Genomic DNA, 57,671 nt, shown 5'->3' on the forward strand with positions numbered 1-57,671 from the left:
TGATGATGTATGTGAACCTGATCTGGATCTGGGGTCATCCCGAGGTTTACATCCTGATCCTGCCCTGCTTTGGCATTTTCTCCGAAGTGGTCTCGACCTTCTGTCGCAAGCGGCTGTTTGGTTACAGCTCGATGGTTTATGCAACCGTCGTGATCACCATCCTGTCCTATCTGGTCTGGCTGCACCACTTCTTTACGATGGGCTCGGGTGCCAGCGTGAATGCGTTCTTTGGTATCACCACCATGATCATTTCCATCCCGACGGGTGCGAAAATGTTCAACTGGCTGTTTACCATGTATAAGGGCCGCATCCGTTTTGACGTGCCGATGCTCTGGACGGTCGGTTTCATGCTGACCTTCGTGATCGGCGGGATGACCGGTGTGCTTCTGGCCGTGCCGCCTGCAGACTTCGTTTTGCATAACAGCCTGTTCCTGATTGCGCATTTCCATAACGTGATTATCGGTGGCGTTGTGTTTGGCGTGTTTGCCGGGATCAATTTCTGGTTCCCCAAAGCGTTTGGCTTCAAACTTGATCCGTTCTGGGGCAAAATGTCCTTCTGGTTCTGGTTCATCGGCTTCTATTTCGCCTTCATGCCGCTTTATGTGCTGGGCCTGATGGGCGTTACCCGCCGCCTGAACCATTTTGACGATCCTTCGCTTCATATCTGGTTCATCATTGCCGCTTTTGGTGCGGTTCTGATTGCGGTTGGTATCGGCTCGTTCCTGATGCAGCTTTTTGTCAGCATCAAGAACCGCGAAAAACTGCGCGATGTGACCGGTGATCCGTGGGATGCACGCACGCTGGAATGGTCCACATCCTCGCCGCCGCCGGAATATAACTTTGCGTTTACCCCGGTTGTCTATGACCACGATGCGTGGTGGGATATGAAGCAGCGCGGCTTTACCCGTCCGACCGAAGGCTTCAAGCCCATTCACATGCCCAAAAGTACCGGTGCCGGTGCGATCCTGGCAGGTCTGGCAATTGTCTTTGGCTTTGCGATGATCTGGTATATCTGGTGGCTTGCCATTGTCGCTTTTGTTGCGATGGTTGCTGTCGCTATCGGGCATTCGTTCAACTATGACCGCGATTTCCATATTCCGAAAGAGCAGGTTGTGAAGACCGAAGACGCACGAACCCGGCTTCTGGCAAAAAAGGCGTGAGAACTCGATAATGGCTACGCAATCTGCCGTGAATAATACGGAGACCCCGGTTTTCCTGGCAAAGGAAGAACCGCACGCACCAAGCAGCACCATGCTTGGATTCTGGATCTATCTGATGAGCGACTGCCTCATCTTTGCGGTCCTGTTTGCAACGCATGGTGTTCTTGGCCGCAATTATGCAGGTGGCCCCGGCCCGCAGGATCTGTTTGATCTGCCGCTGGTCGCGGTCAATACCTCGATGCTGCTGTTTTCGTCGATCACCTATGGCTTTGCCATGTTGGCGATGGACAAGAACAATCTTCGGGGCACCCTGGGCTGGCTGGCAGTTACCGGTTTGTTCGGTGTTGCCTTCGTTGGTCTTGAGCTTTACGAGTTTGCCCATCTGATTGCCGAAGGGGCCGGTCCGCAGCGCAGTGGCTTTTTGACCTCGTTCTTCACACTGGTCGGAACCCACGGTCTGCACGTGACCTGTGGTATCATCTGGCTGATCACGCTGATGGTCCAGGTTGGCAAATATGGCCTGGGTGAAGCCAACAAGCGTCGCCTGATGTGCCTTAGCCTGTTCTGGCACTTCCTGGACGTGATCTGGATTGGTGTGTTTTCCTTTGTTTATCTGATGGGAGTTCTGGGATGACCTCGCACGCGAATGACCATTCCCACGGGCATGATCATGGCCATGATGGTGCCGCCCACGGTTCCTTCAAAGGATACATGACCGGTTTTATCCTGTCGGTCATCCTGACAGCCATTCCGTTCTGGCTGGTGATGGCGGATGTGCTTTCAAGCAACACCGCAACCGCCATTGCCGTGATGGGCCTTGCCGTGATTCAGATTGTGGTTCACATGATCTATTTCCTGCATATGAACACCAAATCGGAAGGCGGCTGGAACATGCTGGCGCTGATTTTTACCATCGTGATTGTTGCCATTGCGATTAGTGGTGCTTTGTGGGTCATGTATCACCTCAATACCAACATGATGCCGCAAATGTCCGAAAGCATGATGAAATCCATGCCGTAATGGGCCGGATATGATGATTGAAAGGCGCGGCGGGGAAACCTGGCGCGCCTTTTTTCTGTCTGTAATGGCGTTTCGCCCTTTTCGTGAAAGCAAGTTTGATGACACAGCCCGTTTCTTCCGATGCACATACCTCCGGCCACCCGCGCTCGATGGTGACACGGATTATTCTTGCGATCATTGCCATCCTCCTGTTTTGCGGCTTTGTGGCCCTGGGGATTTGGCAGATCGAACGGCGTGCCTGGAAACTTGACCTGATTGAACGGGTGACAACCCGTGTTAGTGCCCCGGTAAAACCGGCCCCGCATCAGGCCGAATGGTCCGGCGTTAATCGCAAGGATGACGAATATCGGCATGTCTCGGTAACAGGCACGTTTCTGAATAACGAGGAAACGCTGGTTTATACCTCGACCGATTACGGGGCCGGGTACTGGGTGATGACGCCGCTGGTGCGGGCGGATTCAGGGGCGATTATCATGATCAATCGGGGCTTTGTGCCCACCGACCACAAAGACCCGTCAATCCGTGCTCAGGGGCAAGTCGAAGGTGTTGTTACCGTGAATGGATTATTGCGCATGGATGAACCGGGCGGCACCTTTTTGCGGGATAATGTGCCGGCGGAAAACCGCTGGTATTCGCGCGATGTCAAGGCGATGGCCGAACATGATGGCCTGGATGCCAACCAGGTTGCGCCTTATTTCATTGATGCGGATGCGCAGAAAAACCCGGGTGGTTTGCCGATTGGCGGATTAACCCAGATCCGGTTTCACAACAGCCATCTGGTTTATGCGATTACCTGGTTTTCATTGGCGCTTATGGTTGCCGTCGGGGCATGGTATGCGCTGCGCACCCCAAAAAAACACAAGCATCCCAAGTAAATACCGGTTTAAACTGCCGGGGTGCGGAAGGCACGTTGTTTTATATATCAGGTATTGCCGATGCTTTTGTCTTTGTCCGATTCCCGTCAATTGATTATTGACGCCCTTGTTCGTAATAACGTGTCGGCTGAAAATGCCGCCTCCGTTGCCACCGCACTGGTCGCGGCCGAAGCATCGGGGCAGGGCGGGCATGGTTTTCGCCGGGTCGAGGCCTATGCCACCCAGGCCCGCAGCGGGAAGGTGGACGGGCAGGTCACACCAAGTTTTAGCCGCCCGGCACCGGGGATTCTCGCCATTGATGCGGCACATGGCTATGCGTATCCGGCGATTGATCTTGCCGTTGCCGAATTGCCCGGTATGGCGCGTGCGCAAGGCATTGCAATGGCAACCATTCGCCGGTCGCATCATGCCGGGGTGATGGGCCTGACGGTGGAACGTTTCGCCCAACAGGGCCTGCTTGCCATCATGGTGGCAAATGCCCCTGCTGCGATGGCACCGTGGGGCGGTGTGCGGCCGATATATGGCACAAACCCGCTGGCCTTTGCCGCCCCGGTGCAGGGCAAGGGCCCGATTGTGGTGGATATGGCGCTGTCCAAGGTGGCGCGCGGTAAAATCATGGCGGCCCGCCAGAAAGGGGTGAATATTCCCGAAGGCTGGGCGCTGGATCGCGATGGCAACCCGACGACCGATGCCAGTGCGGCAATGGAGGGCACCATGATCCCGACCGGCGATGCCAAGGGGGCGGCGTTGGCGCTGATGGTGGAAATTCTGGCAGCGGGGTTAAGTGCGGCGCATTTTTCGCACGAGGCAACGTCGCTTTTTGATGACAAGGGCGCACCACCGGCATTGGGACAAACCATTATTGCCATAGACCCCAAAAATACGGCGCCAGGATTTAATCCGTTAGAACGCATTTATGATCTGGCGGAGGAAATTGCCCTGGACTCGGCCGTACGCCTGCCGGGGCGGCGCGGGCAGGCGCTGCGCGACAAGGCTGCCAACGAGGGCATCGAGGTTGAAGATGACCTGATTGCGTTGGTCAAAAGTCTGTAGTTTTGCCTGTTGGCGGTGACGGATTTGAAATCCGGGATGTACAAGCAGAACAATCAGGTTTAATCGTATGAGGAAATAAACAGCACCATCAAATATTTAGGGCAGGTACAGGTGGCTTTGTCGCAAACGGATATTGCTTCGCGCCTTGGCTGGGTCGCGGTTGACTGGGGAACATCCAATCTTCGTCTGTGGGCGATGGATGCCGATGACGGTATTTTGGCGCGTGCCGAATCTGACCTTGGCCTGAACAAAATCAATGATGGCGGCTTTGAAACGGTGCTGCGTGACCTGGTTGCGGGCTGGCTGCCCGATACGTTGTCGGACGATAATTCCATTTCCGTCATTGTATGTGGCATGGCCGGGGCAAAACAGGGCTGGTGCGAGGCCCCTTATGCCACGGTTCCGGCCCGCCCCGAAACGCTGGCGGCGGGGGCGGTAAAGCCTGTTTTGAAGCAGGCGGGGCTGGATGTGCATATTCTGCCCGGTTTGTGCCAGGTCGATGACCCCGATGTGATGCGCGGCGAGGAAACCCAGCTGGTCGGTTTTATGGCTGATCATCCGGATTTTGCCGGGTGGGTCTGTTTGCCAGGGACGCATAGTAAATGGGCGCGCATTGCCAATGGCACCATTTCCGGTTTTCGTACTTATATGAGTGGCGAGGTTTTTGCCCTGTTATCGCAGCAATCCATTCTGCGCCATTCGATGCAGGGCGCGGATGATGCGGCAGCCTTTGAAAACGCCATTCGGCATATCTCGGTAAAACCAAAAGAGTTATTGCATTGCCTGTTTGGCATTCGTGCCGGTGGTCTGGTGTCGCCTGACGGCCAACAGGCCGGGGCGGGGGCGGCCATTTTGTCGGGCTATGTGATTGGCAGTGAAATTGCCGATATCATGGCCCGATTGGGAAGGGACGAAAGCATTGCATTGATTGGTGCAGGTAAACTTGCCTCCCTTTACCGGCAGGCCTTGCACGTTCATGATTTTGATGCTGAAATTATTGATGCGGAATCTGCGACCCTGGGTGGGTTGCGCCGGGCCCATGCCGCTTTAACCAAATCATAAATCGGCCCGCAAGGAAACGTTGAGACCGGAAAGGATCATGTGATGTCACATCGTAATCTGATTGCTATTTTGCGCGGCGTGCATTCTTCCGAGGCAGGCGATATTGCTAGGGCACTGGTGGAGGCGGGTATTACCCTGATTGAAATTCCGCTAAATTCCCCTGATCCGTTTGAAGCGATTCCCGCGATGAAAAAGGCGGTTGGGGACAAGGCCAAAATTGGCGCCGGAACCGTATTGACGGTCGAAGATGTAGACCGTTTAAAAGAGATCGATGCGGAATTTGTTGTATCACCAAACTGCGATACGGATGTCATCAAGCGCACCCGCGAACATGGCATGGGGTCCTGGCCCGGTGTGATGACGCCGACGGAATGCTTTGCCGCGATCAAGGCGGGGGCGTGTGGCCTGAAAATTTTCCCCGCCAGCCAGGTTGGCGCGCAAGGCATTGGTGCGATGCGTGCTGTTTTGCCCAAAACACTGCCGGTTTTTGCCGTGGGCGGGGTGGAGCCGATTGATTTTGAAAGTTTTGCCAAGGCAGGCTGTAACGGGTTTGGCCTGGGATCGGGCATTTATAAACCAGGCATGAGTGCCGATGAAGTGGGCCGCCGGGCGATGGATTATGTGTATACCTATGATGCGGTTTATCGCGGTTGTCATTGATCTTTGACGCCAGATCGGCGGGCAGGCTATCTTGGCGCCATTGATAAACCGACCATTCATGGGAGGATCCATTGGATCTGGGAATTAAGGGCCGCAAGGCCATTGTATGTGCGTCGTCCAAGGGGCTTGGACGGGGCTGCGCCATTAAACTGGCCGAAGCTGGTGTTGATTTGACGCTAAATGCCCGCAGCGAAGGCCCGCTGGAAGAAACCGCTGGCTATATTCGCGATACATTTGGCGTAAATGTGCAGATTGTCGCCGCCGATATTACGACCGAGGAAGGTCGCAATGCGGTTCTGGCGGCCTGCCCGGAGCCGGATATTCTGGTCAATAATGCCGGTGGTCCGCCCCCGGGTGTTTGGTCAGACTGGGGGCAGGATGAATGGCAGGCGGCGATTCAGTCCAATATGCTAACCCCGATTTTGCTGACCACGGCGGTTCTGCCGGGCATGATTGCGCGTAAATGGGGCCGGATTGTCAATATCACCTCTGGCTCGGTCAAATCGCCGATCCCGCAATTGGGCCTGTCCAACGCGGCACGTGCCGGGCTGACCGGTTTTATTGCCGGGACGGCGCGCCAGGTGGCAAAGGATGGCGTTGTCATCAACAATCTGTTGCCCGGCCAGCATGATACGGACCGCATCAATGCCCTGATGGGCAACCGGGCCAAGGCGGAAAACATTTCGATGGATGAAGCCCGCAATCGTGCCCAGGCGTCGCTGCCGACTGGTAAATTTGGCGATCCGATCAATTTCGGGGCAACCTGTGCATTTATGTGCAGCGAATATGCCAGCTTCATGATTGGTCAGAACCTGCTGCTTGATGGTGGCGCGTTCAACTCCACAATGGGCTGAGGGCCGGAATGGCAAACTGGACCTTTGTGTATGTGTTGCGGGAAACCGGCAGTGCCAGCCCGCGCACCTATGTTGGATGGTCCACCGATGTTGAGGCCCGCCTTGCCGCCCATAACAGCGGCAAGGGGGCCAAATCCACCCGTGGACGCCACTGGGAAGTGGTTTATATGGAACGTTTTCGCACCTTCGGACAGGCCATGAGCCGCGAATGGCATTTAAAGCGTGACCGTAAATTGCGCAAACAGTTGGTGGCCTGTTTCCCATCGTAAAATCGGGCTTGATGCGGGGCTGCGTTTGCGGCTAAGTCAGGCGATAAAATCAACTCTTTTGCCAAGGACACAGCAATGGCGGTACAAAAAGCCAACCCCAAGAAACTTAATGCCCTGCAAACCCGCACCCTGGCGCTGGCCCAGATTTTGGCCAAAGACCCGAATTCCGGTAGCATTGACCCCGAAACCGGTGATGCCACCATCCATCGCCTGCCGCACGGGCATGGCGACCATGTGCATGTTGGCGCCTTTGTGGTGTCGGCCCGTGATGCCAGCGGGTTTAACAACCCGTCAGTCTGGGTGGCACTGGCCCGCAAGGGGCTGGCGCGCGAAGGGTACCCGACATCCATCGTTCTGACAGCCGAAGGCCTGGAATATGATACCGGCCTTGCGGAGCATTTTGTGGAAGAATCCGATCATTGATCGATATGTTGCCGCTGTTCCGGTTTTGACGGGGACGGCGGCAGCCTTTGCCACCGTCAGCCAAAATCGCGGCGGGCCTGCAGCACCCGGCCAAAGGTGGTAACGAGGCAGAGTGTGCCGAAAATGGCGGCGATGGGCTGGAAATAGTGCGGGAAAACACAAAAAGCCAGGAGTATGGCAATGGTTTCGCTGCCTTCGGTAATGCCGGTTAAGTAATAGAAGCTTTTTTTGCCCTGTTTTTCGTGATTATCCCCGCGTTTGGCGGCGATAATGGCATAGGCGAGAAAGCTGCTGCCGGTCCCGACAAAACAGAAAATCAGGAACGCCGCCATTAACGCATCCTGCGGACGGCCAATGGCAAAGGCCAGCACCATGCCCGAATAAAACAGGAAATCGGCGACAATATCGTAATAGCCGCCAATGTCGCTTTCCTGTGTTTTGGCGTTGGGGTGGCGGCTGCGCGGGGTGGCATGGCGGGCAATGGCCCCGTCCATGCCATCGGCCAGGCGGCTCAGGATGATCAGGCCCGCCGCGACATCATAAAGGTTGATCGCTAGGGCAAAGGCCGCCATCAGGCCCAGAAGAAACCCCAGGGCCGTCACCATGTTTGGTGTAATGCCGCTGCCCGACAGCCGCCGTGCCACCGCGTTTAAGGGTGGGTCGATCAATGGGCGCAGGCGGGAATCAAACATTCGGGGCTCCGGGGTTAAGGCGTTGTTTTGTTATAACCTGACTTGCCCCAATTTCATAATCACCAGAATGTCACGGGCACCCCACCCCTAAAAAACGCCGCCCGATGGGGCGACGTTTGGGGACTTTTTGCGACGTTTTGTGCTGCTGCAAAGTGCGGATTTGTCTCAGCCCTGATGTTCAGCAAGTTCCGTGCGCAGGGTTTGCAGGCTTTTGACCTGCTTGCCATTGGCATCGAAATTTTCGGGGTTCAGCCAGGTTTCAAATGCGGCGCGAACCAGCGGCCATTCCTGATCGAGAATGGAAAACCATGCTGAATCACGGTTGCGGCCCTTGTAAACCATATGCTGGCGGAAGGTGCCTTCATAGACAAAGCCATAGCGCGTTGCGGCCGTGCGCGACGGGGCATTCTGATCGTCGCATTTCCATTCGTAGCGGCGATAGCCCAGCTCGTCGAAGGCGCGTTTCATCATCAGATACATCGCCTCGGTCCCGGCGATGGTGTGCGACAGGGCCGGAGTATAGTTGATATGGCCCACTTCAATCGTGCCATGTGTGGTGTCCGGGCGCAGAAATGCCGCAATGCCGACGGCCTTGTCCGTGGCAAGGTCGATAATGGCGTGCAGCATCGGGTCCGGTCCGCGCATGTTATCAAGCCAGGTTTGATAGGTTTCAACATCCTCGAATGCGTCGTAGGGAAGATAGGTGAAGCGTTCACCCGTCGCGGCCACCCGGTTGCCTTCAAACAGGTCATTGGTATGCCTGGCGGGGTCAATCGGTTCAACCCGGCAGTGGGTGCCCGTCATGGCTGTATAAGGTGGCAGGGTGGCGGGTTTCCAGTTTTCAACAGGGCGGCCAATGGGCTGGTCGAACTGGTTGTATCGGGGCGTGGTGGTCATGGTCTTGATCCTTGATGATACGCAATTCGGCCAAGGTGAGGTGAAATCGGCCCCATGCGAAGGGCCAGTTTAATAAATTACATGGGGCCAATTACGGGGCGGGGCGTGTGTGCACACCCCACGGCGTAACTGACCCCATTAAATTCAGGCCTGTGCGACCTCTATTCCGCTTGCGGACCAGTTGCCGGGCCAGACTTCGGCATCGCCCGCACGCAACTGGCGGATTTTACCCACTGGCACATCACGGGCCAGCAGGACGGGGCCGTCGCCCCCATCGCCGCCATCGGGCGTGGTCATGGCGAAAATGCCATTATGGCCCAAATCGGGCTCGCACGGGATGTAAACCGCACAGCCGCTGTAATTGGTGGGGTTTTGGGTTGTGTTGATGGCCGTCCCCGTGGTGCCACAGGCGGCAATGGTGCACATCAATTCCACCGCACGGGCCTTGGCACAGCCAAACACGCGATGATAGCCCGATGCCTTGCTGGTCATGGAGGGCACCAGCACAAGGTCCAGATTTTGCTTTGCCAGCAGGCAGGACAGGGCCGGCATTTCGATATCCAGGCAAATCAGAATGGCGATGCGCAATCCGCGCCATTCAATGACAGACAGTTTCTTGCCCGGTGTCAGGTTCCAGTTATCGGGTTCCTGTTCGCCGGGTGTGAGGCTGAGTTTGTCCTGGGCAATCATTTTGCCATCGGGCAGGAAGGCCAGGGCGCGGTTGGTTTGGCCACGCCTTGGATCATCACCGATATGCCAGGGCATGGAGCCAGCCACCAGCATCATGTCGTGGCGAATGGCAAGGTTGGTTGCGCCGTCAATAATGGCGGGGGCCTGTTCGGCCATCCAGGCGATTTCCTCGTTCGGTTGCAGGCCGTGGGGCTTGAAAGCCAGCCATTGTTCGCTGGCATATTCGGGCATGACAAAAATATCGGCCCCGTCAGCACGGGCCTGTTTCATTTGTTGGTCAATATGGGCGATCCAGTCAGAAATGCCGGAAACGGCAACCCCCAGATTGGTGGCCCACAAGGCGATATTGACGGTTTCTGTCAGGTCTTTGGTCATGGTGACGTCCCCAAATTACAGGTGGGGGAAACAGGCAGCCGGAAGTCTGACTTCAGTATCAGATACCGGCTGCCGGTGAATTCAGTGTTATGTCCGTTATGTTAACAGGATGGATCAGCTTTTCAGCTTGGTCCAGACGCGGTTGCGCAAGTCGCGCGCCTTTTCCGAACAGTTTTTGCCCGGCACCAGCCGATCCGCATATTTTTCCGGCATGTTAACGGCCGGGTCGGTCTTGAGGGATTCATCAAGATAGGCATCCGACCCTTTGATCGCATTCATGTAACCGGCATAGTTGGAGGCGGCAGCGGCATTTTCGGGCTGCATCATCCAGTTGATAAAGGTTTTGGCATTTTCAAAGTGCGGGGAACCTTTGGGAATGATGAAGTGATCGGACCAAAAGCTCAGCCCTTCCCTGGGATAGACAAAAACGGCACTGGGCAGGCTTTCCTTGGTGCGGTGCGATGCGCCGTTCCATTGCATGTGCATGGCAACTTCCTTGGCCGCCATGCGGTCAATTGTGCCTTCGGAACTGTAAACCGCGACATAGGGTTTCTGCTTTTGCAGAATATCGAGGATCTTTTGTGCTTCTTTGGGGTCTTCGGTGCATTTATCCACCCCGGCATAATAGGCGGCCGCGGCATACATTTCGACTTCGTCATTCAGCGCGCCAATTTTGCCCTGGAATTCGGGGCGCGGTTCAAAAAATTCTTTCCAGCTATCGTCCAGCTTTTCCTTGGCGACATCGGAATCATAGGTAAAGCCGGTTGTGCCCCACAAATATGTGACCGAATATTTGCGATCCGGGTCGTATTTCATGGTGTCGTGCGGTTTGGCGACATTTTTGAAATTCTCAAGGCTCTTGGCATCAAATTCGGTTGCCAGCTTTTCCTTGATCATGACATCGACCATATAATCGGATGCGACAACAATATCGTAACCCGATGCCCCGGCCTGCAGTTTTGCCAGCATGGTTTCGTTGGAATCATAGACATCCAGCGTCACCTTGATGCCGGTTTCCTTTTCAAATTTGTCAAACAGTTCCGGCGGGAAATAGTTTGACCAGTTATAGAAAAACAGCTCGCCATCGGCTTTGGCGGCCCCGGCACCCAGGCTTAAAAGGGCAAAGGCGGATGCGCCAAGAAGAATAGAACGCAGTTTCATCTTAAAGCTCCCTGATTGGACGGTCTGATTTATGGTTTGGCATGTGGCCCGTCCCCCAACCACATGCCCCTCAATTCGGATGATATGACCCGATAACGTCTCAGTAACGGATACGGTCGATCAAAAACGAGATGCTGACAAAAATGATGGATATGATCAGCATCAGCGCGGAAATGGCATTGACCTCGGGTGTGATGCCAATGCGGATCATGCCAAAAATATAGATCGGCAGGGTGGTGGACCCGGCACCGCCAACGAAATAGGAAATGACGAAATCATCCAGCGAAATAATGAAGGACAGCATCGCACCCGATAGAATGCCTGGCCATAACAGTGGAAACGTCACACGCTTGAAAGCCTGCCATTCATTGGCATAAAGGTCGTTTGCCGCCTCGATTAAGGCAGGGTCCATGCCGTCCAGCCGGGCACGGATGGGCAGATAGGCAAAGGGAATGCAAAATACGGTATGGGCGGCGATGATGCTGATTAACCCCAGTTTGACACCAATGACGATGAAAAACAGCAAGGTGGCAATCGCGGTGACGATTTCGGGCACCAGCAGGGGCAAGGTCAGCATGGCGGCAACGCCGCTTTCGCCGCGAAACCGCCCGCGGGCCATGCCCATTGCAGCCAGGGTTGCGGCAATGGTGGCAATGACGGTGGCTGACAGGCCGATCACCAGCGAGTTTTGTGCTGCGCGCAGCATGTCGGAATTATCCAGCACCACGCTGTACCATTGGGTGGAAAAACCGGTCCAGATGGTGGCAAGGCGGTTTTCGTTAAACGAAAGAACCAGCAGCACAATGATGGGCAAATACAGATAGGCGAAAAAGAAAATCGCCATTGGCGTAATGCCGTGAAACCGCCAGATCGGGTTGGTGCGATCAATTTTCATGATGCGTTCTCCGGCAGTTTCTTGAATTTAAGCGAATAGACCATCATCGCGATCAGCACCAGGGCCAGCAGGACAAAGCCCAATGCCGCGCCAAAGGGCCAGTTGCGGGCGGCGCCAAACTGGCTGCCGATCAGATTGGCGATCATCATGAATTTGCCACCCCCCAGAAGCTCTGGCGTTACATAGGCACCCAGGCAGGGAATGAAAACCAGAATGGACCCCGCAATAATGCCCGGTGTTGCCAGCGGCAGGATGATGCGGGTCATGGCCTTGCGTTTATTGGCCCCCAGGTCAAAGGCCGCCTCGATCAATCGGTGATCGAGTTTTTCCAGGCTGGCATAAATCGGCAGCACCATGAAAGGCAGGTAGGTGTAGGTCAAACCGATGGAAACGGCATAGGGGGTATAAAGCAGGTCCAGCCCGCCGGTGTCCAAGCCAATGGTATTGAGCAAATTGTCAATCAGCCCGCCATTGCGCAACAGCAGCATCCAGGCATAGTTGCGCACCAGAATGTTGGTCCAGAACGGGATTGTAACCAGAAAGATGAACATGTTGCGCCGGCTTTGCGGCTGCATGGCAATGTAAAAGGCGGTCGGGAACCCCAGGATCAGCGCCAGAACGGTGGTCAGGGCCGATAGCTCGAAAGATCGCAGGAAGATTTGCAGATAGTCGGTATTGATGATCAGATTGTCCATCAGATCGCGGTCAAAGATGAACGAGATATAGGCATCAAAGGATAGACTGCCCCAATTTACCCCGCCATTTGTGCCGCGTTCGAGAATGGAAACATAGGCCATTTGCAAAAGCGGCAGGCCCATGAAAAAGCCGATATAGACCACTGCCGGGGCGATCAGCCAAAAACGTTTGTGTCGGGTAAAAAATTCCATTGGCTTAATCCACCAAAACACGGATGGCGGCGGCCGGAAGGGTGACATCCACATCATCCCCCCGGGCAAAGGGCATGGTGGCCCCGTCGCGGTTTTGCACGCGGGTTAACAGGCGTGTCTGGTCATCCAGGCGAATGTGATAGGTGGTATCGGTGCCAAAATAAACCACATCGTCAATTGTGCCACGCAACGCGGTTTCGCTGCTGCCCTGTGGTGCGAGAATGATGCGTTCGGGGCGGATGGCAATGGTTGCGCTGGTTTGTTGAGCGGATCGTGACGGGTTTTCGGCCACCCCGGCCAGGCTGATGGTTTGCCCGCCGGGCAGGGCAAGGATGGTATTGTTGGCATCGTTGCCATTTTGGTGAATGTCGCCTTGCAGGAAATTGCTGTCGCCAATGAAATCGGCAACAAAGCGGTGGGTGGGTGTTTCGTAAATGTCGCGCGGGGTGCCGATTTGCAGGATTTTGCCCGATTTCATCACCGCGATGCGGTCCGACATTGCCAGGGCTTCTTCCTGATCGTGGGTGACGAAGATAAAGGTAATGCCGGTTTCGGTTTGCAGGCGTTTGAGTTCGATCTGCATTTCCTTGCGGAGCTTGAGATCAAGGGCCGAAAGCGGTTCATCAAGCAACAAAACCTTGGGGGCGGGTGCAAGTGCCCGGGCGAGCGCAATACGCTGCTGTTGCCCGCCCGAAAGCTGGCTGGGCTGGCGGTCGCCAAATTCGGCAAGGCGTACCAGTTCCAGCATTTCATCGGCGCGGCAGTTGGCATCGCGCTTGGGCATGTTTTGCATCTCAAGGCCGAATGTCACGTTTTCGCGCACGGTTAAATGCGGAAACAGGGCATAGGACTGAAACACCGTATTGATGGGCCGTTTGAACGGGGGCAGATTATTCAGGGCTTTGCCTTCAAGGGCAATTTCACCGCTGCTTGCCTGCTCGAACCCGCCAATCAGGCGCAATAGCGTGGTTTTGCCGCAGCCAGACGGGCCCAGCATGGTGAAAAATTCGTTTTGGTAAATATCAACCGATACGTCATCAAGCGCCAGGACAGCATTTGGGCCGCTCCCGAACCGTTTGCTGACCGCGCGTGCGGAAATCACGACGTCTCTGTCGGACATGGATATACCCCCTGAATGACCGTTTGCGAACGGAATTTGATGCCCTGCCATCTGGCCCCTTCCCCCGATCAACGATGTCAAACGGGACAAAGGCCTGGTTCTTGTGACCCAGGCAGGTAAGTATTATTGACGTTTAACGCTTCTGGCGGCAAATGGTTTCCAAAATGCCGCCAGTGCGTTTTTTTTATATCCGTCGATTGGGCCGTTTCAGGGGAACGGCAGGTTCCTGTGCGCGCGGGTTTTTGCGTTCAGGCGGTCGGCGTGATTTTTTGCAGGGCAGTGGTAATGTCGGTTTCAACATGCAGGGCGTTGCGATCAAGGATACCCATGCCCGTCAGCACCTTTTGCGGTTGAGATTGCAGGCCGACCAGAAACAGTCGTGTGCCATGCCGCTGGCAGGTTGTGATGAAATGCTCGATCCGCGAGGCACCGCTGGCATCAATCATCGGCACGTCATCCATGCACAGGATAAAATCGCGCGGATAACCGGCCACACTGTCGATCACATCGGTCAGGCGGTTGGCGACGCCAAAAAACAACGGTCCCGACAGGCGATAGATTTCAAGATTATCCGGGATGCCATCACGGATGATCGGGTTATCGGGCAGGCCATCGGGCTGGTCCTGGCGGATTAACGGGGCGGAGCCGGACGGGCGGTTTTTGGGGCTCGGTTTTCCGCCGCTGGTTCCGTTGCTATTGCCATTGCCATTGCCAGCAGGTGTTTGGGCAATGGTCACACTTTCCGACATGCGGTGCATGAACAGAATGGCGGCCAGCACGACACCGGCCTGAATGGCAACTGTCAAATCAACCATCACGGTCAGCCCAAAGGTCACGATCAGCACCAGCCGGTCGCCCAGCGGGCCGCGCAAAAGGCGGGCAAAGCGGTCCATCTCGCTCATATTCCAGGCGACAACCATCAGCACGGCGGCAAGGGCGGCCAGCGGAATGTAATTGGCCAGGGGCGCCAGCAACAGCATGAAAATCAGCAGGAAAACCGCATGCAGCATGCCCGATACCGGTGATTTTGCGCCAGAGCGAATGTTGGTGGCCGTCCGGGCAATCGCCCCGGTGGCCGGAAGACCGCCAAACAGCCCGGATGCCAGATTGGCAACACCTTGCGCCACCAGTTCGCAGTTGGAACGATGGCGCCGCCCCGTCATGCCATCGGCCACCATGGCCGATAGCAGGCTTTCGATCCCGGCGAGAAAGGCGATGGTGAAGGCGCTGGGCATCAGTTGCATGATGCGCGCCATTGAAACATCGGGCAGGGCGGGCAGGCCGATGTCCGCCGAAATGCCGCCAAAACGCGAACCGATCGTATCAATGGGCAAATTGCCAATGGCAACAACCAGCGATGCCAGGGCCACCGCAATCAGGAAACTGGGCAATTTGGGTGCGGTACGCCGGGCGATGATGATCACGGCCAGCGCGCCCAGCGCAATTACAAGATTGACCGGGTCCAGGGTTGCACGGGCCTGCCACAGGGCCTCGATCTTGGCGATAAACTCGGCAGGCATTTCCGCCATTTTAAGGCCGAACAGATCCTTGATCTGGCTGGTGAAAATGATCACGGCAATGCCGGAGGTAAAACCCGTTACCACAGGTTCGGGGATATATTTGATCCAGGTGCCAAAGCGCGCCAGCCCGGCAATGATCAGCATGATGCCCGCCATCAGCGTTGCCAGAATTAATCCGTCATAGCCATATTGGGCGATGACATTAAACACCACCACGACAAAGGCACCGGTTGGCCCGCCAATTTGAAAGCGGCTGCCGCCCAGGGCGGATATGAAAAAACCGGCGATGATGGCTGTGACCAGCCCCTTGTCCGGTGTGGCCCCGCTGGCGATGGCAAGCGCCATTGACAGCGGCAGGGCAACAACCGCCACCGTCATGCCCGAAATGGCATCCTGGCGCAGATTTGCCAGTGAATAACCCTCGCGAAAGACAGTGACCAGTTTGGGCAAAAACAGGGTCCAGCCAGAGGTTTGGCGCGCAGGGATGTTATTCATGAAGGCATGATCCAATTGTATGGGGTTATTTATCCACTAAAAACAGTGTGATTGATTATTCATTTACCGAAAATAAAATGTCAATCATGGCATACACAGGCGCGCTATGTGCAAAACGAATGGGTGCCACAAAAACGATGGGGCCGGTTTTATAATTTTGCGACATTATTTGGGCCGTGTTAGCGCAATGGTTGACGTCTGCGGCAATTAATTCCACGCTTCCGGGTTGAGCATCCATTTCAAAAGCGGGATCAATGTCATGCGCGAAACCGGCTTTGCCAGCAGCAATTCTTTTGTCTCTGAGGGTATCCGTTCTGTTGTGCGCGATATTGCACCCTCGCAAATTCGCGAGGTGGCCCATTTGGGCATGGGACGGGATGATGTGGTGCCGCTGTGGTTTGGCGAACCTGACCAGCCAACGCCGGAATTTATTTGCCGCGCTGCGATGGATGCCCTGGCAGCGGGTGATACGTTTTATCAGCCCAATGCCGGTATTGCCCCGCTCCGTACGGCTTTGAGCGACTATATGAACGGTTTGTATGGCACCGCACTGTTGCCTGATAATGTGATTGTGACGGTTTCGGGCCTCAATGCGATCATGGTGGCATTACAGGCGGTGTTGGGCGCGGGGGACCATTTGGTCACAACCGCACCGATCTGGCCCAATCTTGTTGCCATTCCGCGGGTTTTGGGCGCTTCGGTCACAACGGTGCCGTTGCAGGCCGACGCAAAGGCAGGCTGGCAGCTTGACCTTCAGGCTTTGTTTGATGCCTGTCGCCCGTCAACAAAGGTGATTTTGCTTAACACGCCGAATAATCCGACCGGGTGGATGATGTCGGAAGGGGATCAGGCAAAACTTGTGGCCTTTGCCGAAGAACGCGGCATCTGGATTATTGCCGACGAGGTTTATGCCCGTCTGGTTTATAACGGGCAGGATTATGCGCCGTCCTTTGTGCCCTTTCTGCGCGAAGACCGCCGGATTATGGTGATCAACAGTTTTTCCAAGGCGTGGGCGATGACCGGCTGGCGGTTGGGATGGATTACCGCGTCCAGGGCAGCCTGTATTGAACTTGAAAAACTGATGGAATTTAACGTGTCCTGCCCGGCGGGCTTTATCCAGCAGGCCGGGATTGTCGCCCTGCGCGAGGGCGAGGACTTTGTTGCCACGGCACGGGCGTGTTATGCCCGGTCGCGCCAGGTGCTGGTGGATCGTTTGTCGGCCATGCCGCGCGTGATGTTACCCGCCGCCGATGCGGCCTTTTACGCCTTTTTCCATATAGACGGCGTTACCGATACGCTGGGTTTTGCCAAGAAGTTATTGGGTGAACAGGGTATTGGCCTGGCCCCGGGCGAGGCCTTTGGCCCCGAGGGGGCGGGGTTTATCCGGGCCTGTTATGCGGTATCGGAAGACCGTATCCATCAGGCGATGGATGGGATGGAACGGTTTTTGAACACAATGTGAGCTGCATGGTGCTGCAAACAACCCCCCGACAGGCCGGGCCGTCGGGGGGTATTTGTTGGTGAAGCCTTGTCTTAACCTGCTGATGCCGCCGGTGCGGGTGTTAACCGGCTGCCAACCGAGGCCAGAAAATAGTCATAGGCGCGGTCGATAATGTCATCAAGCGAGCGGGTCTTGGCAAACATCTGCCGGGCGGTTGCCATAAATTCATCACGGCTGGGCAGGTGTGGCAAATGGAACGCCGAAAGGGCATCGCCAGTGCGATGGCGGGCATTTGTCAGTATGTCGTGAAGATTTTGCAGGTCCGGGCCGTGCAGATTGGTGCTAATCGCCTTGGCAATGCGGTCCGGGTCAAAGCGGGCGGCAAGCTGCTCGGCAGCCCGGTTGATCACCTTGGTGCCCAGGCGCTGTTCATTGCGCAAAACCTGCTTGGGCGGCTGTTTCAAATCGCGGACCAACCCCAACCAGGACAGAACACACAGGATGTAATAGGTCGGGTCATATTCCCACCAGCGAAAACCCTGGCGCGCACTGCTTTGATAGGCGTGGTGGTTGTTGTGCCAGCCTTCGCCCATTGTCACAATTGCCAGCAGCCAGTTATTGCGCGAATCATCGCCGGTTACATAGCGTTTGCGCCCGCTGACATGGGCCAGCGAATTAATGCCAAATGTGCCGTGATAACAGGCCACCGTGCTCCAGAAAAAGCCCACGACAAGGCCCGACCAGCCCGCAATCAGGAAACAGGCCACCGCCAGAATAATCGCTGGGGCAGTTTCAAATTTATGCAGCCACATCAGTTCGCGATAGCGGGTTAAATCGCCCACGGTGGAAAGGTCGGCCTGGTCATGCTGGCGGGCAAAGATCCAACCGACATGGCTGTAAAGAAAGCCGCGATGGCGTGGGGAATGCACATCGTTTTCGGTATCGGAATATTTGTGGTGATGGCGGTGCTTGGCGGCCCACCAGATCACACTTTTTTGTGCACTGCTTTGCGCAAGAAACGCCAGAACGAACTGGAAAAAACGGCTGGTGGCAAAGGCGCGATGGGAAAAATAGCGATGATACCCGCCTGTAACCCCGAACATGCGTACAACATAAAGTACAACACCCAAAATGGCGGCCTGCCAGGTAATGCCCGTCCAGATCGCGGCAAAACAGGCCAAATGCACCAGTGAAAACGGGATCAGGGCCGGATAGATGATATCATCATGGTGCCGGTTTGCTTCGGGTGCCGGGGGGACGGTCGTCAAAGGCATTATATGAAGTTCCAGTTCTGTCGTTCAGGAAGATACGGGGCCGGTTGTCCGGGCCGGTTAGGGATCGCATCCACAAGGCGGTGTCGCCTGAAGGCTTTTTTAGCCTTGAAATGCCGGTTAAGCATTTACCGGAAGGCACAAGGTGCCGGGGTAACAGTGTTTCGTGCGCGATCCTGACGTTTCGATATTGGACCCTGTCCAAAAGGTTTATCTGAACATGGGGATTCCGCCGTGGTGATGCAATAAAAACCTTGCGACGGGTCAAACCACATTGGCTGTATTGTGACGTGTGTCACCCGGAAATTCGCGGTTTTCATTATGGATGAATTTTTTGCGTCAGCATTGACAGAAGGCCGCGTGCACCTGAAGGCGTATTTTTCCATGAAGCTTTGGCGCGGGCGGTGTATGGTGATGACGGGCGATCGGCAACATCAAAAGGTCTGTAAATGCCGGATATTCTGACACTTGAGGAAATCACAAACCGGGCGAACGAGGAAACCCCCGTCGAGATAACCTTGCGTCAGACCAAACTGACCAAAAGCTGGCTATTGCCGCATCTGGATGCGCTTCATGCCGATTTGCGGCAATTGCGTTCGGCCTTTGACGCGGCCTATCGCCATTCTGCCGAGGTAACAAATAACCCGCGCCGGACCTATCCCAAGGGCTATTGTCTGGAAATCAGCAAGGGGGTGCAAAACCTGTTGCAACAGCAGATCCAGCAGCCAACCACACCGGCCATGCAGGCCCTGCGTGAATTTTGCCTCAATGGGGGGATTGCCAAACGGGTGTGGGGTAATTTGCGCAACAGCTATTTTCAGAATGCCTTTCAGTTTGGCAGCCTTTATGTCGATGTTGCCAATGATACGGTCAATCCCAGCAAGCCGCAGGTGGAAATTCTGCCCTGGGTGAAATCCGGTTTTTATGCCATTCGCGATTATGCCAAATACGCCAAACTGGCGGAGGTCTATTGGGGCGGCAAGGTTTATCCAAACCGGTATCTGCCCGAACTGGCCGTAATGTTCCCCATCGTTTTTGTTAATCGCTATGGCGAGGTGGAATTACAGGCCAATTACCAGACCATCCTCTATCGTAACATGGAACAGAACTTCAAACTGGCGGAAACATACCTGTTTAATCGCAAAAATTACGGCGACCCGCTGCCGGACCCTTATCATGCCTTTTTGCAAAACGAATTTGGCGCACTGGCGGAACCGGCAAGTGACGATGTGTTGCGCGGCCTGTTTGCCGATGCGCGTAAAACCGGTTTGCGCTTTGATATTTCTCGGTGCCAGCCGATGCTGGATCAGGCGCTTGAGGTTGGGAAGCGGTCGAAACGGGCTTAAGCGTGAAATGCTAAATCGTCTGGTTATCTTATGATTTCGAAAGTCGAGCGGAAATGTTCATTCGGTGGGCGTATAAAGCCTCGAGGATGATTGTATCCTGACTTTCAAACCGGAAGAAGATTGAGGTCGGAAAATCCTGCAGGCTCCATTTCCGGAAATCTTTGTGTTCAATCCGGGTATAGATCGGGCAGGCCAGCGGCTTTGTCGCGATGAAGGCAATGGCGCTATCGACCTGATCGACGAATTTAAGCGCGATGTTCGAGCCCGCCCGTGCGCGATAGTCGGCCGTCAAATCAATAAGCTGGCGTTTGAATGCAGCACTTCGGACGATCCGGGGCATGAAAAACTATTCAATTGCGATTTTGCGGGCGTCAGCAAGGTCGTTATCCGTCCAGTCAGAATAATCATTTTCATGCAAAGACCGTTTCAGCTGTGCATGAATGTTGGCACGTTCCTGATCTTGCGTTTTTTCCATGTGTCGGCGCACCAGATCGCGGATAAATTCGCTGGGTGTTTCGTAAAGGGCGTCTTTGCCGGTCATTTCCGCAACATAAATTGCCAATGGGTCAGGCAATGTTGCGTTAAGGCGTTTGACCATTTTTCTGTTCGAGGCAGTCATTGCCAGGCTCCTTTGTAATCTCTGCCACTTTATCATATTTGCGCGTCCGGTGCGATAAGGTGCGCGTTGAGCGCGCAAATTTATGCTGGCTGGAAGTTACGAAGGAGTGGTTGCCAAGCGTATAATACAAAAAAACACCCGGCAAAATTCATTGCCGGGTGTTTTTGCAAGCAGGTTGCGTCTTGGTCAGATTTCGGGGAACCAGGCTGCGAGGATGCCAAATTCCTCGAGTTTGCTGACAACCATTTCAGCGGCGTCCTCGGCGGACTGGTCCGAGGTATTGACCGTGATTTCCGGGTTTTCCGGGGCCTCATAGGGGCTGTCGATCCCGGTGAAGTTGGCGATTTTGCCTTCGCGGGCCTTTTTATACAGGCCCTTTACATCGCGTTCTTCACAAACTTCCAGCGGGGTATTGATGAAGACTTCGATGAATTCACCGTCCTCCAGCAGGCTGCGGGCCATTTGTCGTTCGCTTTTGAAGGGTGAAATGAAGGAGACCAGCGTGATCAGTCCGGCATCAACAAACAGCTTGGCCGTTTCGCCCACACGGCGGATATTTTCCACCCGGTCGGCATCGGTAAAGCCAAGATCCTTGTTCAGGCCATGACGGACATTGTCGCCATCCAGGCTGTAGGTATGTTTGCCAAGGGCGTTGAGTTTCTTTTCAACCAGGTTGGCAATGGTCGATTTGCCCGCACCTGACAGGCCGGTAAACCACAGAACAGCCGATTTCTGGCCCTTCTGGGTGGCGCGGGCCTGTTTGTTGATGTCCATTTCCTGCCATTTGATATTGGTCGCACGGCGCAGGGAATGGTTGACCATGCCCGCCCCAACGGTGGCGTTGGTATAGCGGTCAATGATGATGAAGCGCCCCGTATGGCGGTTATCGTCATAGGGGTCAAAGGCAAGTGCACGGTCTGCCGCGATATTGGCAATGCCAACTTCGTTCAGTTCCAGCGTTTTACCGGCGATATGTTCGAGCGTATTGACATTGACCTTGTATTTAAGCGTGCTGATCTGAGCGCCCGAAATCTGCCCGCCCATCTTGATCAGATAGGGGCGACCTGGCAGCATCTGGTCTTCGTGCATCCAGATGATTTTGGCTTCAAACTGGTCAGCATAGTCGGTGCGGGCATCGGCGGCAGCCAGAACATCGCCCCGGGAAATGTCAATTTCGTCTTCCAGTGTGAGGGTAATGGCCTGTCCGGCAATCGCCTGGTCCAGATTGCCATCATAGGTGACGATTTCCCTGACCTTGCTGGTCTGGCCCGAGGAGGAAACCACAATCGCGTCACCCGGCTTGACCATGCCCGACGATACCGTGCCGGAAAAACCACGGAAATCGAGATTGGGGCGGTTGACCCATTGAACTGGCAGACGGAAGGGCTTTTCAATCGCTTCCTGCTCTACTTCAACCGTTTCAAGGTGTGCCAGCAGGGTGGGGCCCTCATACCAGGCGGTATTAGGGCTGGATTCAATGATGTTGTCACCGCGCAGGGCGGAAATCGGGATCGCCTGAATGGAATGGTAATTCAGCTGTTTGGCGAATTCCTGATAATCGGCAACGATTTGATCAAACGTGGCCTGATCATAATTGACCAGATCCATTTTGTTGACGGCCAACACCACATTGCGAATACCCAGCAGGGAGGTAATAAAGCTGTGGCGGCGGGTTTGCGTCAGGATGCCCTTGCGTGCATCGATCAGGATGATGGCGACATCGGCGGTCGAGGCGCCGGTGGCCATGTTGCGGGTATATTGTTCGTGGCCGGGGGTATCGGCAACGATGAATTTGCGCTTGTCGGTCGAGAAAAAGCGATAGGCCACATCAATGGTGATACCCTGTTCGCGTTCGGCCTGCAAACCATCAAGCAGCAGGGCGAAATCAATTTCGCCATTCTGGGTGCCAACCTTGCGGGAATCCACTTCCAAGGCAGCAAGCTGGTCTTCAAAGATCAGTTTGGAATCCCATAACAGGCGGCCAATCAGGGTGCTTTTGCCATCATCCACGCTGCCGCAGGTGATGAAACGCAGCAGGCTTTTTTCTTCCTGGGCCTTGAGATAGCCCAGAATATCATCGGCAATCAGATCAGACTTGTGTGCCATTAGAAGTAGCCTTCCTGCTTTTTCTTTTCCATTGAACCGGCTTCGTCATGGTCAATCATACGACCCTGACGTTCGCTGGACCGGGTCAGCAGCATTTCCTGAATGATTTCGGGCAGGGTTGCGGCCTCGGACTCGACAGCGCCTGTTAGCGGATAACAGCCAAGAGTACGGAAGCGGACCGATTTCATTTCCGGCACTTCGCCCTCACGCAGCGGCATGCGGTCATCATCGACCATGATCAGGGTGCCATCGCGCTCAACAACCGGGCGTTTGGCCGCGTAATAAAGCGGTACAATCGGGATTTGTTCGAGATAGATATATTGCCAGATGTCCAGTTCCGTCCAGTTCGAGATCGGAAAGGCACGGATGCTTTCGCCCTTGTTGATGCGGGAATTGTAGATATTCCACAGTTCCGGGCGCTGGTTTTTCGGGTCCCAGCGGTGGGTTTCGGTCCGGAAAGAGAAAACACGTTCCTTGGCACGGGCCTTTTCCTCGTCCCGGCGTGCGCCACCAAAGGCGGCATCAAACTTGTATTTGTTGAGCGCCTGTTTGAGGGACTGGGTTTTCATAATGTCGGTATGCACGCTTGAGCCATGCGTAAACGGGCCGACGCCCTGTTTCACGCCTTCTTGATTGATGTGAACAATCAGCTCGAAGCCATATTCCTTTGCCACCCGGTCGCGAAATTCGATCATTTCGCGGAATTTCCAGGTCGTATCAACGTGCATCAGGGGAAAGGGCGGCGGGGCCGGATAAAACGCCTTGCGGGCCAGGTGCAGCAGAACCGATGAATCCTTGCCGATGGAATAAAGCATCACCGGGCGTTCAAAGGACGCGGCCACCTCGCGGATGATATGAATGCTCTCGGCCTCTAGCTGGCGGAGATGGGTCAGATTAGGCTGCATTGTCTTTCCTGACGGTAAATAACACTATTAAAGTGTTATTGAATTAATTTCACTTCTGTAAACCGGGTAATACGGAATGTGTTCCGATGCAAGCGCCATTTGAGAATTCACAGTAATTTTGTTGTCTCTGTGGCGAATTCCAGTTTTTATTTGTGCAATTAAACGGCCTGAATGCGGTGGGTGATTGTGGTGTCAGGCAATTAAACTGGAAAACCCCTGAAGGCTTTGGTCTGGGCCAGGGCAACGTGACCAATGAATTTGGTGATGCCCAGATTGCCGTAAATCATGTCTTCTGACAGGGCATGATAATGCTGCACATCGCGGCAGACGAGGCTGAGCATATAGTCATAGGGGCCGGAAATACGGTATCCGGCGACGACCTCGGGGATGTTGTGGATGGCATTGGCAAATTTTTCGTAGTCATCCGCCTTTTTGCCTTCGAGGGTAATTTCGGCAAAGACGCGCACATGCGGGCACAGCTTTTCCAGATCTATCACCGCGCGATAATGTCGGATCACCTTTTCGCGTTCCAGCTTTTTGACCCGGTCCAGGCAGGGGCTGGGGCTTAACCCCACCAGCTTTGACAGGGCCAGATTGGTCAGCTTGGCATTGGTTTGCAAGGCACGCAGGATTTTAAGGTGGATCGCGTCTATTTTTATCATTATGGCCCATTTCGTAAGGTGCGCCCATTGTAGCCAGTATTAATGCGGAAAAAAAGAATGCGATTGCAAAAAGCAGGCCGGAGCAGGCCGTTGGTTCACCATCCGCGATTTCGGTTTGAATAGAGATCGTTTGGTAATTTTATTTCAAAAAACGGACTCCTCGAAAAATAATGTTGATTTAGGTCAGTGTTGCTTGCTTAATAAGGACAGCGAACCTGACCTAAAGAGAAGCGCAATGACCCTCCAGTGGAATGATTTGATCGTGCGGGATGCCCGCGCCCTGACGGCATCGGAAATTCGGGATCTGTTGAAGGTTGCCGAACGGCCGGAAATTACCTCGTTTGCTGGTGGGGTGCCGGACCCTGCATTGTTCCCGCTGGATGATTTTAACACCGTTTACCAGGACCTGATGGCCGATGACGCCGCCGGTCGCCGCAGCCTGCAATATTCGATCAGCGAGGGGTTGCCCGCATTGCGCCAGTGGATTGCCGATGACCTGGCGGCCAGTGGCGCAAAACGTGACATCGACAATATCCTGATCACCTGTGGCGCGCAGCAGGGCCTGGATATGCTCGGCCGTTTACTGCTGGAATCGGGCCGCGAAATTGTGGTGGAAAAACCGACCTATCTGGGTGCAATGCAGGCCTTTTCCATGCGCCGCCCGGACTATGTCGGGGTGGATATGGATGCGGATGGCCCGGTGATCGAGCAGCTTGAGGCCGCCTTTGCCAAGGGGACGCGCGTGGCCTATCTGGCACCGGATTTTCAAAACCCCACCGGGCGGTCCTATTCGCTGGAGCGACGCTTGGCGGTGCTTGAAGTAGCACGTAATTACGGCGCTGTTATTCTGGAAGATGCCGCCTATTGCAAACTTTCTTATGACGGCACGCAATTGCCATCTTTGCTGGCGCTGGATGAAACACAGGGCGATCCCAATGCCGGTTGTGTCATTCAGTTGGGGACTTTTTCCAAAACCCTGGCCCCGGCCTTGCGTATTGGCTGGGTCACGGCCCCGCGTCCGGTGATTGAACGGCTGGTTTTGATGAAACAGGCAGGGGACTTGCATGTTTCAACCGTGAACCAGGAAGCGGCATTGCGTGCGGCACGCCGGTTGTTTCCGGGGCATATTGAAGGTTTGCGTGATGCCTATCGCCATAAACGCGATACCATGCTGAAAGCCCTGGATGATTTTATGCCCGAAGGTGTCAGCTATACGCGCCCGGAAGGCGGCATGTTTATATGGTTAACTTTGCCCGACCATATCGACAGTCGTAAATTGCTGGAAGTGGCCCTGGACGACGCCAAAGTCGCCTTCGTGCCAGGACAGGCCTTTTTCTGCGATCATTCCGGGAGCAATACGGCCCGATTGAGCTTTGCAACAGAAAAGCCCGAACGCATTCGATCTGGCATCGAGCGTTTGGCGGCCCTGATTAAGCGGGTCCATAATCAGTATTGAGTTTGGTCCGAGGTTATGTGCAGCCGTATGGAAACAGCTTGGTCTATGCTGACTTGACATCAATGAAGCCAGTAAGCATGTCCGCATTTTGGCCGTGTTTTTTGGCGGGCAGGACCATGTTCGCCACATGTTGATCAGGCTGCTTTCCTGATAACACATGTTTTTCATGTATTTAGTGGTGATGTGCTGTTCTGGCTGGGAAAACGGCGTGCCAGCGGGGTGTGTATTCGTTGGATTGGCGGGGTATACCCGTTTGAATATGCGCGCTAAACGCATGGCAGGGCGGCCTTTTTCACGCTGCTGATTTCATTGACGGCACGCAGAACGGGTATATCGTCAATTTATCCTTATTGGCGCCACCACGCCGTTCCCGCGAAAGTTCCGCCCCATGTCGCTTAATGCCCGGCTGTTTTTTGCCTCGATGTTTTCTGCCCGTCTGGGCGATCAGTTTTTGCTGTTTATTGTGCCGTTGGTCGTGTACCAGACGACCGAAAGCGTTGCTCTTTCCGGGTTGGCCTATGCGGTGGAAACTCTGCCGCGCATCCTGTGCTATCCCTTTTGCGGTATTTTGTCTGATCGTGTTTCCCCCATTCGCCTGATCCGCATCACCCAGCTTGGGCGGGCGGCCATTGCGGTCCTGGGGCTGGCAGGTTTTGCGCTATATCCCAACCCGGTGTGGGTGGTGATGATTTCTGCCCTGTGTGGGGTTTTGGCAAGCCAGGGCTTTATGGCGCGCGAAGTGATGTTGCCGCAAATTTTTGCCACTGCCCGGTTTGATCGGGTGCAGTCCCTGGCGCAAACGGTGGATCAGTGCAGCATCATCATTGGCCCGCTGGCAGCAGCGACGATTTTTGGCATCAGCAACTGGCAGGTTGTTGTTGGCGGCGCGGCGGTGCTGTTTATGCTGGGCGAGGCGGCGATGATGGTCTGGCGGCGGATCAATACCATTGAATTGATTGAGCCTGAAGTGACCACAACCCCCTTTATGGCTCCGCTGCGCGTGGCATTTCATCACGTGATGTATTTGCCGGGTTTGCGCCGTTTGGTGATTTTGACAGCGGCGATCAATCTGGTTTTTGGGGCCACACTGGCAACCTCGGCGGCGGTTGTGACGGGCCTGTTTGAATTGCCGGGCAATTATTATGCGCTGTTACAGACAATGGGCGCATTGGCAACGGTTTCTGTGCTTTTGCTGATCGCGATGACCAATATCGGCATTGGCCGTTTGGGGACCATTGGCTATGTGATGGTGATTGTGGGGGGGATCGTGACGGCCCTTAGCCCCAATTACTGGATTTATGCGCTGGGTTTTGTGCTGATCCTTGGTTTTGATGGCATGTATGCGGTCTATATCCGCACGGCCCGCCAGCGCATGATTCCGGCGCGTGACCTTGGCAAAACAACCGGTGTGGTGATTTTGTTTAACAGTCTCAGCCTGCCGCTTTCCGGGCTGATTGTTGGTCTTGCTGCCAGCCCGGCACAAACCGGCTGGATTATACTGGCGCTGTCATTTGTGATGGTTGTTGCCGGTCTGGCGATGACGGTTGGCGCGCGTTTGCGCAAACCGGTCGTGGCTGCCTGACAGTCGGCATCTTTTTTGACAAACGGGCTGCTTTGCGCGGCCCGTTTGCTTTTTTATTTCTGATTTTCGCTTCGGTAAAGTGATCCACTATTCTTTCGGGGGATTAATCGGGTAAAAGTTTATATTTAAATCTCGATTGTGTTGTTTTCTTTAATCAATTGCTTTGGTGGAATTGGTCGTTGAAGGGTTGTCTGCTCTGGTATGTCTGGTCATTATTGCAACAATAAAAATATTTCCCGTAATTGACGGACACGAGTTGAAATGACTGATCAGAAACAAAGCCCTGCAACTGAAATGTTGCAGACGACTTCCTATGAGAACGCCAGGTTCAAGCGAAATTTGTTCGCGGAAGCCTTGTTCGTAATACGCCAGAATATTGTTCTGTCCGTGCTATTTGTGATTTTTCTTGTTGGTATAGACCAGGTTTTCAGCGAAACCCTCGGCAGGGATGGCGCAAGCGTCACGATCCTGACGAGTGCGGTGATGGCTGGCATTGTGTTGTTTGTGTTTCACGGTACGATTGTCTCGTCCGAGAAATATGGTACCATAAAGCGGTGGCATGGGGGCCGTGCGGTTTTCAGCTTTGCGTGGCGTTTGTTGTTTGTCACGCTGTTATGCTGCCTTGTTCTGGTTCTGGTAGTCTTTGCGTTTGCCCTTGTGGCCGGTAACGCCTTAACCACGAGTTATTTTGCTCTTTTCCTGTGCTGTTTTGTTGTTTTTGCTGCGGTCTCAAATGTGCTGACGCGGATCGGGACCATGTTACCCGCTGCCATTGAAGGCAAGTATGCCAGCATTCGGGAAGCCTTCATTCGCGGAAAAATAAATGCTGTGGAAACTACTTTGCGCATTTTGTTTCTGCCCTGTCTGCTTGCGCTGATCAGTTCGGGGGCGATGTTGGTTTATATGAATATGCTGCTGGAGGATGCAGCACTGCAGGCGGTGCATTTTTGGCGTATGCCGATGTATATTGCTTTGATGGTGATCTCCTCGATCATCCGGGTTTTTGAGCTTGCGCTTTTAACGGTCATTTTGTGCCGCGCCTATCTGATGAACGAAAAGGTCATCGCTGATTTGACGCCGGATCAGGCTGCCGATCCGGATTCGGAGGCTTCAAAAGGGCATTCGGCTGCACAAACGGCTCAATTCTGATTAGCCAGATTGCTTGATGGCCCCGCGTTTGTGTTGTCTTCTCGGGCGGGGCCGTGTGGCGCGTGTTTTAAGAAAACAAGCAAGCATTTACTTTTCCGTCAGGGCAATATCGGCCAGCACACTCGCCGCCCGGCTGTGATGGCGTTCCTTGTGATGCAGCATCATGAAGGAACGTTCGGGCAGGGTGATGTTGGCGGCACAGAGGCGGCCCTGTTCGATGAAGGGTAGGGCCACACTGCTGGAAACCACAGCCGCGGCATTGCCCGCCGCTGCTGCCGATATGACTGACTCATTGGACGGGAAGGTCATGACGATATTAAGGTCTGCTGGGGATACGCCTTCGCGGCGCAGGGCATTTTCAAATTCGGAACGGGTGCCAGACCCGGTTTCGCGCAAAACCCAGCTGGTTTGTGTGACAAGATCGGCAAATGTCAGCGGGTGACCGTGGGCCCAGTCATGGTTGGGCGCAACGATGACCATCAGGGCATCCTTGGCAATTTCGCGCATCAAAAGGGCCGGTTCATCAATTTCGCCTTCGATAAAGCCCAGATCGGATGTGCCATTAAGGATGGCATCGCTGACATTGCGGGTATTGCCGATGGCAAGATTGATTTCAATGCGCGGATACTGGTCGTGAAATCGCATGAGGACTGGCGGCAGCCAATAGCTGGCGATGGTTTGGCTGGCCGCGACATTAAGCGTGCCACGCTGAAGCCCGCCCAGTTCGGCCAGGGTCAGTTCGGCGGCCCGGGCGCGGGCCAGGGTCGCCCTGGCTTCATCAAGAAAAATCCGCCCCGTTGCGGTCAGTTCGATCCGCCGTCCAACCCGGTGAAACAGCTCCACCCCGTAATAGGTTTCAAGGTTTTTGATCGCGGCACTAACGGCAGACGGCGTGAGATTGATGATTTCGGCCGCACGGGTCAGATGTTCGCGCTGGGCGACGGCGACAAAGATGCGCAGTTGCTCGAATGTCATGATGGCGTTCCAATCATCAAATAATACCGAATGATTTATCTTATATTATTCGATGGAAGCGAACTGTGTAAAATGTGAAATTCCGCCTGTCATAATTCTACAGGTGCCACCATGTTCATTTTCGATCGTATCAAATGTCTGCTGCCCGGTCTTGCCTTAACGACGGTGATTTCCCTGGTGGCACAATTGGGAGAAAAGGCACAATCGCACCTGTTTGGACATCCCTGGATCGAGGGGCTGGTACTGGCGATTGTGCTGGGCACGGCCTATCGCAGTATTTTTGGTTTGCCCGACAAATTTGATGCCGGGGTCAATTTCAGTGCCAAAACCATTCTGGAAGTGGCGATTGTGCTGCTCGGCGCCTCCATTAGCATCAATGCGCTGGCCGGAGCTGGGCTTTATCTGGTGGGTGGAATTGTATTGGTCGTGTGCCTGAGCCTGGCTGTCAGTTACACGATTGGCCGTTTGCTGGGCCTGCCCAACCGGTTGGCGATTTTGGTGGCCTGTGGCAATTCGATTTGCGGGAATTCCGCCATTGCCGCCACCGCCCCGGTGATTGACGCCGATGCCGAAGATGTGGCGGCATCCATTGCCTTTACCGCCGTTCTGGGGGTGGTTTTTGTGCTGGTTTTGCCATTTTTGCAGGCGGCACTGGGCATGTCTTCGACGCAATATGGTATTTTCGCCGGGCTAACCGTTTATGCCGTGCCCCAGGTTTTGGCGGCAACGGCCCCCGCCGGGCTGGTCGCCACCCAGATTGGCACATTGGTGAAACTGGTGCGGGTTTTGATGCTGGGGCCGGTGATTTGCACGCTGGGTTTGGGCGCACGGCGCATCGCGCGTAAAAACAACCCGGATGCAAATGGCATGATCGCTGGCGAACAGGCGGTCAGGGCCGGGCGTGGGGCGGGCCTGCCGATTGGCAAATTGCTGCCGTGGTTCATTGTTGGCTTTCTGGCCATGATGGCCTTGCGCTCGATGAATTTGCTCCCCGACGCGGTCGTAATCCCGATGCAGCATCTATCCTCGATCCTGACGGTTATGGCGATGGCCGCCCTTGGGTTAAGTGTGGATGTGCGTAATGTGATGAATGCCGGTGGCAAAGTGATTTTTGCGGCAAAGCTGTCGCTGGTATGTTTGTCGATGGCGGCCTTTGGTTTGCTGGCCATTTTGCAGATTGCCTAATGCCGGGCGAAAGGCTGTCGGCAAAAAAAAGTCCGCCGGACCCGGGAAGATCGGCGGACAAGTTTGCAAAACAGAACGTCTGCGCTGACATATCTGCAGTGGCGGGGAGAACTTCCCGCCACGGACAGGAGGCAAGAAAGCGCGCTACAGAAAACCGGATCGGGGTAAAGACCGGTTACGTTCTGTTCTGCCATTTTCCAGTTCGGCAGAACGGAAACGGGAGGTATAGGGTTATTCGGTGTCTTTAGTGTCTTCGGCGTCCTTTAATGCGGCCCATTCGGCATCGGTGAAAACACGTGAACGGGTGAGAAATCTTTTGCCTTCCGGCCCTTCAAGCGAAAACATCCCGCCACGTCCATCGACAACATCAATAATCAGCTGCGTATGACGCCAATATTCATATTGCGCCTTGCCGATGTAAAACGGGCTGCCTTCAATTTCGCCCAACAGCACATCCTGTGCGCCGGTTTTGAAATCACCCTGTGCAAAACACATGGGTGCGCTGCCATCGCAACATCCGCCAGACTGGTGAAACATCACCGGGCCGTGAATGTCCTTTAGGGTGCGGATCAGGTTAAGGGCGGCGTCGGTTGCGGTCACGCGGTCCGGTATTTTTCCGTCGCTGTCGCTTTTGGCCGCGGGTTTCGTGGTCATTTTCTGCTCCTGCGATAAGAAGGCCGCCAGACCCCTGCAAGCAGGGGCCCGGCCACCATCCGGGGAGAAATCAGAAGAAGCCCATCGGTTTGGGGTTATAGCTGACCAGAAGGTTTTTGGTCTGCTGATAGTGGTTGAGCATCATCTTGTGGTTTTCACGCCCGATGCCCGACTGCTTGTAACCGCCAAAGGCCGCATGGGCCGGATAGAGGTGATAGCAGTTGGTCCAGACGCGACCGGCCTTTATGGCGCGGCCAAAACGATAGGCACGGTTGGCATCGCGGGTCCAGACACCGGCACCCAGGCCATAAAGCGTGTCATTGGCAATGTGCATGGCTTCGGCTTCGTCTTTGAAGGTGGTGACAGAAACCACCGGGCCAAAGATTTCTTCCTGGAAGATGCGCATCTTGTTGTGGCCTTTGAAAATGGTCGGCTGAATATAGAAACCGCCAGCCAGGTCGCCTTCCAGTTCCGCCTTGTTGCCACCACAAAGGACTTCGGCATTTTCCTGTTTGCCAATGTCGAGATAGGACAGGATCTTTTCCATCTGCTCGGATGAAGCCTGTGCACCGATCATGGTATCGGTATCAAGCGGGTTGCCCTGTTTGATCTTCGCAACACGCGAGAGCACATTGTCGATGAATTTGTCATAGATGCTTTCTTCGACAAGTGCGCGCGACGGGCAGGTGCAGACTTCACCCTGGTTAAGGGCAAACATCGTCATGCCTTCGGCGGCTTTCTGGCGGAAGTCATCATCCTGTGCCATCACGTCGGCAAAGAAAATGTTGGGCGATTTGCCGCCCAGTTCCAGTGTGACCGGAATAATGTTTTCACTGGCATATTGCATGATCAGGCGGCCAGTGGTGGTTTCGCCGGTGAAGGCGATTTTGGCAATGCGGTTGCTTTGTGCCAGCGGTTTGCCAGCTTCGACGCCAAAGCCCTGCACCACATTGACCACACCGGCGGGCAGAAGATCGCCGATCAGGTCCATCAGCACAGAGATGGATGCCGGGGTTTGTTCGGCCGGTTTGAGAACCACGCAGTTACCTGCCGCAAGGGCCGGGGCCAGTTTCCAGACCGCCATCAGGATCGGGAAGTTCCAGGGAATGATCTGACCGACAACGCCCAGCGGTTCATGGAAATGATAGGCAACGGTATCGTCATCAATTTCGCCAAGCGAGCCTTCCTGCGCACGGATGGCACCGGCAAAATAGCGGAAATGATCAATTGCGAGCGGAATGTCGGCTGCCAGCGTTTCACGCACGGCCTTGCCGTTGTCCCAGGTTTCGGCGACCGCCAGCATTTCCAGGTTCTGTTCCATGCGGTCGGCAATTTTATTGAGGATATTGGCCCGTTCCGTGACCGAGGTTTTACCCCATTTGTCCGCAACGGCTTCGGCGGCATCAATGGCCTTGTTGATGTCTTCCTCGCTGGAGCGGGCGACTTCACAAAATACTTTGCCATTGACCGGCGAGACATTCTCGAAATAACGGCCCTTGGCCGGTGCAACCCATTCGCCGCCGATGAAGTTTTCATAGCGCGACTTGAAGGAAACAACGCTGCCGGAATCGCCGGGATTTTTGTAGATCATCTGAACTTATCCTCCGTGATGGGGGGCGATTTGCCACTTTTTTGAATTTATCCACATTTACATTGGCAAAGGCTGTGCCAGATTGCCTGGTTGCGAAGGTGTCTTGATAAAATTATTATTTATCAATTTCTTATGTTCATGTTGCTGCTGTTTTCGGGCTTGTCCCGGTTGTTCTGTGTTTGGGACATGTGAAACAAAATGTCCCGTTTTTGATACATATTTACGACCTTGGTTGAAGATGGAGGAAACTGGTTGGTCTCTGTCCTGTGCTTTGATAGGATTTGTTTGTGACCGGTGTGCTGTTCCTACGCAGTGCAGGCCAGAAAACAACAAGGCCCCCCAAAACAACCGGCACAGGAAAAAGGAACGTCTGATGTCTGGAAGCCATGCCGGTGGACGGATCGAGGCTGCCTTGCAACTTAGTGGTGTTGCCCAGAACCGCGCCGTCCTTGAATCGTGGCAGCGCTGCCATGATCAGTTCGGTCTTGTTCACGAAACAGCCCGACGCCCCGAAATCATTTCCGAAAGCCAGACCCGCCAGCGTCGGGATCGTAGTGGCCGGTTGTTCCACCATGCCCATGATACGGTGCGCACCCTCTATCGTCAGATTGATACCGCCGGTTATGCGGTTTTTTTGACCGACCATGATGGCGTTATTCTCGACAGTGTGGCAGCTCAGTCCATGCTGCCCTCTTTTCGGGCCAACGGGCTTCTGGCCGGTGCGGTCTGGAGCGAGGAACGCGAAGGAACGAATGGCATCGGCACCTGCCTGGTCGAGGGGCGGGCGATTACCATTCATAAAGACGAACATTTTTTAACCCAGCATGCCGGTTTGACCTGCACCGCAGCCCCGGTTTTTGACCCGGAAGGCCGGGTGTGTTCGGTGCTGGATGTGTCGGCGGTGCGCAATGATATCCGCCGCGAGGATTGTTTGCGCGTACGCAGCCTTGTTGCCGATTATGCCGATGCCCTGGAACGCATTCTGTTTTTCGAGGAATGCGCAGGCAATGTCATTTTGCATTTGCACCCGGATGCCAGCCATGTCGGCAGCGCGCGGGATGCGCTGCTGGCCATTCGCCCGGATGGCAGTGTGGCGGGCAGTACGGCGCTGGCGCGGCGGTTGTTGTCGGCCCAGGGTGGTGCCAGTCATATTACCTCGCTGCTGGGAACCGACCTGGACAGTTTGATGTCGCGGATGCTGGCGACCGGCACAGGTAACGACAAAAACAGCACAACACAGGCCGTGCCACTGGGTGGGGGTGGTGTGATGTTCGGGCAATTGACCCTGCCCGAAAAACAGCGCCGCCAGTTTTATACGCCCGGCATTGCGTCCGTCGTGCCCAAGCCACACGATCAGGATGTTGATATTCCGGATCAGGACCCGGCCTTGCGGCGATTGTTCCAGATGGGGTGCAAGTTGCTGGCAGGCGAGATTAACCTGCTGATGTCGGGTGAAACCGGCAGCGGCAAGGAGCATATGGCGCGGGCCATTCACAACCAGGCGGTCGGGGCGCAAAAACCGTTTGTTGCCATTAACTGTGCGGCCCTGCCAGAAAGCCTGATTGAAAGCGAATTGTTTGGTCATGCCAGCGGGGCCTTTACCGGGGCGGCTCGCGACGGATTTGGCGGGCGCATCAAACAGGCCGATGGCGGGACGCTGTTTTTGGATGAAATCGGCGATATGCCGATTGGCATTCAGGGCCGGTTGTTGCGTGTTCTGGAGCAAAGACGGGTCGAGCCGCTGGGCAGCACCAAATCGGTGCCGGTAGATTTTCGCCTGATTTGTGCCTCGAACGTCGATTTGGCGGCTGCCGTTGCCAAAGGCAATTTCCGTGAAGATTTGCTCTATCGTATCAAGGGGGCGCGTCTGGCCTTGCCCGCCTTGCGCGACCGGGCGGATCTGAAGGATCTTGTTGCTCGCCTGCTGGCGGATTTTGCCAAGGGGCAGCCTGTGCACTGTGATGATGCAACAATGGAAATTCTGCGCCAGCATCACTGGCCGGGCAATGTGCGTGAACTGGTCAATGTGTTGCAATATGCCTGTGTTTTTGCCGAGGATGGCATTATTCGTGCAGCCCATTTGCCCGACGAGATGCAGCTCGTTGTGACAATGCACCAGCAGCCCGCATCGACATGCGCGCAAAATCCGCTTTGGCAGGCAGAGCGCGATGCACTGCAAACGGCCCTTGCCCGGCATCATTGGCATGTCAGCAAAACAGCACGGATGCTGGGCGTCAGTCGCAATACGCTTTATCGCAAAATGGAGAAATTTGGCATCCGGCGGGTCGGCAAGAACGACACGGATACAGGTGTGGCCGTTTGTACGGGCGACACATCGGCAAATTGACCGTTTGCCTGCGAGGGTGTTTACCCGTCTGACAGCTTGCCGCGCAGCGGGGTTGGTGCGGTCAGGCTTTCAAGCGGATAGCCGGCAAAGCCCTTGGTACGTTCCATGACGATATGACCGCGAAAGGTTTCGATGCCGATACTGGCTGTCAGCAGTCTTTCTTTGATGCTGTTGAAATGCGGAATATCGCGGCAGATCATATCGAGTGTATAATCGAACGGTCCGGCGATTTTATAACACGAAATCACTTCGTCAAATTCGGCGATGGCGGTTTCAAATTGCCTGAAATCCTCGACCAGATGACTGCCCAGTGTGATTTCGGCCACCACATGCAGGTTGGGGCCGATTTTATCAAGGTCAATATCGGCAATATAATGTGAAATCAGGCCGCTTTCTTCGAGCTTGCGCACCCGTTCCAGGCAGGGAGAGGGCGACAGATTGACTGCCTCGGATAAATCGAGGTTCGATATCCGGCCCTGGGTTTGCAATATTTGCAGGATGCGAATGAAAATTCGGTCAAGTTTCAACATGGCTCCGTTATGCCGCAAGCCGGGCAAAAAGAAAAGTTGCCGATTTCGATTGTCGCAACCTTTGCCGTTCGCTATTACCGGAGCAGACCCGGAACGTATCGTGATGACGGGCGCTAATATCAGGGCTTTAGAGGATTGCCATGTGCGGCATTACCGGACTATGGACACCAAAACAGACCGGGCAGCGTAACAACGCCGCGATTGTGACGGCGATGAACGCCGCCTTGCTGCATCGCGGCCCGGATGGTGGTGATGTGTGGGTCGATGATGCCACCGGTGTCGCCCTGGGCCAGCGCCGCCTTGCCATTATTGACTTGAGCGATGCCGGTAAACAGCCCATGCCATCGGCCGATGGCCGTTATGTCATGGTCTATAACGGTGAAATTTATAATGCCGAAGACCTGCGCGCCAAACTGGCACGATACAACATTGCCTGGCGCGGCCATTCCGACAGTGAAGTCATTCTTGAGGCCTTTGCCCATTGGGGGATTGCCGAAACCCTGAAGCTGCTGATTGGCATGTTTGCCATTGTGTTGTGGGACAAAAAATTGCACCGGATGGTTATGGTGCGTGACCGGTTGGGCATCAAACCGCTTTACTGGACCCATCATGACGGGCGATTTGCCTTTGCATCGGAATTAAAGGCCCTGGTGGCGGGTGGGGTTTGCCCGCGCGAGGTGGATAGCGGCGCGCTGGATAATTATTTGCGCTTTGGCTATGTGCCGTCGGGGCAGTCGATTTATCGTAAAACCCGGCAGGTGCGCCCCGGTCATATGATTGAAATTGATGCCGAAGGCCAAATTCGTGACTCCATTTACTGGTCGATGGAAGACGTTGTTTTAAATGGCCGCAATAATCGCTGGGCCGGTGATGATGCCAGTGCCATTGATGCGCTGGAGGATTTGCTGCGTGATGCGGTGGAGCGCCGCATGGTCGCCGATGTGCCGCTGGGCGCGTTTTTGTCGGGCGGGATTGATTCTTCCACCGTCGTGGCCCTGATGCAGTCGGTCGCGTCCAAACCGGTGAAAACCTATTCCATCGGTTTTGAAGATCAGGCGTTTAACGAGGCCGCCTTTGCCGGAGCGGTGGCAAAACATCTGGGAACAGACCATACCGAGCTTTATGTCACCGCTCAGGATGCCCTGGATGTCGTACCCAAACTGGCAGATATGTATGACGAGCCGTTTTTTGACAGTTCGGGCATTCCCACAGCCCTGATGTCGTCATTGACACGCAAGGATGTCACGGTTGCCCTGTCTGGCGATGGCGGCGATGAAACATTTGGGGGTTATAACCGCTATTTATGGGCAAAAAACGTGGCGCGAATGACCGATATGATCCCGTTTGGGGCATCGCATATTGCCAGCGCCCTGACAGTGCTGTCGCCCCGGCAGTGGGACCGGGTTTGTTCGGTGCTGCCGGTCGGCGGTAAAACCGGCACCATTGGCGATAAAATTCACAAGGTCGCGCCGCTTTTGGCCATCCGCGATGATATTGACCGTTACGTTGCGCTTTTGGAATTGTGGGACCCCAAAACACTTCGTCCGCACGGGCGGGGCGATGAAAAGGCACCGGTTTTTCATGTGCCGGGCGAAAAGTTTTCGCGCAATCGCAACCTTGATTACATCTCGGCCATGCAGGTCATGGATACGATGATGTATATGGTTGATGATGTGTTGACCAAGGTGGACCGCGCCTCGATGGCGGCATCGCTGGAGGTGCGTGTGCCCCTGATCGACCATCGCGTGATCGAATTTGGCTGGCGGTTGCCGGCACATTTGAAAATTCACGACGGGACCGGCAAAATCGCCTTGCGCCGCATTTTGCAAAAATATGTGCCCGATGAATTGATCAATCGGCCCAAAACCGGTTTTGGTGTGCCCCTGGCGGACTGGTTGCGCGGACCATTACGTGACTGGGCGCAGGATTTGTTGGCGCGGTCCGCCCTGTATGAGGATTTTGGTTTGGATCGTGCTGTTGTGGAAACGGCGATGAAGGATCATCAGGCGGGCCGCACCAATAATGCGCATAAATTATGGTCCGTTTTGATGCTGTCGGCCTGGCAGCAGCGGTGGCTGTCGTAACCCGGCATTTGTGGTTGTGTTTTTGAGGCGCTGTTGCGGTGTATCGCACAGCGCCTTTTTTGTGATTTGAGCCATTATTTTCGCAATGTTACATTTTTATGTGATGTCCGCTATTGGTAGACGCGGCATCTTAGTCTGCTAAAAGCCTTGGTAATTCATTGGCTTCGGGAATTTTGATCTTGCCATCTCATGGCTTTGATGCGGGCGCGTTTGGGGTGCCGGATGTCGGATTTTGTTGGAATGTGTTCAAAATTTGAAGATTGATCGCTTGAAAAATTTTCGCAAATGAACTAAATAACGGTCATTCACGAAATTCGAGAAGGTCAGGATTATGTCAGGCGCATCACAAAATCCGGAAACACAGTTGGAAAATCCGGCCCGGGATCAGGGTGATTATGATCTGGTGGTGATTGGTGGCGGTATTAACGGCACCGGGATCGCCCGCGACGCCGCCGGGCGCGGGTTGCGCGTGTTATTATGCGAAATGAATGACCTTGCCAGTGCGACGTCCTCGGCCAGTACCAAGCTTATTCATGGTGGTTTGCGCTATCTGGAGCATTATGAGTTCCGGCTGGTGCGCGAAGCCCTGAAAGAGCGCGAAGTTTTATGGGGCAATGCGCCGCATATCATTTGGCCGTTGCGTTTTGTGTTGCCGCATGTGCCGGGGTTGCGTCCGACATGGATGATCCGGCTGGGCCTGTTTTTATATGATCATTTGGGCGGTCGTAAAAAACTGCCCGCCAGCGAAGGCATCAATCTTGCCAGCCACGAGGCCGGGCAGCCGTTGCGCGGTGATTTGCGCAAGGGCTTTGTTTATTCCGATTGCTGGGTGGATGATGCCCGTCTGGTGGTGTTAAACGCGATGGACGCCAAGGAACGTGGTGCCGAAATTTTAACCCGCACCGAATGTGTCGGTGCACAGCGAAGTGCGGATGGCTGGGATGTCACCTTGCGCGCCAAGGATAGCGGCGCAACCCGCAAGGTGCGGGGCAAAATGGTGGTCAATGCCGCCGGGCCGTGGTGTGCGCGGTTGATTGACCCGGAAAATGGCACGGTGGATGCGACACAGCGGGCCTCGATCCGCTTGGTCAAAGGCAGCCACATTGTCGTGCCCAAGCTGTTTGATCACGATAAATGCTATATTTTCCAGAACCCGGATGGCCGGATTGTGTTTGCCATTCCCTATCAGCATGACTTTACGCTGATCGGCACCACCGATGTCGATTACAAGGGCGACCCGGCACAGGTGAAAATTGACGAAGGTGAAATTTCCTATCTGTGCGAGCTTGCCAGCAGCTATTTTAAAACCCCGGTAACGCCAGATACTGTCGTCTGGAGCTATTCCGGCGTGCGGCCGCTTTATGGCGGCGAAAGCGAAAATGCCTCCAAAGTATCGCGGGATTATACCCTGAAGCTGGATGATGCCGGGGACAAAGCCCCGCTATTGAATGTTTTTGGCGGTAAAATCACCACCTATCGCAAGCTGGCGGAACATGCCCTGCAAATCATTTGCCGCAAACTGACACGTGATGACCATGCCTGGACGGCCGATGCGCCATTGCCCGGTGGTGAATTGCCAGGCGGGGATTTTGATGCCGCCCTGAAGCATTATGGGCAACGTTATGACTGGATGCCAGAAGCCACGCTGCATCGTTTGTTGCGCGCCTATGGCAGCCGGGTTGAGAAAATTTTGCACAATGCCAAATCGCTGGCGGATTTGGGCCAGTGTTACGGGCATGATTTGTACGAAGCCGAATTGCGCTATCTGATCGATCACGAATGGGCGCATGATGTGGAAGATGTGATCTGGCGGCGCTCCAAGCTGGGATTGCGTCTGAGCGCGGATGAGATCGCGGCGCTTCGGCATCGTCTGGCCCAGGAACATATGGGAATGCGTGCCGCCCAGTAAGGCGATCCAGTAAGGTGATGACAGCGAAATATATTTCGCACGGCATTTGATCTATTCCAAACGGAACAGGCAGCCACATCTATAAGGTGGTTGCCTGTTTTATTTTTTGGATGGTGTAAATGCCTGGCAAATTTGCGGTCCGGTATTCGGTGATAGGTGCGCTGCTGGTGGCGGTCTTTTTCCTTGTGCCTGTGGGGCAGGTCCTGGCCGTGGTGCCGGATGCGGCGACCGGTGTGACGGGGGCCGGTGACGTGGTGGCACCCAAAACCGAAACCCTGCGTACAGGCTGGATGACCATTCAATTGCTGGGCGGGCTGGCGCTGTTTTTATATGGCATGGACCATCTTGCCGGGGCGTTGCGCGTGCTCGCCGGGTCCAAGTTGCGGCTGTTTTTGGGCAAAATGACGCGCAACCGTTTTGTTGCCGTGTTTTCCGGCGCGGTGATTACGGCTTTGTTGCAATCCTCCTCGGTGACAACGGTTTTGGTGGTGGGGTTTGTTTCGGCCGGTTTGATGACCCTGACCCAGTCGATTGCCGTCATCATGGGGGCCAATATTGGCAGTACGTTAACGGCACAGATCATTGCGTTTCAGATTAATGCGATTGCGCCGGTTTTGATTGCGGCCGGTTTTGCCGCGATGTTTTTTATTTCGATTGAACGATGGTCGCAAATGGGCCGGGCGGTGCTGGGCCTGGGGTTGTTGTTTTTTGGTATGGGCATGATGGGCGATGCGATGGAACCGTTGCGCCATTATGAACCGTTCATTGCCGTAATGGCACAAATGACCAATCCCGTACTGGGTATTGCCATTGCCGCGCTTTTTACTGCCCTGGTGCAGTCCAGTGCGGCGACAACCGGGATTGTCATTGTGCTGGCCGGGCAGGGCCTGTTGGGGCTGGATGCGGGCATTGCCCTTATTTTCGGGGCCAATATCGGCACCTGTGTCACCGCCCTTTTGGGCACGATTGGCAAAAACCGCGACGCCTTGCGCACGGCGGTGGCCCATGTTTTCTTTAACGTTTTTGGTGTTCTGATCTGGTTGCCGTTTATTCCGGTCCTGGCCGACATTGTGCACGATATTACCCCGAATTACAGCGGCACGGGCAAGGCTGATATTGCCCGTGAAATTGCAAATGCGCATAGCATTTTCAACATTCTCAATGTTGTGCTTATGGTTGGTTTTGTGCCGCTGATTGCACGTCTGATCAACCGCCTGGTACCTGACCGCAAGGATGCCGGGGCGATTGCCGATATGCGCCCCAAATACCTCAATAACGATATGATCCATACCCCGGCAGCGGCCCTGGTGGTGATGAAACAGGAAGTGCTGCATATGGGCGAAATTGTTCGGGCAATGGCAAAGCAGGGCCATCATTGCCTGGTCCAGCATGATCCGCGCCACTTGCAGGGGATTGCTGCGCAGGATGACGGGGTGGATGGCCTGCAAGAGGCGATTGTTGCCTATGCCGCGCGCCTGCGCCACCAGGATGCAGCACCAACCGACCGCGCCAGGCTAGAGGAACTGGTGGCGGTTGCCAATAACCTGGAAGCCATTGGTGATATTGTCAGCAAGGAACTGGTCGAGCTGTTTACCCGCCTGACCCGCCTGGGCCGGGAACCGGACAATGAAACGACCGATGCCCTGTTGGGACTGTATCGGGATGCGGAAACGGCGTTGCAGGCATCTTTGCGCGCCCTGGCAGACGAAGACGGGGCCCGTGCCGAAGCCCTGATCGCCGGGAAAGCCGCCTTTAGCGCCCGACTGGACCAGTTGCAATTGGCGATTGCCGAAAAGGTCGGCAATAGTGCCGAGGATGTGAAACTTTACCGACTGGAAATTTCGGTGATTGAACGCATCCACCGTTTGTTTACCCGCACCCGGCGCATTGCGCGTAACACCCTGCATTTGGCGCAAAATGCCGCCAGTCTTTCCGGTCCGGCGGCAACAAACAGCACGGATGGGGTGAAATAGCGTGATTGGCCTCGTTCGCGGTGCCTTCATTCTCCGGCTTTGGCGGTTGGCGGGGCAAAGGCGTCGCCGCGTTCTGCCGGGGCGGTGTCGATATCCTTTTGCATGACGGTGACATCAAGGGCGCGATAGCCCAGATGTTTGTAGAAATCCTGCACCTTGCCGTTTTCTGAACGCACCATAAGCTGCATGCGCCAGACACCATGTTCGCGCAGCCAGTTTTCGCCCTGGCGCATCAGGCGGCGACCCAGGCCGCTTTTCTGGTGGCATTTTGCCACCGCCAGATAATAAATCCAACCGCGATGGCCGTCATGGCCCATCATTACGGTGCCAACAATCACGCCATTGACGTCTTCCCATACCAGCAGGGTGGCATTGTCCGCGCTGATGGCAAAGGAAATGTCCCAGGCGGGTGGATTGTAGGGGCGATACAGACCGGTTTCCTGCCAAAGGGCAGTGATGGCCGGAATATCATCCAGCAATGCGCTTCTGGGGTGGGCGCTGATTTCGGTGGCTGTCATGGTTTTATCCTATAAAAAAGAGAGGATTAGCCAAAATTCCCCGCCCGTCAACACCCGCTGGGATGAGGGGTGTAAAAATGGCCCCGCTATTGACGGAGCCATTTAAAGGAAAGATTAGAGATCGTTGGTGGGGTAATATGCAGCCTGAGTAAAAACCGAACGGGATTTTACTGTGGCGCGTTTTTTACATTGGGTTTGGTCCTGCAGCCGGTCCCTGACGGGGAGCATTCTGCGGACCAGTGCCGGGTCCAAATCCCGGCCCGAAAATAGGACCACCATCAATCGGGCGGGCGGTGACACTGCTGAGTTCCACTTCGCGCACAATATCCCCCTTTTTGTTGGTAATGGTCGCCATATAGGTGCCCCGGTCGGTTTGGGTCAGCTTGTTCAGGGTCAAATTTCCGTTGCCCCGCATGATAATGGTGGCCTGGACCAGGGTATTCATTTGCGCGGCATTATATTTGCGATCAAAACGGTCCTGGCGGTCGGGTTTGCCGATCATGCGGCGCAATTCGCGAAATTCCTTGCGTGCGGGGTGCCCGCTATAGGCATCCATTGTGATATTTTCGACCAAATCGCCATTGGCATTGAGCAGCGGAAGGGTAATTTCCCGGCCATTCTGGCTGGTTTTCGCCACTCCGGTTTTAAGGTCAATATTGCCGTGACGCAGCAGCATGGCATCAACAAGCAGGCGGGCTTCGTCGGTTGTCAGTGGCGTGTTGCGCATCCTCATTGCCTGTTTGGGGCCGGGGCGGCCATCCGGGCCTTTTTGTCTGTCATATCCACCATGATGAAATTTGCCACCCTGGCAGTCACCAGGCACGCCATCGCGGAAATCGCGGCGCATTTCATCGGGGCGGGTTTGTGCCAGGGCCGATACGGCCGGCACAACACCCAGTGTGGTGGCGATAATGGCAGCAGTCATCATCAGTTTGCGGGTCGTGTTCATGTTATCCTCGTGGGTTGGGGGAACCGTTTGACAAGGACATCTAAGCGTAAATTTGTCGCGAAATGATCCCGGCGGGCGGGGAAAATGGTCGCAGACTGTCGCAGTTTCCGGTTTTGCGACAGTCTGATACAAATTGGCAGTTATCGCCAAAGCGCCTGTTGCGCTAAGTTTGTAACCATCATGCCACCAACAGCAGGACAGAACCGCATGTCGGATACGGCACATATTCTGGTTGTCGACGATCATCGTGATATTCGTGACCTGATCGGTCGTTATTTGCGCCAGCATGGCTATCGCGTCAGTCTGGCGGCGGATGGCCGTGAAATGCGCAAATTGCTGGCCGACGAGATTATGCCGGATCTTGTGGTGCTTGATGTGATGATGCCCGGTGAGGACGGGCTGAGTTTGTGCCGCTGGCTGCGCGAAAGCCAGGATATTCCCGTGATTATGCTTACCGCCCTGGGCGAGGAAACCGATCGTATCGTTGGTCTTGAAATGGGGGCGGATGATTATTTGGCAAAGCCGTTTAACCCGCGCGAGCTTCTGGCACGCATCAAGGCGGTGTTGCGCCGGGCGCAAAGCCTGCCAACCGGGCGCAAACGGCCGCTTGCGGGTGGCGAAGTGGTTTTTGATCGCTGGATCCTGGATCGCAACCGGCATGAATTGCGCAATGATGAAGATATGGTCATGCCGTTAAGTGCGGGTGAGTTTGCCCTGTTAAATGCGTTTGTAGAACATCCGCGCATGGTGTTAACCCGTGACCAATTGCTTGATATTACCAAGGGGCGTGAAGCCGCCCCCTTTGATCGCAGCATTGATAACCAGGTCAGTCGTCTGCGCAAGAAGATCGAGCCGGACCCGAAAAACCCCGTGATCATCAAAACCGTTTGGGGCGGGGGCTATATGTTAACCGTGGATGCGGTATCGCAATGAAGCATTTTTGGGTGCGCCTGTGGCCACGAACGCTGGCTGCCCAGTTGATTGCGTTATTACTGGGCGCGGTTGTATTGACCCATGTGGTCTTGGCCGTGTTGCTGGCCGAGGAACGCCAGGATGCGGTATTGTCGGAACGGCGTGGCGGCGCGCTGGCGCGTGTGGCAGCGATTTCGCGCATTTTATCAACCACCCCGCGCGAAAACTGGCGCGATGTATTGCGCGTGGCGCAAAGCCCGCAAATTCAGTTGCGGTTGCTCAATACGCCGGTGGATTATGGTGAAACATCCGATGTGACGCGCTTGCTGACAGAGCGGATCAACGCGTCACTGGGAAATCCGCCGGTATCGGCCCAGGTCAGTTTTTTATCAGAAAATGAGTGTCGGCGTGAACGCGACAAGGAAGAAAAACGCCAGCACGACTTGCAAGACAAACGCGACCGGCATCACAAGGATAATGACGGCGATCTGAAGCGCAAACCGCATCGTTTTTTTGGCAATATTTCTTGTGATGGTCCGCCGGTTATGGGCGTTGCCGTGCCGGTTTTTGGTGGGCCTCCCCCGCCGCCTGTGTCACCTGCACCAAAGGACACAGCGCCCGATGGTGGCGCCGGTCGCCCGGCTGCCAGCACCGCAGCCCGCCCCTTGCCTGTGTCACCGCCTGTTCCCGATGTGGCGCAGGATAGGGACGGAGCACCGGCGGAAATGCGTGGCGAATTTGCCCTGCCGCCGCATCTTTTGACAAAAACAAGCACGCCAGTAGCGTGGCTTGATGCGCGCATTAATAATTTTTCGCCGCCGCCCTGGGTTGTTTTTCAGAGTTTGCTGCGGGTGGGATTATCGGCCATCCTGATTGGCATTATCGCGTTTTTTGTTGCCCGGCGGATAACCCGGCCGTGGAAGGCGCTGGCTGTTGCCGCCGACCGGGTGGGGCGCGGGGATTTCCCCGAACCGGTTTCGGAAAGCGGGCCGCTTGAAATTCGTCATGCGGCGCGGGCCTTTAACCGCATGACCGCGCGTTTGCGGCGTTTTGTTGAAGACCGCACCCGGATGCTGGCCGCGATTTCACATGATCTGCGGACACCCATTACCAGTTTGCGCCTGCGGGCCGAATTTGTTGAAGATCCGGAAAATCGGCGTAAGATTATCGAAACGTTAAACGAGATGGAGCAAATGGTGGCGGCCGCCATGACATTTGCCCGCGAAGAAACAGCAGACGAGAAAACCCGCAAGATTGATGTGGTCGCCCTTGTGGAGGCCAGTTGTGCCGACCTTGAAGAAACCGGACATCCGGTTACATTTGAAACCAGACTTGAACATTTTTCCTATGCCTGCCGACCCCTGTCGATCAAGCGGGCCTTGGGCAACCTGCTGGCGAATGGCCTGGCCTACGGTGAAAATGTTTTTGTAACCGTGACACGGGCCGATGATGGTGGCCTGTGGATTGATGTCAGTGACGACGGGCCGGGTATCCCTGTTGATCAGCGTGACCGGGTATTTGAGCCGTTTTTCAGGTTGGAGCAATCGCGCAATCAGGAAACCGGGGGGATTGGTTTGGGTTTGGCCATTGCCCGTACCGCCATTCGTGCACATGGTGGCGAAATCTATCTGGAAGATGCGCCGCAGGGTGGTTTGAGGGCCCGGATTTATCTGCCTGCTCCGGTTTAAGGATCGGGGTTTTCCGGTTTCGCATGGCAGCTATTCTTTTTTGAATTTTTGATTGCGCTTTGGGGTGTTTCGACCATTTAACCAGTGTAACAAAAATGAAAACAAGCAGGACGGAGCGTGCGAATGGCGCAGCAGAGCAAACAGCCAGGGAATGTGACCGCATTACCCGGAACAAATTCGGCCCTTTCGGGCGGTGGATTTGTGCGGTCAGTCAATGACTGGCTTATGGAAAGCGCCTTGCAGGATACCGATATTGACGAGGTGATTTCAGGTATGGTGTCGCGGCTGGTGGCCGCCGGATTGCCGATTGACCGCGTTATGGTCGGTTTTAAAACCCTTCATCCGCTGTATGAAGGGGTTAGTTATATCTGGTCCAAGCCAAACGGGCAGGTTGCACGCTCGTTTCATTTGGGGGTGCGTGAAAACAATCCGGACTGGAATGCCAGCCCGATGAAATGGATGATCGAAAATGGCGTGACGTTTCTGCGCCGTCATTTGATCGGCCCCGGCGCGATTCTTGATTTTCCGGTTTTGAAGACATTTCGGGAGCAAAACGGCACGGATTATCTGGCACTGGTGACGCCCTTTGTGACGGACCGGGATAGCGAACTGGGCGAAAACCGGATTTTCATGACCTATTTGACCAGTCGTCCCAGTGGTTTTACCGACGAAGATTTGGCTATTCTTTCCGCCATTCAGCGCCGTTTTGCCGTGACGTGCAAAATGCGCATAATGCACGATGAAACCAAAACCATACTGGAAACCTATTTGGGGTCGGATGCCGGGCATCGGGTGCGTAATGGTCAGATCAAACTGGGTGACAGCACCAAAACCCGGGCCGTCATCTGGTTTTCGGACATGCGCAATTCAACGGCAATGGCCGCCCATGTGGGTGATGATGCGTTTTTGGAGCAGATGAACGCCTTTTTTGCGGCAACGGCGGGTGCTGTTTTGCGGCATGGCGGGCAGGTGTTACGCTATATCGGGGATGCCACCCTGGCGATTTTTCCGATCCGCGATGACGAAGGGGATCTGGAGCAGGCCTGTCATGCGGCCCTGTATGCCGCGGCCGAAGCCCAGATGAATATTGAAACCCTTAATCGCAACCGGGCGGAAAAAGATTTGCCCGAATTTGACTATGGCCTGGGAATGCACGTTGGTGATGTTGTTTATGGCAATGTCGGCGTGCAGGAACGTGTGGACTTTACCGTGGTTGGGCGTGCCGCGAACGAGGCCTCGCGCATTGAAAAACTGACCAAGCAGCTTGGCAAGCGGGTTTTGGTGAGCGCACCTGTCGCAAGATTTATTTCCTGCCCTACCGAGAATATTGGCGAGTATGAATTGCAGGGTACCGGTACACGGCTAAGCCTCTATGCTCCTGATTTTAGCGAGGCGTGCCAGCGGTTGGAGCTTTTGCGTGCCGGTTGACCGACACTATCCCTCAAGCAAAGTTGACATGTGTTAAATAAATGGCGGCGGGGCAACCTGCCGCCACTTATTTTGTGTGTTTTTGCGGTTTGTCCGTGTGATGTGTCGGGGCGACAACCTTTTAGCGTATATCGCATCCTTTCAAATGATCACGGGCAAGCTGCACCCGTTTACGCACGGCGCAATTGGTCAGGCCCAGATTTTCGGCAATTTCGTCATAGGTCTGATCTTGCACGCAGCGCATTAACAACGGACGGCGCAGTTTTTCCGGCAGATCGGATAGGGCGCGTTCCAGATTGTCGAACATTTCGCCGGTCAGGGCATTCTGTTCCGGTGTTGCGACGTCCCGGCGCGAGATGCTGGGCAGGGAGTCATCTTCGCTATTATGCGCGTCTTCATGATATTCGGCTTTGCGACGGTTTTGGCGGTGCAAATCGATGCAGGCATTGTGCACAATGCGTGACAGCCAGGCACGGTGGTTGCGGATCTCATCCATCGAGTCTTCAAATTTCACCGATGCCTTGATCATCGCTTCGGAAAGAGCATCTTGCGCATCATCCATGTTCCCCGACATCAGTTTCAGGCATTGGCGTAGCAGGTTGTCGCGCTGGGCAATCCACAAAGGCCAGAAATTTGGCGCCATTGTTGCGGCATAGTTTTGGGGAGCATGATCTGGCTGTGCATCGGCGTGTTCTGCTGATTTGCTGGCTTCTGGACCGGCCAACAGCCTTGTGGGGGTGTCTGGCGTGGCTGGAATAGAAGGTTTTGATCCAGATTTATATCTTCTGTCAGATGGATGTGGCAGCAGGCCCGGGCTGATTGCGGTGGAAAAGGGATGATTATCAACCGCACAGGGACGTTGATATTGCCAATTGGCATCGAACTGGCCGGCCGACATGTGCCTGTTTTGCGGCAGGGCCCAGCTATTGGCCTGTATGTCGGGTGGTGTTGTATCCAGGCCGTCTCTGTCTGTGGACTTTTCAGGGGGGAGAGGTGCGAAGAGATACGCTGGCAATGTCGGCTCAGCGATTGTTTGGGGTGGTATAACCGTTTGGCACCCGGTGTTTGTTGTGGCCGCGGACGTAATATCGCGATGGAACGTCTCGCATGGGCGTGTCGGGGGCTCTTTCGCATTTATGGCTGGTTTGGGGGTATCTTTATTGTCTGCAATGCTGCGCCAGACGGCAAAAAGCGAATGCGATTGCATCTGGGCCGATGTGATGCAGGGATGCCCCTCATTGGTTGCATTCAGGGCGGAGTGCAACTGGCGTGCAGGTAAAATGTAATGAAGGGATGTTTCTTTTCCTGCCTGGTTAATGTTGATTTTATTGCGATAAATATTTCCCACCACAAATCTCCCCTGATTCTGAACACAACTTAAAATTGTCTATGTGTTCGTCTTCAAGTATGACGTGGCACTACTTAAATTGTGATATTTTTTATATAATGCACGTTATGGTTGTCTAATTATCGATTTTTTAAGCAGATAGGGCCGGTCCGGTGGGGGAGGGAATTGGCGGCGGCAAGTTCGTTTGCTTGTGCAGGCGCGACTCTATTTCTGATTGCTAGGTGGTGTATCGATCGATGCGTTTCGATTGCAATGTTTCTCGTTTCCGGAGAGGTGCAGCTTCGGGGTAACATTTCAGAGTAGCCGAAAAGTGCCTTCAATAGCGTGCTTGTGCTGATGACGTCTCGCACCGCGATTTGTGAAAACTTTTTTTGATAGGTTGGCAACTGGACAGCCCGCCAGCAATGAGCGGCTGTGCAGCCTTTAAGGGCGGATGACGCGGGGAGGCACGGGCAAGAGCGTAATGTGACGTGTATCGCCGTGATCGCCATATACTGCGCTGCAGGGAAGGGCCGGAAGCATAATCCGTTCGCGCTGGTGTGTCATGTCGAGCGGATTTGCGTATTTTTCGCAAATATCAGAAACAAAAAACCCGTCTTTGCGCGGCAAGCCGGCATTGACGGGTTTTTGAAGATCAAAATGGTGCTGGTGATAGGATTTGAACCTACGACCTACGCATTACGAATGCGCCGCTCTACCAGCTGAGCTACACCAGCACGACTCATTTTGTGGCGCGGAAAATACGGATAAACCGACAGGATGGCAAGTGCTTTATTTGGGTTTTCATCAACAAAGCGAAATTGTGTTAACAGATCGGGGTGAAACCTGGTTCAGTTCGTTTTTCCAGATTGGTGCTGTTGATGACTGCGCAAATTGTTCGACACGACAGTATCAGTTGAGCACACCTCTGGAGTAGGGGCACGGACAACGTCGTTCTGCTGGCCGGAGTGAGATGTAACTTGGTTGATGTCTGTTCTTGTGACAAGAAGGGTGGTAAACATTGCCGCAAAAGTGTCGATATTAGCTGATTAACTCATAACTAAAGTTATCGATTGAGTTCTGCGTAATAAGGATAGCCTTTGTCAGGTCGCCGGAGCTTGGTTTTGATGGGTTGTATTTTCGCAATGGAGCGAAATCTGATTGGAACTTTAAAATTTTCGTGCCGGTTGTGAAAGATAATAATGTCGAGCAGTAGGTTGCTTCCGCGTCAGGTAGCGATTTTTGCTTAAAAGACGATTGATTTTTTTTAATGATTTGATCGCTTGAAGGTGTAATTTGGCAAGATATGTAAAAATTGCGACGGTTCTGTTTACTCTGCTTGTGCTGGTTGCGTTTGTAAATGTCCGGGAATCATTCTCCTATCTTTATGGGGTAAACATATATTGGGTTTTGCTGTCTCTGTTTTTTGTTTTATCTAATCAAATATTAAGTAGTTTTCGGTTTGAAATTTTCTTGAGAACTTTTGGGCAAAGGATTGGTTTTCAGAGATCCCATGCTGTAAATATATATTCTTTGTTGGCTGGTATGGCTTTTTTTAACTTTTTTGGGCAGAGCGTGTCGCGGACGCTACTCGTGAAAGATATTTCCGACGCGGACTCTGCAGTTATTGTAACTGCCTTGGAAAGAATTTTTTCCCTTGCTGTTTTGTTAATAGCATCATTGTCGGCGGTCTTTTTCGTTGTCGGTAGAGTTAGTTTCGATTATGCGCCTGGCGTAATGCTTTCTTCTATGGGTGCTTTTGTCTTGTCTAGCCTGATTTTTGTGTATTTTTTTCAACTATCAGGAAGGCAAAGGGCTGAATTGAGGCTTGTTTTTTCAAGTGGATTCGGTCGTAAGTTTTTTTTAATTATTTTCGTTATTTTTATTATGCATTTGTTGATGCTTGGAGCATACCTTGCTTTGATTGTTGGTATGGCCGGAGTGGACGTGTTTTCTGCAAAGGCAATATTTGCAACATTGCTTACAATGCTTGGGGCCTCTTTCCCTATAAGTTTTGGCGGCTGGGGTATTCGCGAAGTATCTGCCGGGTTTGCATTTGGTGCTGCGAATATTTCTCCTGCTCTCGGGGTTGGAGCAGGTATCGGTGTCGGCTTGTTGTCGTTGATTGCTTTGGCGTTAAATGTTTGCGGTATATGGGCTGCCAAGCGATGTTTTCCAGATCAGGAGTTGCAGCTTGCAAGGGCGCGTTCACGTACTGGATATAGCCGCAGGTTGATTTTGTTGCTTGGCTGGATTGTTGCTCCCGTTGTCGTTGTTTTGATGATGGTGCAATTGCCCATCCCGATTGCGTCTGGCAAAGTTACGGTTAACTTGGCGGATCCGTTGGCTATTGTCGCAGGGATGACATTTATTTTTGTTATCATACAGCGACGTGCATGGCGTGATATTTGGCGCAATCATTATGTTAACTGGTGGCTTTTGGGATCTGCAGCTGTTGTGTTGCTGAGTTTTCTGATCGGTTACGTGCAGTTTGGCTTCCTGTCATGGGCTTTTTATAATCGATTGATCGGTATCGGAATTCTGTTTTCTTACATCGTCGTTGGCGCTTTTTTGACGGCTTTATGGGGGGAATTCGGTGCAAGAGCTGTTGCAAAAGCCGTGGTCTCTTCTGCGATTTTGATTTTTGTATTTGAATATATTCTGCGGATGATTTTAGGAAGAGACGCTTTAGTCGCATTAAACTGGGCCGGGCCGCGCTGGTCCGGGTTTTTGGCAAATCCAAATAGTTATGCGTTCTTCTTGCTGTCTGTTCTGCCTTTGCCGTTTTTGTTTCTCGGTTCTCGTCATTGGACAGGTCTGAAAGCCTGGCGAGATGCCGCCATTCCCGGGTTGATATTTGCTCTTTTGTATTTGACGGGGTCTCGCGCAGCATTCGGCTCCGTTGCGGTTTTCCTGGCGATATTTCTCATGTTTGATGCCCGCAAGACGATCAGAACTATTGTTTGTGGCGGGCTCTATCTTGTTATGATTTTTACCTTGAACGAGGTGATAATATTTATTGTTAATGTGGGTGCGGGTGATCTGCAAATTATTACACGTCCAGATGATTTTTCGACGGTTCAAAGTGACCGTATTCTTAGTATGGTCGAAGGTTGGAAAATGTTTATATCTCACCCGTTGCTGGGTGCAGGGCTTGGGGCATTTTATAAAAGCCAGGTAGAGCTTAATCTACCATTGTCGGAGCGCGCCTTGATTATCCATAACTCATTTTTATGGGTGTTGGCCGAAATGGGCATTGTCGGGTTCGTTGCTATATTTGTTCCACCAATTATGTGGTGTGTTCGTACGTTTCGGAAAATGCAATGGCGTAAGGATCCCTATCAATGTGGATTACTGCTGATTATGTCGAATGCCGCTATTATGGGGATGGCGCATGAGCTTGTGTATCAGCGTGTGTTTTGGTTCATGCTGGGGATATTTCTTGCGCGACCATTTATCATGAGAAAGCAGGTTAACCGACTGTCACATTCCTGATTGATGCTGTTGGTTATGTGCTGTTAGCGATGATTTTCGGCATAACAGCCATGCGGGGTGTTCAACTTTTAAAACCGCTATAGAACATTGACCGTACTGTAGTTTGGCGGCATAGATAGCGTCCTGATCCTGATATTTTCAGGTAAAATCGGGGAGAGAGAAGAGATGTGCCGGTGGTTGAGTTATATCGGGGAACCCGTCTACCTTGATAGTCTGGTTTTTGAGCCCAAACATTCGTTGGTGGCACAAAGCCTGCACGCCGAGGAAGCCAAAACACCGACCAATGGTGACGGGTTTGGCATTGGCTGGTATGGGCATCGCAGCACGCCGGGTCTGTATCGCGAAATTTTGCCTGCCTGGAACGATGCCAACCTGCAATCCATTGCGCACAATATTGAATCCGGCCTGTTTTTTGCCCATGTTCGTGCTTCGACCGGAACGGGGACCAGCCGGTCAAATTGCCATCCCTTTGCGTTTGATAAATATCTGTTTATGCACAACGGGCAAATTGGCGATTATAAACTGGTGCGCCGCGAGCTGGAGGCCTTGATTGACGATAAATATTATTGTTCGCGCCAGGGTACGACCGATAGCGAGCTGATATTCTATTTAATGCTGAGCTTCGGACTGGAAAATGATGCCCGGCGTGCCATTCGCAAGGCGATTGAAACTGTGGAATCGGCAATGCACCGCCATGATATTACCGCGCCATTCCGTTTCACGGCATGTTTGAGTGACGGAGAGAATTTGTGCGCCGTGCGTTATGCCAGTGACGACAAGCCGCCGTCATTATATTACCGCAAGCGTGGCAGTCAGGTGATTGTGGTGTCCGAGCCGCTTGACACCGAAAGTGCCAGCTGGATTGCGGTGGATCCCAATCAGTGCCTGCATATTGAGCGCGACTTGACCGTTTCCAAGGAAATGATCCACGAAGCTGCCTGAGCATGTTTCGGGTGGGATGTTTATGAGGCAATGATCAGGCTGGTGCGGTTTTGTACCAGCCTTTTTTGCAGGGCATCGGATGGTGGTGAATTGAGGATAACGGTTTTGAAATCGCCTGCATGACCATCGCGGCAGAGCGCGTTGCGGCCGATTTTGCGATCATCGACAAGCAGGATGGCGTGATCACAGCATTGCACCAGCGCACGGCGGGCGCGCACTTCATCCATGTTGAAATCCATTAAATCGCCCTCCGGTGTCATGCCGCCGACGCTTACAATGCCAAATTCGGCATGATAGCAGCCAAAAAAATCGGCACTGTCCGCGCCAATCACATCGAGATCGCGGGTGCGCACCGTCCCGCCGGACAACCGCAGGGTCACACCCGGGGCGTTTTGCAGCGTCAGGACAACATGAATATTGTTGGTCAGCACCGTTAAATTGCGATGCTGTGACAGGCTTTGGGCGGCCAGTTCGGCTGTTGTGCCGGTGCCAATGGCGATGGTGCAGCCTTCCGGGATCAGGTTTGTCAGTTGTGTCGCCAGGGCACGCTTGCCGTTGCGATTCCAGACCTCGCGATTTTCGTAACTTGTATTGTCCGGTGTGGGGGCCGGGCCTGCCTTGCCATGACGGCGAAAAATCCGTCCCTGTTCCTGAAGGTCGCGAAGATCGGTGCGGATGGTTTGAACCGAAACGTCAAAGCGTCGTGCCAGTTCCTCGACGGCCATGAAGCCACAGCTTTTGACCAGGGCGACAATGCGGTCGCGGCGATTTTCAATGGGAACGGCACGGGGCATCGGCAAGCCTTTTTTGATTTCGTACGAAAGTCATTTTTCGCTTTAAGGTAATTATAGCGATGTGAAAAACCGACTGAGAACCCCGAAAACACGGCTGAAACATTTAATTCTTTGCTTTGTCACACAACTGTTATCGAAATATCGGTAGCGTCCCCCTCACGTTGTTTTCGTACGAAACCTTATTGCGTTTCACCGTTTCAGGGGATTTTTAGAATGCGTAACGTGCTTCTTGCTGCCGTGGCATCGGCCACAATGATGATGCCGGTTTTGGGGCAGGCTGCCGAAAAGCTGGTTTTATATACCAGCCAGCCCAACCAGGATGCGCAAACCACCGTTGATGCCTTCAAGGCCGCCTACCCGGATGTCGAAGTCGACTGGGTGCGCGATGGCACCACCAAGCTGATGGCAAAACTGGGGGCCGAAATTGCCGCGGGCGACCCGCGCCCTGACGTGTTGCTGATTGCCGATACCGTAACCCTTGAGGGCATGAAACAGGAAGGGCAGCTTCAGGCCTATAAATCGCCCGAAGCCAAGGCCTATGACCCGGCCCTGTATGATGCCGATGGCTATTATTATTCCACCAAACTGATCACCACCGGCATCGTTTACAATACCGGTGTTTCCAAGAAGCCGACCTCTTGGAAAGACCTTGCCGACCCGGCCCTGAAAAACCAGATCGTGATGCCGAGCCCGCTCTATTCGGGGGCGGCGCTGATTACCCTTTCAACGATGACGCAAAACCCGGATCTGGGCTGGGATTATTATCAGGCCCTGGCGGATAACAAGGCCCGTGCCCAGGGCGGGAATGGCGGTACCTTCAAGGCGGTGGCCTCCGGGGAAAAACCCTTTGGCATGGTTGTCGATTTTCTGGCCCTGCGCGGTAAGGCCGAAGGGTCGCCGGTGGATTTTGTCTTTCCCAGTGAAGGTGTGACATATGTGACCGAGCCGGTCGCCATTATGAAAACGGCCAAAAACGTTGATGCCGCGCACAAATTTGTCGATTTCGTGCTGTCGGAAAAGGGCCAGAAGCTGGTTCGGGAAATGGGATATATCCCGGCGCGTAATGATATGGACCCGCCCGCGGGCTTCCCGGCGCGCAAGGATATCAAGCTGATGACGTTTGACCCGGCGGTTGCCCTGAAAAATGCCGATGCGAACAAGAAAAAGTTCGCCGAGATGTTTGGGGCCGAATAATGCAGGCTGTTGAACGCTGGCTGGCAACATCTGGCGGTAATATGGGAGGCAACCGGTTTTCGGACCGGTTGCTGCCTTTGTTGTTTGTGCCGGTTATTTTCATTTCGGTTTTGCCGATGCTGCGTTTGGCGGCAGAGGGGCTGTTTGTGCAGGGTATGCCCAGTCTGGATTATGTGCGTGACGTTATGGAAAGCAGCCAGACATGGCGGGCAACAGCACATAGCCTTTATACGGCGGCATTGGGCACGGTTATTTCCGTGCTGATTGGCGGTGCATTTGCCTTTCTGGTGGCGCTAACCGATATTCGGGCAAAAGCGGCGCTGGTTTTTTGCTTCATGATTCCGATGATGATCCCGCCGCAAATTACCGCCCTTGCCTGGGTGCAATTGACCGGGCCCAGCAGTGCGCTGTTAAACGCCATAGGCATGGCCCCGGCGTTGGGTTCCCCCCAGCCATTGTATTCGGCAGAGGGGATTGCCCTGCTTTTGGGTATTCAGCATGCCTCGATCGTGTTCTTAACCCTGCGGGCCAATTTGCGCCTGTTGCCGCGCGAACAGGTGGAAGCCGCACGGCTTGCCGGGGCGCGTGGCGGGCGTTTGTGGTGGCAGGTGATTTTGCCTTTAACCAGCCCCGGCCTGATTGCGGGCACGGCAATGGCCTTTGTCACCGCATTGGGGAATTTTGGCATACAGGCAATGCTGGGGATTCCCGGCAATTATATTACGCTGCCAACCCTGATTTATCGCAAATTATCCAGCTTTGGCCCCGCCGCCTTGGGCGAGGTATCGGTGCTGGCAATGCTGATTGGCGTGATTGCCGTTATCGGCGTGTTGTTGCATCACCATTTGCTGGGCAAACGTGACTATCGCCTGATGGGGGTTGTTGGCCGCCCGCTTGATATTCGCCTGGGGGCACGGCGTATCGTTATTGAAATTTTGTTGTGGGCGGTGCTGGTTGCCATTTTGGTGGTGCCTTTAATGGCGCTGGTGGCAACGTCGCTGGTGCCGGCTTTTGGCGTGCGGCTGGGCTTTGACAATTTCAGTTTTGATGCCTTTTACCAAGTGCTGTTTGTGCAACCCGCCACCATCCGGGCGTTTCACAACAGCCTGTTATTGTCGGTTGGGGCGGCAATTGTGCTGGTCGGCATGTGTTTGCCACTGGCCTATGTGATTGTGCGCCGTCCGTCGCGTCTGACCAAACTGGTCAATTTGCTGGTTGAAATTCCCTATGCCTTGCCCGGTGTGGTGCTGGCGATTGCCTGTATCCTGCTGTTCATTCGTATTCCGGTGCTGGATATCAGCCTGTATGGCACGCTGGCGATTATCTTTGTCGCCTATCTGGCGCGCTTTTTGATCATTGCCCTTCGCCCCGTGATGAACAGTTTCATGCAGCTTGACCCCGCATTGGAAGAAGCCGCCCAGGCCTGTGGGGCCGGGATTGGCCGACGGTTGCGCGATATTTTGCTGCCCTTGGCCGCCCCGGCGGCAGCGGCGGGGGCATTGCTGGTATTTTTGACCGCATTTAACGAATTGACCGTATCGGCCCTTTTGTGGTCGGCGGGCAATGAAACGCTGGGTGTTTTGATTTTCAACCTTGATGACAGTGGCGATAGCGTCCTGGCATCGGCGGTGGCCGTGCTGGTGGTGGGGGTTGTTGTGGCCCTGATGACCGGTTTTCAACTGGCCTCGCGTCATCTGCCCAAGGGAGTGATACCGTGGCAGTCATAAATTTGCGCAACATTACCAAACAGTTTGGCGATTATCGGGCGGTCAATAATGTCTCGCTTGATATTGCAGATGGTGAATTTGTTGCCCTTTTGGGGCCGTCAGGCTGTGGCAAAACCACCTTGTTGCGGTTGCTGGCCGGGTTTGAAGAGCCCGATGAGGGCACCATTTCGCTGGCCGGGCAGGTGGTGGCCGATGGGGTATCGCGCCAGATGGTCGCCCCCGAAGACCGCAATTTGGGTATTGTGTTTCAGTCCTATGCCCTATGGCCGCATATGTCGGTGGCGCGCAATGTGGGCTATCCGCTGGAAGTGCGCAAAATGTTGCGGGCGGAACGCGACCGGCGCATTCGCGAGGCGCTGTCGATTGTATCGCTGGAAAATTACGCTGATCGCTCGCCATCGGAACTGAGCGGCGGGCAGCGCCAGCGTGTTGCCCTGGCACGCTGCCTGGTGATGGAACCGCGGGCGGTGCTGCTTGATGAACCGCTGGCCAACCTGGATGTGCATTTGCGTGAAACCATGCAGGAGGCCTTCCTGGATTTTCACCGTCGTACCGGTGCCACCATGATTTATGTGACCCATGACCAGGCCGAGGCGATGGCGATGGCCGACCGGATTGCGGTGATGGATCGCGGGCATATTCGCCAGATGGCGGCCCCCGAAACCCTGTATCGCGAACCCAGTGACCAGATGGTGGCCGGCTTTGTCGGGGCCGGGGCGGTGTTGCCGGTGGGGGATATTACCCTGCAGAACAATGGCCGCTGTGCCGTGCGGTTGGGCGATGCCGATATTTCGGCGCGTATCT

General features: G+C 54.4%; 50 protein-coding genes and 1 tRNA gene (2 of these 51 only partly in view). 28 read left to right on the top strand and 23 right to left on the bottom strand.

Features of this window, described 5'->3' with window-relative positions; all coding sequences use genetic code 11:
- The 10 genes from cyoB to TH25_RS03350 all read left to right on the top strand — a co-directional run.
- Window positions 1–1,160, top strand: the 3' portion of a protein-coding gene (gene cyoB / locus TH25_RS03305) for a cytochrome o ubiquinol oxidase subunit I (protein ID WP_114087017.1). 844 nt of this gene lie to the left of the window's left edge; 1,160 of the gene's 2,004 nt are visible here — the last part of the coding sequence; its start codon lies off the left edge, out of view; the stop codon is at window positions 1,158–1,160.
- Window positions 1,161–1,170: 10 nt separating this feature from the next.
- Complete coding sequence (cyoC, locus tag TH25_RS03310) at window positions 1,171–1,794, top strand: cytochrome o ubiquinol oxidase subunit III (RefSeq protein WP_114087018.1); 624 nt, start codon at window positions 1,171–1,173, stop codon at window positions 1,792–1,794.
- Window positions 1,791–2,180, top strand: coding sequence for a cytochrome o ubiquinol oxidase subunit IV (locus tag TH25_RS03315; protein WP_114087019.1), 390 nt, complete (start codon window positions 1,791–1,793; stop codon window positions 2,178–2,180). Before cyoC ends, TH25_RS03315 begins: the two co-directional genes overlap by 4 nt.
- 98 nt (window positions 2,181–2,278) lie before the next feature.
- Window positions 2,279–3,055, top strand: a complete 777-nt coding sequence (locus tag TH25_RS03320; RefSeq protein WP_258549015.1) for an SURF1 family protein — start codon at window positions 2,279–2,281, stop codon at window positions 3,053–3,055.
- A 60-nt stretch (window positions 3,056–3,115) separates the two neighbouring features.
- The gene (locus TH25_RS03325) at window positions 3,116–4,108 is read left to right on the top strand and encodes an Ldh family oxidoreductase (protein WP_114087020.1); all 993 of its coding nucleotides are present in this window, start codon (window positions 3,116–3,118) and stop codon (window positions 4,106–4,108) included.
- Window positions 4,109–4,219: 111 nt separating this feature from the next.
- Complete coding sequence (locus TH25_RS03330; protein WP_258549016.1) at window positions 4,220–5,170, top strand: 2-dehydro-3-deoxygalactonokinase; 951 nt, start codon at window positions 4,220–4,222, stop codon at window positions 5,168–5,170.
- Window positions 5,171–5,212: 42 nt separating this feature from the next.
- A complete protein-coding gene (locus tag TH25_RS03335) occupies window positions 5,213–5,830 on the top strand; it encodes a 2-dehydro-3-deoxy-6-phosphogalactonate aldolase (protein WP_114087021.1) in 618 nt (205 codons plus the stop codon).
- Window positions 5,831–5,901: 71 nt separating this feature from the next.
- Window positions 5,902–6,684 carry an SDR family oxidoreductase gene (locus TH25_RS03340; protein WP_114087022.1) on the top strand — a complete coding sequence of 261 codons (783 nt, stop codon included), beginning with the start codon at window positions 5,902–5,904 and terminating at the stop codon, window positions 6,682–6,684.
- 8 nt (window positions 6,685–6,692) lie between these two features.
- A complete protein-coding gene (locus tag TH25_RS03345) occupies window positions 6,693–6,953 on the top strand; it encodes a GIY-YIG nuclease family protein (protein ID WP_114087023.1) in 261 nt (86 codons plus the stop codon).
- Window positions 6,954–7,028: 75 nt separating this feature from the next.
- Window positions 7,029–7,376, top strand: coding sequence for a hypothetical protein (locus TH25_RS03350; protein ID WP_114087024.1), 348 nt, complete (start codon window positions 7,029–7,031; stop codon window positions 7,374–7,376).
- Window positions 7,377–7,432: 56 nt separating this feature from the next.
- On the opposite strand, the gene TH25_RS03355 is transcribed toward TH25_RS03350, so the two are convergent.
- From TH25_RS03355 to TH25_RS03390, 8 genes are all read right to left on the bottom strand, one after another.
- On the bottom strand, window positions 7,433–8,068 hold the full coding sequence (locus TH25_RS03355) for a CDP-alcohol phosphatidyltransferase family protein (RefSeq protein ID WP_114087025.1): 636 nt from the start codon (window positions 8,066–8,068) through the stop codon (window positions 7,433–7,435).
- A 165-nt stretch (window positions 8,069–8,233) separates the two neighbouring features.
- Window positions 8,234–8,965, bottom strand: a complete 732-nt coding sequence (locus TH25_RS03360; RefSeq protein WP_114087026.1) for a GNAT family N-acetyltransferase — start codon at window positions 8,963–8,965, stop codon at window positions 8,234–8,236.
- 144 nt (window positions 8,966–9,109) lie between these two features.
- Entirely contained in the window at window positions 9,110–10,030 is a 921-nt protein-coding gene (locus tag TH25_RS03365) for a nitrilase-related carbon-nitrogen hydrolase (RefSeq protein WP_114087027.1), read from the bottom strand.
- A gap of 114 nt (window positions 10,031–10,144) precedes the next feature.
- On the bottom strand, window positions 10,145–11,191 hold the full coding sequence (locus TH25_RS03370; protein ID WP_114087028.1) for an extracellular solute-binding protein: 1,047 nt from the start codon (window positions 11,189–11,191) through the stop codon (window positions 10,145–10,147).
- A gap of 100 nt (window positions 11,192–11,291) precedes the next feature.
- Window positions 11,292–12,086, bottom strand: a complete 795-nt coding sequence (locus tag TH25_RS03375; protein WP_114087029.1) for an ABC transporter permease — start codon at window positions 12,084–12,086, stop codon at window positions 11,292–11,294.
- A complete protein-coding gene (locus tag TH25_RS03380) occupies window positions 12,083–12,973 on the bottom strand; it encodes an ABC transporter permease (RefSeq protein WP_114087030.1) in 891 nt (296 codons plus the stop codon). Before TH25_RS03380 ends, TH25_RS03375 begins: the two co-directional genes overlap by 4 nt.
- Before the next feature lie 4 nt (window positions 12,974–12,977).
- Window positions 12,978–14,093 (bottom strand): ABC transporter ATP-binding protein, encoded by a 1,116-nt coding sequence (locus tag TH25_RS03385; protein WP_114087031.1) that lies wholly within the window; start codon window positions 14,091–14,093, stop codon window positions 12,978–12,980.
- A gap of 248 nt (window positions 14,094–14,341) precedes the next feature.
- Window positions 14,342–16,108 (bottom strand): SulP family inorganic anion transporter, encoded by a 1,767-nt coding sequence (locus TH25_RS03390; RefSeq protein WP_114087032.1) that lies wholly within the window; start codon window positions 16,106–16,108, stop codon window positions 14,342–14,344.
- Window positions 16,109–16,367: 259 nt separating this feature from the next.
- On the opposite strand from TH25_RS03390, the gene TH25_RS03395 reads away from it, so the two are divergent.
- Window positions 16,368–17,570 carry a pyridoxal phosphate-dependent aminotransferase gene (locus tag TH25_RS03395; RefSeq protein ID WP_114087033.1) on the top strand — a complete coding sequence of 401 codons (1,203 nt, stop codon included), beginning with the start codon at window positions 16,368–16,370 and terminating at the stop codon, window positions 17,568–17,570.
- A 71-nt stretch (window positions 17,571–17,641) separates the two neighbouring features.
- Here TH25_RS03395 and TH25_RS03400 read toward each other — a convergent pair whose 3' ends face one another.
- Complete coding sequence (locus tag TH25_RS03400; RefSeq protein ID WP_114087034.1) at window positions 17,642–18,823, bottom strand: acyl-CoA desaturase; 1,182 nt, start codon at window positions 18,821–18,823, stop codon at window positions 17,642–17,644.
- Between the two features lie 446 nt (window positions 18,824–19,269).
- Between TH25_RS03400 and TH25_RS03405 the strand changes: the two genes are divergently transcribed.
- Complete coding sequence (locus TH25_RS03405; RefSeq protein WP_114087035.1) at window positions 19,270–20,166, top strand: hypothetical protein; 897 nt, start codon at window positions 19,270–19,272, stop codon at window positions 20,164–20,166.
- A 28-nt stretch (window positions 20,167–20,194) separates the two neighbouring features.
- On the opposite strand, the gene TH25_RS03410 is transcribed toward TH25_RS03405, so the two are convergent.
- The 5 genes from TH25_RS03410 to TH25_RS03430 form a co-directional block, all read right to left on the bottom strand.
- Entirely contained in the window at window positions 20,195–20,506 is a 312-nt protein-coding gene (locus TH25_RS03410; RefSeq protein ID WP_114087036.1) for a type II toxin-antitoxin system RelE/ParE family toxin, read from the bottom strand.
- Between the two features lie 6 nt (window positions 20,507–20,512).
- Window positions 20,513–20,785 carry a ribbon-helix-helix domain-containing protein gene (locus tag TH25_RS03415; RefSeq protein WP_114087037.1) on the bottom strand — a complete coding sequence of 91 codons (273 nt, stop codon included), beginning with the start codon at window positions 20,783–20,785 and terminating at the stop codon, window positions 20,513–20,515.
- A 186-nt stretch (window positions 20,786–20,971) separates the two neighbouring features.
- Window positions 20,972–22,891 (bottom strand): sulfate adenylyltransferase subunit CysN, encoded by a 1,920-nt coding sequence (gene cysN / locus TH25_RS03420; RefSeq protein ID WP_114087038.1) that lies wholly within the window; start codon window positions 22,889–22,891, stop codon window positions 20,972–20,974.
- On the bottom strand, window positions 22,891–23,784 hold the full coding sequence (gene cysD, locus TH25_RS03425) for a sulfate adenylyltransferase subunit CysD (protein WP_258549033.1): 894 nt from the start codon (window positions 23,782–23,784) through the stop codon (window positions 22,891–22,893). Before cysD ends, cysN begins: the two co-directional genes overlap by 1 nt.
- A 212-nt stretch (window positions 23,785–23,996) precedes the next feature.
- A complete protein-coding gene (locus TH25_RS03430; RefSeq protein ID WP_114087040.1) occupies window positions 23,997–24,458 on the bottom strand; it encodes an Lrp/AsnC family transcriptional regulator in 462 nt (153 codons plus the stop codon).
- A gap of 235 nt (window positions 24,459–24,693) precedes the next feature.
- On the opposite strand from TH25_RS03430, the gene TH25_RS03435 reads away from it, so the two are divergent.
- From TH25_RS03435 to TH25_RS03450, 3 genes are all read left to right on the top strand, one after another.
- The gene (locus tag TH25_RS03435; protein ID WP_114087041.1) at window positions 24,694–25,914 is read left to right on the top strand and encodes an aminotransferase-like domain-containing protein; all 1,221 of its coding nucleotides are present in this window, start codon (window positions 24,694–24,696) and stop codon (window positions 25,912–25,914) included.
- A gap of 388 nt (window positions 25,915–26,302) precedes the next feature.
- Window positions 26,303–27,496, top strand: coding sequence for an MFS transporter (locus TH25_RS03445; RefSeq protein ID WP_114087042.1), 1,194 nt, complete (start codon window positions 26,303–26,305; stop codon window positions 27,494–27,496).
- Between the two features lie 261 nt (window positions 27,497–27,757).
- Window positions 27,758–28,645, top strand: a complete 888-nt coding sequence (locus tag TH25_RS03450; protein ID WP_114087043.1) for a hypothetical protein — start codon at window positions 27,758–27,760, stop codon at window positions 28,643–28,645.
- A gap of 87 nt (window positions 28,646–28,732) precedes the next feature.
- Here TH25_RS03450 and TH25_RS03455 read toward each other — a convergent pair whose 3' ends face one another.
- Complete coding sequence (locus TH25_RS03455; RefSeq protein WP_114087044.1) at window positions 28,733–29,620, bottom strand: LysR family transcriptional regulator; 888 nt, start codon at window positions 29,618–29,620, stop codon at window positions 28,733–28,735.
- 111 nt (window positions 29,621–29,731) lie between these two features.
- Between TH25_RS03455 and TH25_RS03460 the strand changes: the two genes are divergently transcribed.
- The gene (locus TH25_RS03460) at window positions 29,732–30,805 is read left to right on the top strand and encodes a YeiH family protein (protein WP_114087045.1); all 1,074 of its coding nucleotides are present in this window, start codon (window positions 29,732–29,734) and stop codon (window positions 30,803–30,805) included.
- 231 nt (window positions 30,806–31,036) lie between these two features.
- Here the strand turns inward: TH25_RS03460 and TH25_RS03465 are convergent, their stop codons facing one another.
- Together TH25_RS03465 and adh are read right to left on the bottom strand one after the other, a co-directional pair.
- A complete protein-coding gene (locus TH25_RS03465) occupies window positions 31,037–31,459 on the bottom strand; it encodes a DUF779 domain-containing protein (RefSeq protein ID WP_220151335.1) in 423 nt (140 codons plus the stop codon).
- A gap of 70 nt (window positions 31,460–31,529) precedes the next feature.
- Window positions 31,530–33,050, bottom strand: coding sequence for an aldehyde dehydrogenase (adh, locus tag TH25_RS03470; protein ID WP_114087046.1), 1,521 nt, complete (start codon window positions 33,048–33,050; stop codon window positions 31,530–31,532).
- 373 nt (window positions 33,051–33,423) lie between these two features.
- Between adh and TH25_RS03475 the strand changes: the two genes are divergently transcribed.
- Window positions 33,424–35,397, top strand: a complete 1,974-nt coding sequence (locus TH25_RS03475; protein WP_114087047.1) for a sigma-54-dependent Fis family transcriptional regulator — start codon at window positions 33,424–33,426, stop codon at window positions 35,395–35,397.
- A gap of 20 nt (window positions 35,398–35,417) precedes the next feature.
- Here TH25_RS03475 and TH25_RS03480 read toward each other — a convergent pair whose 3' ends face one another.
- Window positions 35,418–35,927 (bottom strand): Lrp/AsnC family transcriptional regulator, encoded by a 510-nt coding sequence (locus TH25_RS03480; RefSeq protein ID WP_114087048.1) that lies wholly within the window; start codon window positions 35,925–35,927, stop codon window positions 35,418–35,420.
- Between the two features lie 140 nt (window positions 35,928–36,067).
- Here TH25_RS03480 and asnB point away from each other — a divergent pair, with 140 nt between their 5' ends.
- From asnB to TH25_RS03495, 3 genes are all read left to right on the top strand, one after another.
- Window positions 36,068–38,011 (top strand): asparagine synthase (glutamine-hydrolyzing), encoded by a 1,944-nt coding sequence (gene asnB / locus TH25_RS03485; RefSeq protein WP_114087049.1) that lies wholly within the window; start codon window positions 36,068–36,070, stop codon window positions 38,009–38,011.
- 331 nt (window positions 38,012–38,342) lie between these two features.
- Window positions 38,343–39,920 carry a glycerol-3-phosphate dehydrogenase gene (gene glpD / locus TH25_RS03490; protein ID WP_114087050.1) on the top strand — a complete coding sequence of 526 codons (1,578 nt, stop codon included), beginning with the start codon at window positions 38,343–38,345 and terminating at the stop codon, window positions 39,918–39,920.
- Between the two features lie 119 nt (window positions 39,921–40,039).
- Window positions 40,040–41,893 carry a Na/Pi cotransporter family protein gene (locus tag TH25_RS03495; protein WP_114087051.1) on the top strand — a complete coding sequence of 618 codons (1,854 nt, stop codon included), beginning with the start codon at window positions 40,040–40,042 and terminating at the stop codon, window positions 41,891–41,893.
- Between the two features lie 26 nt (window positions 41,894–41,919).
- On the opposite strand, the gene TH25_RS03500 is transcribed toward TH25_RS03495, so the two are convergent.
- A complete protein-coding gene (locus tag TH25_RS03500; protein WP_114087052.1) occupies window positions 41,920–42,411 on the bottom strand; it encodes a GNAT family acetyltransferase in 492 nt (163 codons plus the stop codon).
- Window positions 42,412–42,595: 184 nt separating this feature from the next.
- Window positions 42,596–43,360 carry an immunoglobulin domain-containing protein gene (locus tag TH25_RS03505; RefSeq protein ID WP_181847379.1) on the bottom strand — a complete coding sequence of 255 codons (765 nt, stop codon included), beginning with the start codon at window positions 43,358–43,360 and terminating at the stop codon, window positions 42,596–42,598.
- 207 nt (window positions 43,361–43,567) lie between these two features.
- On the opposite strand from TH25_RS03505, the gene TH25_RS03510 reads away from it, so the two are divergent.
- The 3 genes from TH25_RS03510 to TH25_RS03520 all read left to right on the top strand — a co-directional run bounded on the left by TH25_RS03510 (window position 43,568) and on the right by TH25_RS03520 (window position 47,388).
- Window positions 43,568–44,293 (top strand): response regulator, encoded by a 726-nt coding sequence (locus TH25_RS03510; RefSeq protein ID WP_073956581.1) that lies wholly within the window; start codon window positions 43,568–43,570, stop codon window positions 44,291–44,293.
- The gene (locus tag TH25_RS03515; RefSeq protein WP_258549017.1) at window positions 44,290–45,960 is read left to right on the top strand and encodes an ATP-binding protein; all 1,671 of its coding nucleotides are present in this window, start codon (window positions 44,290–44,292) and stop codon (window positions 45,958–45,960) included. Before TH25_RS03510 ends, TH25_RS03515 begins: the two co-directional genes overlap by 4 nt.
- Window positions 45,961–46,083: 123 nt before the next feature.
- Window positions 46,084–47,388, top strand: a complete 1,305-nt coding sequence (locus tag TH25_RS03520) for an adenylate/guanylate cyclase domain-containing protein (protein ID WP_114087053.1) — start codon at window positions 46,084–46,086, stop codon at window positions 47,386–47,388.
- Window positions 47,389–47,509: 121 nt separating this feature from the next.
- Here the strand turns inward: TH25_RS03520 and TH25_RS24865 are convergent, their stop codons facing one another.
- Window positions 47,510–48,031 carry an RNA polymerase sigma factor gene (locus TH25_RS24865; protein ID WP_181847381.1) on the bottom strand — a complete coding sequence of 174 codons (522 nt, stop codon included), beginning with the start codon at window positions 48,029–48,031 and terminating at the stop codon, window positions 47,510–47,512.
- A 1,345-nt stretch (window positions 48,032–49,376) separates the two neighbouring features.
- Window positions 49,377–49,452 (bottom strand) — tRNA-Thr (locus TH25_RS03530).
- Window positions 49,453–50,011: 559 nt separating this feature from the next.
- Between TH25_RS03530 and TH25_RS03535 the strand changes: the two genes are divergently transcribed.
- Together TH25_RS03535 and TH25_RS03540 are read left to right on the top strand one after the other, a co-directional pair.
- Window positions 50,012–52,210: an O-antigen ligase family protein gene (locus TH25_RS03535; protein WP_114087055.1), complete on the top strand. Its 2,199-nt coding sequence runs from the start codon at window positions 50,012–50,014 to the stop codon at window positions 52,208–52,210.
- Window positions 52,211–52,375: 165 nt separating this feature from the next.
- Entirely contained in the window at window positions 52,376–53,152 is a 777-nt protein-coding gene (locus TH25_RS03540) for a class II glutamine amidotransferase (RefSeq protein ID WP_114087056.1), read from the top strand.
- A 20-nt stretch (window positions 53,153–53,172) separates the two neighbouring features.
- Here the strand turns inward: TH25_RS03540 and TH25_RS03545 are convergent, their stop codons facing one another.
- The gene (locus tag TH25_RS03545; protein WP_114087057.1) at window positions 53,173–53,946 is read right to left on the bottom strand and encodes a DeoR/GlpR family DNA-binding transcription regulator; all 774 of its coding nucleotides are present in this window, start codon (window positions 53,944–53,946) and stop codon (window positions 53,173–53,175) included.
- A 213-nt stretch (window positions 53,947–54,159) separates the two neighbouring features.
- Between TH25_RS03545 and TH25_RS03550 the strand changes: the two genes are divergently transcribed.
- The 3 genes in view from TH25_RS03550 to TH25_RS03560 are tightly spaced (each overlapping or abutting the next) and all read left to right on the top strand, a layout consistent with a single transcriptional unit that may run on beyond the window.
- Complete coding sequence (locus tag TH25_RS03550; protein WP_114087058.1) at window positions 54,160–55,140, top strand: ABC transporter substrate-binding protein; 981 nt, start codon at window positions 54,160–54,162, stop codon at window positions 55,138–55,140.
- On the top strand, window positions 55,140–56,867 hold the full coding sequence (locus tag TH25_RS03555; protein ID WP_114087059.1) for an ABC transporter permease: 1,728 nt from the start codon (window positions 55,140–55,142) through the stop codon (window positions 56,865–56,867). The genes TH25_RS03550 and TH25_RS03555 overlap by 1 nt, the downstream gene beginning before the upstream one ends.
- On the top strand, window positions 56,855–57,671 hold the 5' portion of the coding sequence (locus TH25_RS03560) for an ABC transporter ATP-binding protein (protein ID WP_114087060.1). 263 nt of this gene lie beyond the right edge of the window; the window shows 817 of its 1,080 coding nt (coding positions 1–817); the start codon lies at window positions 56,855–56,857; its stop codon lies off the right edge, out of view. The genes TH25_RS03555 and TH25_RS03560 overlap by 13 nt, the downstream gene beginning before the upstream one ends.

This window comes from Thalassospira profundimaris (assembly GCF_003326755.1).
In the GTDB taxonomy this organism is placed as follows: domain Bacteria; phylum Pseudomonadota; class Alphaproteobacteria; order Rhodospirillales; family Thalassospiraceae; genus Thalassospira; species Thalassospira profundimaris_B.

Excerpts from the sequence above, each read along its gene's own strand:
- cyoC (WP_114087018.1), top strand. The coding sequence starts at position 1,171 with ATGGCTACGCAATCTGCCGTGAATAATACGGAGACCCCGGTTTTCCTG.
- TH25_RS03315 (WP_114087019.1), top strand. The coding sequence starts at position 1,791 with ATGACCTCGCACGCGAATGACCATTCCCACGGGCATGATCATGGCCAT.
- TH25_RS03320 (WP_258549015.1), top strand. The coding sequence starts at position 2,279 with ATGACACAGCCCGTTTCTTCCGATGCACATACCTCCGGCCACCCGCGC.
- TH25_RS03325 (WP_114087020.1), top strand. The coding sequence starts at position 3,116 with ATGCTTTTGTCTTTGTCCGATTCCCGTCAATTGATTATTGACGCCCTT.
- TH25_RS03335 (WP_114087021.1), top strand. The coding sequence starts at position 5,213 with ATGTCACATCGTAATCTGATTGCTATTTTGCGCGGCGTGCATTCTTCC.
- TH25_RS03345 (WP_114087023.1), top strand. The coding sequence starts at position 6,693 with ATGGCAAACTGGACCTTTGTGTATGTGTTGCGGGAAACCGGCAGTGCC.
- TH25_RS03350 (WP_114087024.1), top strand. The coding sequence starts at position 7,029 with ATGGCGGTACAAAAAGCCAACCCCAAGAAACTTAATGCCCTGCAAACC.
- TH25_RS03355 (WP_114087025.1), bottom strand. The coding sequence starts at position 8,068 with ATGTTTGATTCCCGCCTGCGCCCATTGATCGACCCACCCTTAAACGCG.
- TH25_RS03360 (WP_114087026.1), bottom strand. The coding sequence starts at position 8,965 with ATGACCACCACGCCCCGATACAACCAGTTCGACCAGCCCATTGGCCGC.
- TH25_RS03365 (WP_114087027.1), bottom strand. The coding sequence starts at position 10,030 with ATGACCAAAGACCTGACAGAAACCGTCAATATCGCCTTGTGGGCCACC.
- TH25_RS03370 (WP_114087028.1), bottom strand. The coding sequence starts at position 11,191 with ATGAAACTGCGTTCTATTCTTCTTGGCGCATCCGCCTTTGCCCTTTTA.
- TH25_RS03375 (WP_114087029.1), bottom strand. The coding sequence starts at position 12,086 with ATGAAAATTGATCGCACCAACCCGATCTGGCGGTTTCACGGCATTACG.
- TH25_RS03380 (WP_114087030.1), bottom strand. The coding sequence starts at position 12,973 with ATGGAATTTTTTACCCGACACAAACGTTTTTGGCTGATCGCCCCGGCA.
- TH25_RS03385 (WP_114087031.1), bottom strand. The coding sequence starts at position 14,093 with ATGTCCGACAGAGACGTCGTGATTTCCGCACGCGCGGTCAGCAAACGG.
- TH25_RS03390 (WP_114087032.1), bottom strand. The coding sequence starts at position 16,108 with ATGAATAACATCCCTGCGCGCCAAACCTCTGGCTGGACCCTGTTTTTG.
- TH25_RS03395 (WP_114087033.1), top strand. The coding sequence starts at position 16,368 with ATGCGCGAAACCGGCTTTGCCAGCAGCAATTCTTTTGTCTCTGAGGGT.
- TH25_RS03400 (WP_114087034.1), bottom strand. The coding sequence starts at position 18,823 with ATGCCTTTGACGACCGTCCCCCCGGCACCCGAAGCAAACCGGCACCAT.
- TH25_RS03405 (WP_114087035.1), top strand. The coding sequence starts at position 19,270 with ATGCCGGATATTCTGACACTTGAGGAAATCACAAACCGGGCGAACGAG.
- TH25_RS03410 (WP_114087036.1), bottom strand. The coding sequence starts at position 20,506 with ATGCCCCGGATCGTCCGAAGTGCTGCATTCAAACGCCAGCTTATTGAT.
- TH25_RS03415 (WP_114087037.1), bottom strand. The coding sequence starts at position 20,785 with ATGACTGCCTCGAACAGAAAAATGGTCAAACGCCTTAACGCAACATTG.
- cysN (WP_114087038.1), bottom strand. The coding sequence starts at position 22,891 with ATGGCACACAAGTCTGATCTGATTGCCGATGATATTCTGGGCTATCTC.
- TH25_RS03430 (WP_114087040.1), bottom strand. The coding sequence starts at position 24,458 with ATGATAAAAATAGACGCGATCCACCTTAAAATCCTGCGTGCCTTGCAA.
- TH25_RS03435 (WP_114087041.1), top strand. The coding sequence starts at position 24,694 with ATGACCCTCCAGTGGAATGATTTGATCGTGCGGGATGCCCGCGCCCTG.
- TH25_RS03445 (WP_114087042.1), top strand. The coding sequence starts at position 26,303 with ATGTCGCTTAATGCCCGGCTGTTTTTTGCCTCGATGTTTTCTGCCCGT.
- TH25_RS03450 (WP_114087043.1), top strand. The coding sequence starts at position 27,758 with ATGACTGATCAGAAACAAAGCCCTGCAACTGAAATGTTGCAGACGACT.
- TH25_RS03455 (WP_114087044.1), bottom strand. The coding sequence starts at position 29,620 with ATGACATTCGAGCAACTGCGCATCTTTGTCGCCGTCGCCCAGCGCGAA.
- TH25_RS03460 (WP_114087045.1), top strand. The coding sequence starts at position 29,732 with ATGTTCATTTTCGATCGTATCAAATGTCTGCTGCCCGGTCTTGCCTTA.
- TH25_RS03465 (WP_220151335.1), bottom strand. The coding sequence starts at position 31,459 with ATGACCACGAAACCCGCGGCCAAAAGCGACAGCGACGGAAAAATACCG.
- adh (WP_114087046.1), bottom strand. The coding sequence starts at position 33,050 with ATGATCTACAAAAATCCCGGCGATTCCGGCAGCGTTGTTTCCTTCAAG.
- TH25_RS03475 (WP_114087047.1), top strand. The coding sequence starts at position 33,424 with ATGTCTGGAAGCCATGCCGGTGGACGGATCGAGGCTGCCTTGCAACTT.
- TH25_RS03480 (WP_114087048.1), bottom strand. The coding sequence starts at position 35,927 with ATGTTGAAACTTGACCGAATTTTCATTCGCATCCTGCAAATATTGCAA.
- asnB (WP_114087049.1), top strand. The coding sequence starts at position 36,068 with ATGTGCGGCATTACCGGACTATGGACACCAAAACAGACCGGGCAGCGT.
- glpD (WP_114087050.1), top strand. The coding sequence starts at position 38,343 with ATGTCAGGCGCATCACAAAATCCGGAAACACAGTTGGAAAATCCGGCC.
- TH25_RS03495 (WP_114087051.1), top strand. The coding sequence starts at position 40,040 with ATGCCTGGCAAATTTGCGGTCCGGTATTCGGTGATAGGTGCGCTGCTG.
- TH25_RS03500 (WP_114087052.1), bottom strand. The coding sequence starts at position 42,411 with ATGACAGCCACCGAAATCAGCGCCCACCCCAGAAGCGCATTGCTGGAT.
- TH25_RS03505 (WP_181847379.1), bottom strand. The coding sequence starts at position 43,360 with ATGAACACGACCCGCAAACTGATGATGACTGCTGCCATTATCGCCACC.
- TH25_RS03510 (WP_073956581.1), top strand. The coding sequence starts at position 43,568 with ATGTCGGATACGGCACATATTCTGGTTGTCGACGATCATCGTGATATT.
- TH25_RS03515 (WP_258549017.1), top strand. The coding sequence starts at position 44,290 with ATGAAGCATTTTTGGGTGCGCCTGTGGCCACGAACGCTGGCTGCCCAG.
- TH25_RS03520 (WP_114087053.1), top strand. The coding sequence starts at position 46,084 with ATGGCGCAGCAGAGCAAACAGCCAGGGAATGTGACCGCATTACCCGGA.
- TH25_RS24865 (WP_181847381.1), bottom strand. The coding sequence starts at position 48,031 with ATGGCGCCAAATTTCTGGCCTTTGTGGATTGCCCAGCGCGACAACCTG.
- TH25_RS03540 (WP_114087056.1), top strand. The coding sequence starts at position 52,376 with ATGTGCCGGTGGTTGAGTTATATCGGGGAACCCGTCTACCTTGATAGT.
- TH25_RS03545 (WP_114087057.1), bottom strand. The coding sequence starts at position 53,946 with ATGCCCCGTGCCGTTCCCATTGAAAATCGCCGCGACCGCATTGTCGCC.
- TH25_RS03550 (WP_114087058.1), top strand. The coding sequence starts at position 54,160 with ATGCGTAACGTGCTTCTTGCTGCCGTGGCATCGGCCACAATGATGATG.
- TH25_RS03555 (WP_114087059.1), top strand. The coding sequence starts at position 55,140 with ATGCAGGCTGTTGAACGCTGGCTGGCAACATCTGGCGGTAATATGGGA.